Origin of the sequence: Psychroflexus maritimus, assembly GCF_011089875.1 — a bacterium.
In the GTDB taxonomy this organism is placed as follows: domain Bacteria; phylum Bacteroidota; class Bacteroidia; order Flavobacteriales; family Flavobacteriaceae; genus Psychroflexus; species Psychroflexus maritimus.
In genome coordinates, this window is record NZ_JAANAS010000040.1 from 1 (window position 1) to 51,614 (window position 51,614).

General features: G+C 34.2%; 36 protein-coding genes and 1 pseudogene. 23 read left to right on the forward strand and 14 right to left on the reverse strand.

Annotated features, from left to right (window positions below; translation table 11 throughout):
• Positions 1-587: 587 nt before the first annotated feature.
• Positions 588-2,180 carry an NADP-dependent glyceraldehyde-3-phosphate dehydrogenase gene (locus tag G7034_RS05425; RefSeq protein ID WP_166399954.1) on the reverse strand — a complete coding sequence of 531 codons (1,593 nt, stop codon included), beginning with the start codon at positions 2,178-2,180 and terminating at the stop codon, positions 588-590.
• 298 nt (positions 2,181-2,478) lie between these two features.
• Between G7034_RS05425 and G7034_RS05430 the strand changes: the two genes are divergently transcribed.
• From G7034_RS05430 to G7034_RS05495, 15 genes and pseudogenes are all read left to right on the forward strand, one after another.
• Complete coding sequence (locus G7034_RS05430; protein WP_166399955.1) at positions 2,479-5,889, forward strand: hypothetical protein; 3,411 nt, start codon at positions 2,479-2,481, stop codon at positions 5,887-5,889.
• Between the two features lie 169 nt (positions 5,890-6,058).
• Positions 6,059-6,280 carry an antitoxin VbhA family protein gene (locus tag G7034_RS05435; RefSeq protein WP_166399956.1) on the forward strand — a complete coding sequence of 74 codons (222 nt, stop codon included), beginning with the start codon at positions 6,059-6,061 and terminating at the stop codon, positions 6,278-6,280.
• A complete protein-coding gene (locus G7034_RS11820) occupies positions 6,273-6,545 on the forward strand; it encodes a hypothetical protein (RefSeq protein ID WP_223177604.1) in 273 nt (90 codons plus the stop codon). The genes G7034_RS05435 and G7034_RS11820 overlap by 8 nt, the downstream gene beginning before the upstream one ends.
• A gap of 27 nt (positions 6,546-6,572) precedes the next feature.
• Positions 6,573-6,935 (forward strand): annotated as a pseudogene (locus G7034_RS11825) (Fic family protein); the annotation flags it as partial.
• Positions 6,936-7,266: 331 nt separating this feature from the next.
• Positions 7,267-7,458 (forward strand): helix-turn-helix domain-containing protein, encoded by a 192-nt coding sequence (locus G7034_RS05445; protein WP_166399986.1) that lies wholly within the window; start codon positions 7,267-7,269, stop codon positions 7,456-7,458.
• Positions 7,451-9,649, forward strand: a complete 2,199-nt coding sequence (locus G7034_RS05450; RefSeq protein ID WP_166399957.1) for a DNA cytosine methyltransferase — start codon at positions 7,451-7,453, stop codon at positions 9,647-9,649. Before G7034_RS05445 ends, G7034_RS05450 begins: the two co-directional genes overlap by 8 nt.
• Positions 9,649-11,883: an McrB family protein gene (locus tag G7034_RS05455; protein ID WP_166399958.1), complete on the forward strand. Its 2,235-nt coding sequence runs from the start codon at positions 9,649-9,651 to the stop codon at positions 11,881-11,883. Before G7034_RS05450 ends, G7034_RS05455 begins: the two co-directional genes overlap by 1 nt.
• Positions 11,884-11,886: 3 nt before the next feature.
• Positions 11,887-14,190, forward strand: a complete 2,304-nt coding sequence (locus G7034_RS05460; RefSeq protein ID WP_166399959.1) for a DUF2357 domain-containing protein — start codon at positions 11,887-11,889, stop codon at positions 14,188-14,190.
• Positions 14,191-14,523: 333 nt separating this feature from the next.
• The gene (locus G7034_RS05465; protein ID WP_166399987.1) at positions 14,524-15,603 is read left to right on the forward strand and encodes a CaiB/BaiF CoA transferase family protein; all 1,080 of its coding nucleotides are present in this window, start codon (positions 14,524-14,526) and stop codon (positions 15,601-15,603) included.
• Between the two features lie 83 nt (positions 15,604-15,686).
• Positions 15,687-17,663 carry a putative porin gene (locus tag G7034_RS05470; RefSeq protein ID WP_166399960.1) on the forward strand — a complete coding sequence of 659 codons (1,977 nt, stop codon included), beginning with the start codon at positions 15,687-15,689 and terminating at the stop codon, positions 17,661-17,663.
• Positions 17,664-17,771: 108 nt separating this feature from the next.
• Positions 17,772-19,010, forward strand: coding sequence for a glycosyltransferase (locus G7034_RS05475; RefSeq protein WP_166399961.1), 1,239 nt, complete (start codon positions 17,772-17,774; stop codon positions 19,008-19,010).
• Between the two features lie 134 nt (positions 19,011-19,144).
• Positions 19,145-19,555, forward strand: a complete 411-nt coding sequence (locus G7034_RS05480) for a BrxA/BrxB family bacilliredoxin (protein ID WP_166399962.1) — start codon at positions 19,145-19,147, stop codon at positions 19,553-19,555.
• Positions 19,556-19,689: 134 nt separating this feature from the next.
• Positions 19,690-20,445 (forward strand): lysophospholipid acyltransferase family protein, encoded by a 756-nt coding sequence (locus G7034_RS05485; protein WP_166399963.1) that lies wholly within the window; start codon positions 19,690-19,692, stop codon positions 20,443-20,445.
• Positions 20,446-20,448: 3 nt separating this feature from the next.
• A complete protein-coding gene (locus G7034_RS05490) occupies positions 20,449-21,453 on the forward strand; it encodes an acyl-ACP desaturase (protein ID WP_166399964.1) in 1,005 nt (334 codons plus the stop codon).
• Between the two features lie 75 nt (positions 21,454-21,528).
• The gene (locus G7034_RS05495; protein WP_166399965.1) at positions 21,529-22,239 is read left to right on the forward strand and encodes an HD domain-containing protein; all 711 of its coding nucleotides are present in this window, start codon (positions 21,529-21,531) and stop codon (positions 22,237-22,239) included.
• Here the strand turns inward: G7034_RS05495 and G7034_RS05500 are convergent.
• The 4 genes from G7034_RS05500 to G7034_RS05515 all read right to left on the reverse strand — a co-directional run bounded on the left by G7034_RS05500 (position 22,236) and on the right by G7034_RS05515 (position 27,459).
• Positions 22,236-24,650, reverse strand: coding sequence for an efflux RND transporter permease subunit (locus G7034_RS05500; protein ID WP_166399966.1), 2,415 nt, complete (start codon positions 24,648-24,650; stop codon positions 22,236-22,238). The genes G7034_RS05495 and G7034_RS05500 overlap by 4 nt on opposite strands.
• Before the next feature lie 104 nt (positions 24,651-24,754).
• On the reverse strand, positions 24,755-25,309 hold the full coding sequence (gene frr / locus G7034_RS05505) for a ribosome recycling factor (protein WP_166399967.1): 555 nt from the start codon (positions 25,307-25,309) through the stop codon (positions 24,755-24,757).
• 19 nt (positions 25,310-25,328) lie between these two features.
• Entirely contained in the window at positions 25,329-26,036 is a 708-nt protein-coding gene (gene pyrH / locus G7034_RS05510; RefSeq protein WP_166399968.1) for a UMP kinase, read from the reverse strand.
• A 355-nt stretch (positions 26,037-26,391) separates the two neighbouring features.
• Positions 26,392-27,459, reverse strand: a complete 1,068-nt coding sequence (locus G7034_RS05515) for an isoaspartyl peptidase/L-asparaginase family protein (RefSeq protein WP_166399969.1) — start codon at positions 27,457-27,459, stop codon at positions 26,392-26,394.
• A 250-nt stretch (positions 27,460-27,709) separates the two neighbouring features.
• Between G7034_RS05515 and G7034_RS05520 the strand changes: the two genes are divergently transcribed.
• Entirely contained in the window at positions 27,710-29,029 is a 1,320-nt protein-coding gene (locus G7034_RS05520; RefSeq protein ID WP_166399970.1) for a M16 family metallopeptidase, read from the forward strand.
• Between the two features lie 39 nt (positions 29,030-29,068).
• Positions 29,069-31,120 (forward strand): M16 family metallopeptidase, encoded by a 2,052-nt coding sequence (locus G7034_RS05525; protein WP_166399971.1) that lies wholly within the window; start codon positions 29,069-29,071, stop codon positions 31,118-31,120.
• Positions 31,121-31,214: 94 nt separating this feature from the next.
• Here the strand turns inward: G7034_RS05525 and G7034_RS05530 are convergent, their stop codons facing one another.
• Positions 31,215-32,507, reverse strand: a complete 1,293-nt coding sequence (locus G7034_RS05530; protein WP_166399972.1) for an aminopeptidase P family protein — start codon at positions 32,505-32,507, stop codon at positions 31,215-31,217.
• Between the two features lie 199 nt (positions 32,508-32,706).
• Between G7034_RS05530 and G7034_RS05535 the strand changes: the two genes are divergently transcribed.
• The 5 genes from G7034_RS05535 (at position 32,707) to G7034_RS05555 (ending at position 39,485) form a co-directional block, all read left to right on the forward strand.
• Positions 32,707-33,381, forward strand: coding sequence for a succinate dehydrogenase cytochrome b subunit (locus G7034_RS05535; RefSeq protein WP_166399973.1), 675 nt, complete (start codon positions 32,707-32,709; stop codon positions 33,379-33,381).
• A gap of 12 nt (positions 33,382-33,393) precedes the next feature.
• Positions 33,394-35,397, forward strand: a complete 2,004-nt coding sequence (locus G7034_RS05540; protein WP_166399974.1) for a fumarate reductase/succinate dehydrogenase flavoprotein subunit — start codon at positions 33,394-33,396, stop codon at positions 35,395-35,397.
• A gap of 9 nt (positions 35,398-35,406) precedes the next feature.
• Positions 35,407-36,153: a succinate dehydrogenase/fumarate reductase iron-sulfur subunit gene (locus G7034_RS05545; protein WP_166399975.1), complete on the forward strand. Its 747-nt coding sequence runs from the start codon at positions 35,407-35,409 to the stop codon at positions 36,151-36,153.
• 381 nt (positions 36,154-36,534) lie between these two features.
• Positions 36,535-38,601, forward strand: a complete 2,067-nt coding sequence (metG, locus tag G7034_RS05550; protein ID WP_166399976.1) for a methionine--tRNA ligase — start codon at positions 36,535-36,537, stop codon at positions 38,599-38,601.
• Positions 38,602-38,651: 50 nt separating this feature from the next.
• Positions 38,652-39,485: a mechanosensitive ion channel family protein gene (locus G7034_RS05555; RefSeq protein WP_166399977.1), complete on the forward strand. Its 834-nt coding sequence runs from the start codon at positions 38,652-38,654 to the stop codon at positions 39,483-39,485.
• 53 nt (positions 39,486-39,538) lie between these two features.
• Here the strand turns inward: G7034_RS05555 and tsaB are convergent, their stop codons facing one another.
• The 8 genes from tsaB to uvrA all read right to left on the reverse strand — a co-directional run bounded on the left by tsaB (position 39,539) and on the right by uvrA (position 49,914).
• The gene (tsaB, locus tag G7034_RS05560; protein ID WP_166399978.1) at positions 39,539-40,234 is read right to left on the reverse strand and encodes a tRNA (adenosine(37)-N6)-threonylcarbamoyltransferase complex dimerization subunit type 1 TsaB; all 696 of its coding nucleotides are present in this window, start codon (positions 40,232-40,234) and stop codon (positions 39,539-39,541) included.
• Positions 40,235-40,237: 3 nt separating this feature from the next.
• Positions 40,238-41,713: a TolC family protein gene (locus tag G7034_RS05565; protein ID WP_166399979.1), complete on the reverse strand. Its 1,476-nt coding sequence runs from the start codon at positions 41,711-41,713 to the stop codon at positions 40,238-40,240.
• Between the two features lie 11 nt (positions 41,714-41,724).
• Positions 41,725-42,852 (reverse strand): efflux RND transporter periplasmic adaptor subunit, encoded by a 1,128-nt coding sequence (locus G7034_RS05570; protein ID WP_166399980.1) that lies wholly within the window; start codon positions 42,850-42,852, stop codon positions 41,725-41,727.
• A 12-nt stretch (positions 42,853-42,864) separates the two neighbouring features.
• A complete protein-coding gene (locus tag G7034_RS05575) occupies positions 42,865-44,124 on the reverse strand; it encodes an ABC transporter permease (RefSeq protein WP_166399981.1) in 1,260 nt (419 codons plus the stop codon).
• 1 nt (position 44,125) lies between these two features.
• The gene (locus G7034_RS05580) at positions 44,126-45,370 is read right to left on the reverse strand and encodes an ABC transporter permease (RefSeq protein ID WP_166399982.1); all 1,245 of its coding nucleotides are present in this window, start codon (positions 45,368-45,370) and stop codon (positions 44,126-44,128) included.
• The gene (locus G7034_RS05585; protein ID WP_166399983.1) at positions 45,363-46,064 is read right to left on the reverse strand and encodes an ABC transporter ATP-binding protein; all 702 of its coding nucleotides are present in this window, start codon (positions 46,062-46,064) and stop codon (positions 45,363-45,365) included. Before G7034_RS05585 ends, G7034_RS05580 begins: the two co-directional genes overlap by 8 nt.
• Positions 46,065-46,267: 203 nt before the next feature.
• Positions 46,268-46,951: an LOG family protein gene (locus G7034_RS05590; RefSeq protein WP_166399984.1), complete on the reverse strand. Its 684-nt coding sequence runs from the start codon at positions 46,949-46,951 to the stop codon at positions 46,268-46,270.
• A 140-nt stretch (positions 46,952-47,091) separates the two neighbouring features.
• Positions 47,092-49,914, reverse strand: coding sequence for an excinuclease ABC subunit UvrA (gene uvrA, locus G7034_RS05595; RefSeq protein WP_166399985.1), 2,823 nt, complete (start codon positions 49,912-49,914; stop codon positions 47,092-47,094).
• A gap of 486 nt (positions 49,915-50,400) precedes the next feature.
• Here uvrA and G7034_RS05600 point away from each other — a divergent pair, with 486 nt between their 5' ends.
• On the forward strand, positions 50,401-51,585 hold the full coding sequence (locus tag G7034_RS05600; RefSeq protein WP_166399234.1) for an IS110 family transposase: 1,185 nt from the start codon (positions 50,401-50,403) through the stop codon (positions 51,583-51,585).
• Positions 51,586-51,614: the final 29 nt, after the last annotated feature.

The following is a 51,614-nucleotide window of genomic DNA, read 5'->3' on the forward strand; positions in this document are numbered from 1 at the left end:
TTAAGTAGTTGGGTTTTTTGTTTTGAAGGTAATTGGGCGAGAAGTTTACCCTGAGCGCGCAGCAGTCGAAGGGAGCCCAGGTGGGACCACAAATTTAAACCCAATTACTTGATTTTTAAGTAGTTGGGTTTTTTGTTTTGAAGGTAATTGGGCGAAAAGTTTATCCCGTGATAGATTTTAAGGGAATAAAATGACCGTAGAAAATACCAACGGGAAGCACAAATAGTAAATAAGGGTTGTTTTTTTTATTTAATCATTGCCCTGTGAATTACTTCTATTGAAATGTTTTAAAACACGAACACCATTCGTGCTTTTCTAATCATATCCTTAAAAAAAATTGATAAATAAGCTAATAATATCAAGTAACTTTGATAATTAAATTGCCTTTAAACTGATTAACAAAAGAGTTTTTTGTTGATAAATTTATGCCTAAAGGATTTGACTTTATTTCTCATTTATCTTTATCAATGATTGTTTATTAAATCAGCTTTACTTTAAGTAGAGTTCATACTCATTACTATGTTTTAGTGCTTGTTTTTAAATGCAAACAAAAGAAACTTATGAATGATTTTCAGGATTAACTTAGCTTACAAGATGTAATCGGTACTTATAAAACTTGAGTTATTAGCTTTTAAAATTTCCTCCAAAATACTTAAATTTTCTTCATTATCTTTTAAAGCTACAAATGTTCTTATGGAAAACGAACGAAGGGCATCGTGAACGCTTAATGTTGCTTTAGCAGAATCTTTTCGTCCAGTAAATGGATATACATCCGGTCCACGTTGGCATGAACTATTCAGGTTTACGCGGCAAACCAAATTTGCAAGGGCATCAATTAAAGGAGATAATTCCTTTATATCCTTTCCAAATAAACTTACTTGTTGTCCATAATTAGAATCTGCCATATCGTTTAGCGGGGTGTTTATATCGGTAAAAGAACGTATAGGAATTGCTGGTCCAAATTGTTCTTCTTCATAAATCCGCATATCCTTTGTAACAGGGTAGAGTACCGGTGGCCAGATATAATTGTCCATAAGCCTTCCTCCTTTTTTATTAATAATTTTCCCTCCTTTTGCTAAGGCATCATCTATTAATTCTTGAATGTATTGCGGCTTGTTAGGTTCTGGAAGTGGAGTTAAAAAAGCTCCTTCGTCCCAAGGATTACCAAATTTCAGTGCATCTACAGCAGCTGTAAATTTTTCTAAAAAAGCTGTTCGTATAGCTTCGTGTACATAAATAATTTTAAGAGCAGTGCATCGCTGACCATTAAAGGATAAACTTCCAGCAATACACTCTTTAACGGCTAAGTCTAAATCGGCATGAGGAAGAATAATTGCAGGATTTTTAGCTTCTAAGCCTAAAATTAATCGCAGCCTATTACTTTTTGGATGTTGGTCAATAAGTGCATTGGCCGATTTGCTATTTCCAATTAGGGCAAGTACGTCAACTTTTCCGGTTTTCATCATAGGAGAAGCCAAAACTCGTCCTCTTCCAAAAACTATATTTACCACTCCCTTAGGAAAACTCTCTTGAAAAGCTTCTAATAGTGGAGTAATTAACAATACGCCAAATTTTGCGGGCTTAAACACCGCTGTATTTCCCATAATTAAAGCGGGAATTAGCAGTGCAAAAGTTTCATTAAGCGGATAATTATAAGGGCCTAAGCAAAGTACGACTCCTAAAGGACCTCTTCTAATATGCGCAACTACTCCTTCATTTTTTTCAAATTTAGCAGCATCTCTATCTAAATTTTTGTAATCTTCTATGGTGTCATAAATGTACTGTACTGTTCTGTCAAATTCTTTTTCTGCGTCGGGTAAGTTTTTGCCAATTTCCCACATAATTAGCTTGACGGTTAATTCGCGTTTGGCTTCCATTAATTTCACAAACTTTTGCATGCAGGCTATGCGTTCCTTTACTCGCATTGTTGGCCATTTTCCTTTCCCTTGGTCATAGGCCTCAAGTGCTGCTTCAAGCGAATCATTGGCTTGTTGTTCTTCAAGTTCAGGAACACTCCCTAAATAGGTAGGTTGATAGGAGTCTGTGCTTGATATGCTAGAATAAACCTTAGCCATTTTTCCTTTCCACGAAAGTAATTCACCATTAATTAAATACCGATTGGATTCAATAGGTTGATTTAATTTAAATTTTTGGGGTAATTGAATTTTAGTACTCATCATTTTTTTATCAAACAAAAGAAAATTATTATTGAAATGAAGTATATGTTGTTTAATTAATTATTATTTAACAAGAGTAATGCTATTATCTCGTAAGATTAAAAAAACAGCTCCTTACCAAATTATAAAAAAACAGAGTAATTCTATGAAAACCGAATTTGGTGAATCTATTTTTATTAAAATTTAAAATGCGAAAATAGAATCGATTCAAGTGTTTTCTGATTTCAAAAGTGAAAAACCTGATAAATACGCTAATTTAGCACCGTATAAAATATTTTAGCTTAGCTTTAGTTTTAACCTTATGAAGTCTATATTCTGCTGCTTGTTTTTATTGATTGCTTCTGGTTTTGCGCACGCGCAAGAAGACCTCATGCTCACTAAAACCATTGCTACACAAGACAGTATTTTTTTAGAAGACGTTAGTATTAGCTCGGCAGATTTTAAGCTTCAAACATTGCAAAATCAAACAGTTGATACTTCTTCATTCACAATTAATTATGGCAAAGCTTTGCTTGTGATGAATCAAAAAATTCAGCAAGAAAATGATTCTTTGCAAGTTACTTATCGAAATTTTCCTGGTTTTCTAACCAAGACCTACCAAGCTTTAGATGAAGCTATTATTGTTGATGAAACATCAGGCAACACGCCTCTTTATGAAGTTAAACGTCAAGACCAAAGTCAGGATTTTGTACCTTTTGACGGACTAAACACCAGCGGAAGTATTTCTAGGGGAGTGCGTGTTGGAAACAACCAAAATGCGGTTGTTGATTCTGAATTAGACCTCCAAATTTCTGGAAAACTCTCTGAAGATGTTACACTTAGAGCTTCTATTCAAGATGCTAATACACCGCTTCAACAAGGTGGTTATTCGCAACGTTTAAATGAATTTGATCAGGTTTTTATTGAATTACAAGGGAAAAATTGGGGCATAAGAGCTGGAGATATCGACTTAGTTGAGGATAAGTATTTTTTTGCTTCGTATAACAAAAAAATTCAGGGACTTTTAGTTTCTACTCAGCTTCAGCAAGACACCAATCCTATTGAAGCTTATGCCGCTGGTGCTTTAGTCCGTGGTGTGTGGACAAGAAGTGAACTCGTTGGGCAGGAGGGAAATCAAGGACCTTACAAATTAACAGGACCAAATGGCGAATTACTAGTTTTGATTATTTCTGGAAGTGAATCGGTTTTTGTGAATGGAAGGCGACTAAAACGTGGGGAAAATGAAGATTACTTGATCGATTACAATGCAGGCGAAATTATTTTCAATGCCAATTTCCCCATTACTTCTGAAATGCGAATTGTGATTGAATACCAATACGCCGATCAAAATTATTCGCGGGTTTTAGGTACTGCCGGTGGTAGCTACCAAACTGAAAAATTTCAGATTAGTAGTTTTGTTTACACAGAAACCGATTTAAGAAATCAACCTATACAACAAGCTTTAAGCGATGAACAAGTAGGTGTGCTTCGTGAAGCAGGGAACGACCAAAGCCAGATGATTGCCCCAAGTGCTGTTCCTACTGATTTTTCTGAAAACAGGATTCTCTATCGAAAAGAGATTCTTAATGGAGAGGAGATTTTTGTGTTTTCAAATGATCCTGAAGATGAACTTTTTAGTGTTCGTTTTACTAATGTTGGAGCCAATCAAGGAAATTATGTGGTAAGTACAGATAATGCTATTTCACGAATTTTTGAATATGTACCTCCACAAAACGGAGTTCCACAAGGCGAATTTGAACCTGTAATTCAGTTGTTTGCTCCCGAAAGACTGCAAGTTGGGGTAGTGCAATCAACCTATAAAAATGGAGAACATTCTTATGTAAGTTCAGAATTAGCGGTAAGTGATCAGGATAAAAATTTGTTTTCAAATTTAGATAACGATGATAATCAGGGATTGGCGTACAAAGTAGAAACTCGACAACGTGTGGTGAATAACCAAAACAATTGGAATGTAGATGTCTTTGGAAACCTAGATTATATTCACCGCAATTATACCTCCATAGAACGTCTGTATAATGTAGAGTTTCAGCGGGACTGGAATTTATTTAACCCTGATGGAAATCAACGATTGATAGATCTAGGAACAAACGTTAATCATCTTGAAAAAGGAAATCTTCAATACCAATTTCAGCATTTAGATTTTTCTGAAAGTTTTACTGGAAACCGACAAGTATTCAATGCTAATTTCAATTTTGAAAAGCTCACTCTTGTTGCTAATGCCAGTTATTTAAAAACGGATGGAAGTGTGTTGGATTCCGAATTTTCTAGAGCTAATTTTTTTAGCGTTTATGATTTAGGAAAACCTTGGGTAGGAGCAAAATTTAATTATGAAGACAACGAGGAATTAAATTTAGCTGAAAATCAGCTTACGATTAACACTCAACGTTTTAAAAGTTACGAGGTTTTTACCGGAGTAGGAGATAGTACCGATGTTTTTGTTGAAGTAGGCTACCGATTTAGAGAAAATGATAGTTTACGTAGTAATCAACTTGAACGGGTAAATCGTTCTAACAATATTTACCTGAAATCTACTACTATCAACACGCAAAGCACAAGGTTAGATGTTTTTGCAAGTTACAGGAATTTACAAAATAGCGACCCTAATTTAGAAGATGAGAATGTAATTAATTCAAGAATTACCTTTAGTCAAACTTTGCTTGATCGAATGCTTAGCTTAAATACCGCTTATGAAACCAATAGCGGAAGTATTGCACAGCAAGAATTTACCTATGTTGAAGTCAACCCTGGCGAAGGTCAATATGTTTGGATTGATTATAATGAAAATGGTGTACAGGAGCTGGATGAATTTGAATTGGCTCAGTTTCCAGCTGAAGCTGATTTTATTCGAATTTTATTACCCAATCAAATTTTTATACGAACGAATCAAACTAGGTTTAGTCAGCAGATGAACCTTAATTTTAAGGCATGGAGTAACGAAGAGGGATTTAAAAAGTTACTCTCAAAATTTAGTAATCAAGTTTCTTTTGTTGTTGACAGAAAGCTGAGGCGGGATGGTAATTTAATTAACCTCAATCCCTTTAGTGCTAACGGGCAAGAAGAGTTAGGACGCAATACCAACATTAGAAATGCCTTGTTTTTTAATCGAGGAAAACAGCGTTATACCACCTCTTATAATTTCATCCAAACCCAGTCCAGGAATTTGTCAACCATTGGTTTGCAAGACAATAATACCCAAGCGCATCAGCTAAATTTTGTGCATAAATTATACGACACATGGTTGCTTACTTTTCAAAATGAATTAACCAACTCCGAGAGTATTTCAGAAAATTTTGAAAACCGAAACTTTCAATTAGATGGCTTTAGTATAAATCCTAAAATTTCCTACTTATTAGGAAACAATGCTCGGTTTGATGCCTTTGCAGAATTTGGAAAAAAGGAAAATCAGATAGCTGAACAAGAACTCTTAGAACAGCAAATTTTAGGCGCTTCATTTACTTTAAATCAAGGACAGAAATACGCTATTACAGGCGAATTTAACTACATTAAAAACGACTTTTCAGGAAGTGCATTTACCCCAGTAGCTTACCAAATGATGGAAGGCTTGCAACCCGATAATAATTTTACTTGGTCGGTTTTTTTACAGAAAAAAATCACCGATTTCTTAGACCTAAACCTAACTTACTTCGGAAGAAAAAGCGAAAATACAAGTACCGTTCACACTGGTAATGTTCAGTTAAGAGCCTATTTTTAGAATTTGCTAAAACTGAATTGAAATAATAGATGTATTTGAGACTCATCAACAACCTGAAAAGATAAAGCGAACGAAATAAGTCAGTTATGCATCATTCAAATTGAAACTACAAACAAATTAGAACTGATAAAATATCCTTATATTTGTAAGGTTTCAAAAAGCAAAAAATATGTATAACTCAATAGAAATTGACCGAAAAAAACTTACGATAATGGGCGTCAAGTTTTCAGATTTAAAGACATTGGAAAACACTGCAAGTGCTATTGGAAGCAATATGTTTGAAGGCTTTAGACCAACGCAAAGAAGTATTGAAATCATAAGAGATTATATAATAGGTAAAATATCTCTAGATGATTTAATAATTTATACGAAGAAAAAGACCTATGTCTAATTCTTACAGATATGTTGATCCTGATTATACTTATATCGACCCAAAATCAGGAGTGCTAAAAAACTTAGCTGCTATTACTGACTCAGAAGATTTACTTTTTTTTGAGAGTGTTAAAGTAACAAAACGAATTAATGAATTACATAACAATCCAATCAAAATAAATGGAATTGAAAGCTTATTTTCGATTCATCAACATTTATTTCAAGATATTTACGGTTGGGCAGGCAAGAAAAGACTTGTTGAAATAAGTAAAGATGGAAAATAATTTTTCCTAACATCTCATTTCGAAAATGCTTTTAATTTTATAGATACTTTGATAGAAAGTTTCAAGAAAACTAAAAGAGATGATAGAAATGAAATTGCCGAAAAACTAGCTGAAATATTAGACAACGTTAATTATTTACATCCATTCAGAGATGGTAATGGAAGAGCTCAGAGAGAATTCTTAAGAATGTTGGCTCTTGAGAAAGGGATATCTTTGAACTTAAACAAGGTAGATGTCGTAGGTACGCCCGAAGGTTTTAAACTTGAGAAAGGGATATCTTTGAACTTAAACCCACCTGACGATAAAAATGTTTATGAAAGATATATGCAAGGAACGGTAAATAGTGATGTTAAAATATTGAAAGAATTGATTTTTGAATTAATCAGTTGAATTAAGAACGATGCATAAAAGCGCATAACAAAAATAGCGAGATTTGCGGTTGAAACTAGAGTTTAGTGTAGTTTATAAATAAACAATTTAATTGAGAAAACCATCCATTTTTGCTCGTCTAAAAGCACATGTGAGAGATGTTCTCTGCAAGCTGAATCCAGCCGCACAAAAGCACATTTGGTTTTTGTCAAGGCTAAGCCCCAACGGTGAAAAACCGAAAAAATAACCCTATCACATCATACGCAAAATCCTAATGATGATATTTACACTAATTTATTGAGGTAATCGAAAAACTTTATTATTTTAGTCCAATGAATTAAACAATTCAAAAATAAACCGAATAAAAGAAGTTTTAAAAGACAAAGGAATTTCGCAGACTTGGCTTGCCGAAAAAACAGGCAAAAGTTACAACAGCATAAACGAGTATGCACGAAACGTAAGACAACCAAGTATTGAATGCCTTTATAAAATTGCTGGTATATTAAATATCAGTGTAAAAGAATTATTAGTTGAAAATGAGTGAAAAATTAAAAGTATATGGTCTGTTTACAGGTGGGGGAGGTTTAGATATTGGTTTCAAAGAAGCGGGATTTGAAATCATAGGGGCTTCTGATATTTGGAAGGAAAGTGAAAACACAATGAATTTGAACTATCCAGATATTCCATTTATCTGCAAAGACATTACAACTCTCACTTCACATGATATATTAGAAAGCACAAACGGAGTTAAGCCAGATGTAATAATTGGCGGTCCTCCTTGTCAAGGTTTTTCTGTAATGGGCGATAAAAATTCCGCTGACCCAAGAAATGTATTGTTTGAAGCATACGCTAGAATTGTTGATGATTTGGAGCCTAAATGTTTTGTTTTTGAAAATGTGAAAGGAATTAAATCCATGTTCAAAGGGAGATATTTAAATATGGTAGCCAACAGTTTTTCAAAAATTGGATATGATATATATCTAAAAGTATTGAATTCTAAAGATTATGGTGTTCCGCAAAAAAGAGAGCGAGTGATAATAGTGGGCACTAAGGTAAATAGGCTTTTTAATTACCCACCACCTAGCAATGATTCTATTGGTATCTTAAAAGCGAAAAAGAATGTACAAGAAGCTATTGGTGATTTAGTTAAAAAAGATGAAAAGTTCCCCAATCACTTGGCACTTACACATGGTGAAATAGTTCTTAAGCGATATAAACTTATCCCTGAGGGAGGCAAGCTTCCACCACCAGAGGAATTACCGATTGAAATTAGACGGAAAAATTTCGGAAATACATATGTCAGACTTCATAGAAAGGAATTAGCTCCCACTATGGTTCCTGGTAATAATGCCTTTCCAGTACATCCTACTTTGGATAGAAGTTTAACACCTAGAGAAGCAGCTAGAATCCAAACTTTCCCTGATACACACATTTTTACTGGAGCGAGAAAAGAACAATGTATCCTAGTTGGTAATGCAGTTCCACCTCTAATGGGTGCTCATATTGCAAGAGAACTTAAAAAACATATCCTCGATAAAGATTATATAGGCTCAGAGGAGAATTTGCTGTTAAAAAGAAATAGTTTGATTGAAAAAGATGTAATTAATAAAGTCGAAAGTAAACTTAGCTTCATTGATTTATTCTCTGGAGCAGGGGGTATTGGGATAGGATACGAACAAGCTGGATATCAACACGTACTTAGTGCGGACTTTGATCCTGGTGTAGCAAAAACTTTCAGACATAATCACAAGAACGTCCCTTTTATCGAAGGTGATTTATCTGATGAATCAATTTTTGAAAGTGTAAAACATGTAGTAGGTAATAAAGAAATTGATGTTATAGTAGGTGGACCACCATGTCAAGGCTTTTCAATGTTTGGCAAAAGAAGATTTGTTAAATCGCAATCTCACAACCCGCATGATGACATAAGAAATGACTTAATATTTACCTACTTAAAATACGTTGAAGAGTTTAATCCAAAATGGTTTATGATGGAAAATGTTGCTGGTTTAGTCAACTTAGCAGATGGATATTTTCTGGAGAATTTCATAGAAAGAGTAAAGGAATTAGGTTACAACAACTATGATTACAAAATCATTAATACAGCTGATTATGGAGTGCCACAAAAAAGAAAACGTTTTATTTTTCTAGCGAACAGAACTGGAAATATTATTCCATGGCCTAAACCTAAGTTTTATTCTGATCCTGAAGATTGGGAAAAACCTTATAGGAATATAAATCAAGTGATAACTGGGCTAGAAACTGACAAGTCGCAAACCAAATATAAAAATCACATCCCAATGAATCATTCTCCAGAAGTTGTTGAGCGATTTTCTTATATAAAAGAAGGTCATAAAATAAACCCGGATGATTTGCCTGAACATTTAAAGTACAGTAGAACAGGTAAGCTTATAAAGAGTTTTAGCAAAGTTTTATTTAGATTAGACCGCAATCATCCTAGTCACACCCTTGTACCTGGACATAGTGCTTTTCCAATACATCCTTGGCTTGACAGACAACTTACTGTCAGAGAAGCTGCAAGAATTCAAACATTTCCTGATTCAATTGAATTTTTAGGCAATCATGGCCAGCAATGCAAACAAGTTGGTAATGCATTTCCTCCTATGGCAGCTGAAGTTTTTGCTAATGCTATCAAAAAAGCTATTGTCAATGACTGGAGGAAGGAGAATTTAAGTGGATTAGTTCATTACTCGTTAATAGAAAAAACTAAATAATGAAAGAACAATTTATTTCCTGGCTTGAAAGGGAGAAACCTAAAAGCATTAGACATTATACATCTGGTTATAATACTATTGAAAAAATTCTAAGCGATAACAAATTACCATCTATTAATACCTGGACTCTTTCAAATTTTGAAAGTGCTTTGGATAATATCAAATCGCTTGAAAATTTCAGTAATCTTAATAGTTCAGGTAATAATATTTTAACAGCTACCCTTTCAAATTATAAAAAATTTATGGAAGAAAAAGAAGAAACAGCCCAATTCAACATACCACCAATTAAACCATTTGAAAATTTCAAATGGAGATGGGCAGTAACTACTCCTAGTGAAGGAATAAATACGCCTGAAATATTAATCGGTGTATTACAAGTGCTCTTAAAGCATAATGGTCAAAAGCACGCTACACAAGAATTTCAAGATGACCTTTTAGCACTGCAAACCAAACTTAACACTAGAATTGATTTAGCAAAAGTTGATAGAGGGCTAAATAAAAATATAATTGAAAATTCTGGTCAATATTGGAAAGCACTTGGACTTCTTGAAAATTCAACAGGAGGAATAATCAATCTTACTCCTTTAGGAAATTCAATAGCTGAGGGCCGAACTAATTATGATGAATTTATTAAGCATTTATATTTAAACTTCAAATTACCGAATATTCATATTGAGTCGAACGATATTACTCAAGAATGGCGTGATAAAAATATTGAAATTTTACCCATAAAATTAATTTTTAATATTCTATTTCAGCTTAAAAGGCAATCCAAATCTCCGTCTGACTGGTATATAACGCCAGAAGAACTCAAAGATATAGTTGTACCTCTTTCGGCATATACAATGCTACCCATGGCTGAATATACCAAACAAATAATTGGCTATAGAAGAAACACGAAACCATACGAATCATGGCCAAACTGTACACCAGGTGACAACGATTTTCGAATGGTAAAAGAGTATTTACTATTCCTTTGGAATTTTGGCTTTCTTGATTTTTTAGAACTAAGAGATAAATCCAAGCGGTATTATTTGAATGAAAAAAGTATAAATATTCTTGAAGAATATTATAAGCCAGATGTTAGAGAAATAAATGTCATTACTGACTTAACAGAACAATCCGAGTTTGACATCAAAAAATTTCAAGATTCTTGTAAAAATGTAGGTCTAGTCTACACTGACAAACTCATTACTCGTTTTGTAAGTTCCCTTTTAACTAAACCCTTTGTTATATTAACTGGGCTTTCAGGCTCTGGCAAAACCAAACTTGCTCAAGCCTTTGTAGAATGGGTCTGTCAAGAAGTAAGCCAATACCGCATTATTCCAGTTGGCGCAGATTGGACCAATCGAGAACCATTACTCGGTTATCCAAATGCATTAAAACCTGAAGAGTATGTAAAGCCAGATAGTGGTGTGATAGACTTGATTTTACAAGCGCTCGCTAATCCTGACTTACCTCACTTTTTGATTTTAGACGAAATGAACCTAAGCCATGTGGAACGCTATTTCGCAGACTTTTTGAGCGTAATCGAATCAAATGAAGAAATACCCTTATATGCCGAAGGAACGGTTGAAAATGGTGTGCCTGCAAAATTAAAAGTGCCTTCAAATTTGTTTATCATAGGTACAGTTAACATTGATGAAACCACCAATATGTTTAGTCCAAAAGTATTAGATAGGGCTAACACCATTGAATTTAGAGTATCGAAAAATGAAATGAAATTCTTTCTAGAAAATATTAAAGACATCAACATGGATGCTTTAATGAGTAAAGGAGCAACTATGTCTAAAGCCTTTTTGGACATGGCTGCAAAAAAATCTTTTGCTACTGTAGATATTGAAGAAATTAACCAAACACTCATTAAGTTTTTTGGAGAATTAACCAAAACTGGGGCTGAATTTGGTTACAGAAGTGCAACTGAGATATTAAGACTCATTCATCAACTTTCAGAAATAGACACTGGATTAACAACCAATGAGAAAATAGATATTGGTATTATGCAAAAACTATTACCAAAACTACACGGCTCGAGAAGAAAGTTAACTCCAATTCTTGAAACATTGGGGTCTTTTTGTGTTTCAAAAGATTTGAAAATTGTAAAAGACGTTTTTGAAAAACAAGACTTTGATTTTAAAACGGCAGAAGTATTATATCCCCTTTCACTTGAAAAAATAACACGCATGTACAAAGGTGCAATAGATAATGGATTTGCAAGCTATGCAGAAGCTTAAAAAATGAAAGCAGTATCAAACATAGAAATCAGCCTTGATTCCATTCAAGAAGGTTTACGGCTTTGGATTGATGCCCGAAGACCTGATTCGCTATTTGATGCAGAAGAAAACGCGATAGAACATAATGAAGCAAGGTTTCAACTTGTAGAAGGGTGTTATTATGATTATCAATTGAGTGACTCTGATTATATACTAAGTGACATTGGGGAGAATATCATTCAACAACATAAAAGAACAACAAATCTTGGCACAATAGCACCTAATATTTTTGTTGGAACGCTTTCTATACCAATACTCAAAAAATCAAATTCAGAGGTTTGTAAAAACATTGATTTAGAGGTACAGTCTATTAAATCTGGATATCGTGATGATTACCGAGACATGCTGGAACTAATCACAGAAAAGTGTACAGACTTACTGCTACAGGCGAATTCACCAGTTTCTCAACATTTTGAAATTGATTATACCAAAGATAGCCAAACCTTATATCAGAAGTTTTCATTTATCAAATCGGTAATTGGAACCAATGAATTTACAGAGGCAATTCATAGAATTATAACCGCTCCCGTAACTAAATGGGCAGAAACTTCTGAGGAAAAAGATATTAGAAATGCTAAACGATTTTCTAATAGAAATATCAAAGAAATTCTTAAAGCTGGTAATAGAACAAAAATACCGAAGTCTCATTACTTAAGGAATTATGGCATTGAAACATTACCAGAACGTATTACCACAATTCGCAAAATAGATTCGGTAGACACACCGGAAAATCGTTTCATTAAACATGCTTTAGAAAACTTTTTAAAATTCTGCACCGATATCCATAGAAAGGCAAAAGATTTTAGTCATCAGAAAATGGAAACGGAATCCATTTTATTGTTTCAAGACTTGGAAAGTCAACTACAACATGGCATTTTTAAAGAAATTTCACGGCCTACAACCTTAAAATTAAACAGCCCTGTTTTACAGAGAAAAGAAGGCTATCGCGAAATACTTAGAGTTTGGCTTATGTTTGATCTTGCCGCTAAACTTATATGGGAAGGTGGCAATGATATATACAGTGGTGGGAAAAAAGATATTGCTACACTCTATGAATATTGGCTATTTTTCAAATTGTTAGACTTATTTAAGTCCATTTTTGAAATTGAGCCTAAAGACATTTCAGAATTAATTAAGGAAACGAAAGATGGATTAAACCTTCAAATTAAGCAAGGAAAGTTTACTGCATTAAAAGGTACATTCAATTCTGGAAGCCGAAAATTGAATATCCGATTTAATTACAATCGCTCTTTTAGTGGTAAAAAAGCTTATCCCGATTCAGGAAGTTGGACAACTACTTTGAGACCAGATTATACATTGTCCTTTTGGCCTTTTGGTGTTTCAGAACAAGAAGCAGAAAAACAAGAACTCATAGTGCATGTTCATTTTGATGCAAAGTATAAAATTGCCAATTTGAATGATTTTTTTAAACAAAATGCTGAGAGTAATTTAGATATAGAGAAGACAGAAAATAGAAACGGTATCTACAAAAATGCAGATCTCCTAAAGATGCACGCTTATAAAGATGCTATTAGAAGAACAGGTGGTGCTTATGTTTTATATCCTGGAGATAAATCCATTAATCAGAAAGGGTTTCATGAAATTATTCCAGGACTTGGAGCATTTCCTGTAAAACCCTCTAAAACTGACAGTGGAATTGGGGAGCTTAAAGCGTTTATTTTGGAAATAATCGAACACTTTGTAAACAGAGCCTCTCAACGTGAGAAAATCGCTTTCAGAACGTTTGATGTTTATAAAAATCCTCCTGATTCAAATAACTCTGTAAATGAATCACTTCCAGAGCCATATAACATGAATAGAGATTTAATTCCTGACGACACTTATGTATTGGTAGGTTATTATAACTCTATTGAACAATATGAATGGATTAAACGAACCAAACTTTATAACTTTAGAATGGGTTCAGGTAATGGTTCATTAATTCTTGATAAAGAAACGGTAAGTTCAAAATACCTTTTACTTCATACATTGGGTGAATCAAAGTCTGGTGATTTGTGGCGAATTATTAGTAAAGGACCGAAAGTTTTTTCTAGACAAAATTTAGAACAAAAAGGATATCCAGAGGCAAAAAAATCAAAGGATTATAAAAAAAACTATTTAGTTATTGAGTTAGAAAAGGTTACAGACCCTGAATTTGAGAATATATATTGGGATTTTAAAGAATTAGAAAATTATTCTTCTGGCAGAGCTTCTGCTTTTCCTTTCACAACCAACTTGACAGAATTAATGAAAAAAATAAGTAAATAATATGCGGATGCTAAAAGCCATACGCAACTAACTTTTCCATCAGGCTGTTAGCTAGATTTGGTGCTGGACCTGCCTTACTACCACAGGCAGGTAGGCATGCATGCAAAACGAAAAGTTTTATCTATTTTTAGAAACCTAAACTTTATCCTACCTTTGCCTTATCTTTTAAGCTTAGCCAAAGCTTTTACACTGAGTATAATCGAAGCGTTTACGCTGAGTATAATCGAAGTGTCGAAATTACAGACAGAACAAAAGGCAAACGCTTATTTACTTAGCTAATAAATTAGCACATAAATCTTAATGTATCAGGCCATGCAAAAAGCAAATAATAACATGTCAATTTTTAATTCAGATTTACCACTTAAAATAATCGATTTGTCAACTGTTTTGGCGGGGCCTTCAGTAGGTACATTTTTTGCTGAATTAGGTGCTGAGGTAATTAAAATAGAGCATCCTAATCATCAAGATGTAACTCGTTCCTGGAAACTTGCTTCAGAAAATCAAGACAATGCTATTAGTGCTTATTTTTCAAGTGTTAATTACCAAAAAAAATATACTTTTCTCGATTTAAAAGCCTCTTCCGATTATCAGAAGTTTACTGCTCAAGTAAAAGAAGCACAAGTGGTTTTGATGAATTTTAAAACTGAAAGTCAGAAGAAACTGAAAGTCACCGAAGATGATTTATGGCGCATAAATCCAAATTTAATTATAGGTAAAATAAGCGGTTTTGGCACAGACTCTAATCGCGTAGCTTATGATTTAATTTTGCAAGCAGAAACTGGATTTATGTCGATGAACGGAACACCAGAAAGTGGTCCTGTTAAAATGCCAGTAGCTTTAATAGATGTGTTGGCAGCTCATCAATTAAAAGAAGGGATTTTGTTGGCCTTGCTTCAACAAGCTCACCAGCCTCTAAAGAAAGGGAAATTGGTAGAAATTTCACTTTATCAATCAGCTATTTCAGCTTTAGCTAACCAAGCGTCTAATTTTTTAATGGCTTCTCATGTTCCAAAAAGAATAGGTTCTTTACATCCAAATATAGCACCTTATGGAGAAATTTTTAAAACCCAAGACCAAAAGTTAATCACTTTTGCCATAGGCACAAACCTGCACTTTAAAAAGCTAACAAATTATTTAGGTTTAATGCAATTAGCCTCAGACCATCGGTTTTCAACTAGTCAGTTACGTGTTGAAAACAGAGCCGATTTAGCCACATATATACAAGAAAAAATTGAACAGCTTCAGGCTAAAGAAGTTTTGTTAGCTATGGAGGAGCTTCAAGTTCCTTGCGCAAAAATTAAAAATTTGAGCGAAGTTTTTGAAAATAAACAGGCACAATTAATGATACAAACGGAAAGTATAGGAAAGCAGGAAACCAAACGTGTTAGTCAATTGGCATTTTCTATAAAATAGCATTGAGATAACTGGTATTAAACTTTAGTTCCAAGGGGTTTTCATTCAACAAAAAATCATACTTTTGCCCTGATTTTATGCGCATGAATAAATCGGTAGTTACATTAGTGTTTGTTTTAATAAGTTTCATAGGTTTTGCCCAAAGAGACCTAGATACTGGCTCTTTACGTAAAAGTGGGCAAGGTCAAGGTCAAGACCAGAGACCAGATACACAAACCACTAAAGCCAAGGATGATATGCCACCGGCAACCGATTATAAATTAATTGGTATAGAACGAGACACTACCTTTGTAGATACTTCGCTTTCCATCCACAAGCAGTATAAGATGAATTATTTACGGCAAGATAATTTTGAACTTCTTAAATTTCATAATGTGGCTATGCCCTTCAATAAATTAGGATATGACTTTAGTAATTCTACCTTAAATCCTAGTTTAGGAGCTTCAGCAAAACATTTTAATTATTTAGATGCTGAGCAAATTAACTATTATGAAACACCCACGCCACTCACAGAAATGTGGTTAAGGACAGTGTTAGAGCAAGGGCAAAATTTAAAAACTTTATTTGCTAATAATATCACTCCAAGATTAAATTTTTCAGTTGGTTATGAAGGACTTCGATCGTTAGGACATTACGTACAATCAAGAAGTGATGCTGCCAATTTTTTTGGTACGCTAAATTACAGAACAACCAATGATCGTTATTTTTTGCGCTTACACGTGACCAAACAAGATTTTGAAAATCAACAAAACGGTGGTTTTACTGATGATGCTATTGAAGGTTTTGTTAATCAAATTCCTGAGTTTGATAATCGGGTTACAATAGAACCTCAGTTTAGAGACGCTAATACTAGACTTTTAGGAAGGCGCCTTTATTTGGACCAAGATTATATTTTACTAACTGGCAAAGATTCAACAGCAAATAATCAGGTAAGATTATCTCATTCTTTGAAGTATGAGTATAAAAACTACTTTTACAATCAGTCTGAAAACTCGAGTATTTTTGGCCCTGCTTACGAAACTTCCAACATTAATGATCGGGTTAATTTAGAGGAATTAACCAATCAAGCTTCGGTTTCTTACTTTAGAAACGATATAGGTAAGCTTGCCTTTAAAGCAAGTCATACGGGTTTTAATTATGGATATAATTCAATAGTAATTACAGAAGATCAAGTAATTCCTAACTTGATTAATGGAGACCTTGTTGCTGTTGGAGCAAGTTATAAAAACAAAATAGGCTTAGTTGACCTTGAAGGGGAAACGATGCACAACATTATAGGTGATTTTAATGGCAGCTACATCAAAGGTCTAGCTGGTGCTCAATTTAACAAAGACCTAAGACTAGATGCTAAACTAAATATTAGCAGTGTGGCTCCCGATTTTAATTATCAACTTTTTCAAAGTAGTTACATCAATTACAATTGGAATAATGATTTTTCTAACATTCAAACCCAGTTTTTAGGTGGAAAATTGAATCATCAAAAATGGGGCTATGTAGAAGGTTCGTTTACACAAATTCAGAATTACACTTTTTTTGGTGCTGAAATTGAAGAGTTTACAAGCATTGATGATTTATATACCAATGTGAGTCCGCAGCAGGCTGATAGTGATGTGAGTTATTTTAAATTACGTGCGGGAGGCGATTATAACCTAGGTTGGTTTGGAATGGCTCACACCCTACAGTATCAAAATGTGTTAAGTGGAGCAGATGTTTTGCCTGTTCCAGAACTTATTACTAGAAATTCTTTCTTTTATCAAGATTATTGGTTTCAAAAAGCCACGTTTGTTCAAACAGGTTTTACTTTTAAGTACTTTACAGATTTTAATGCCCAATCCTTCAACCCAATTCTAAACGAATTTGTTGTTCAGAATGCAGTTGCACTTGATGGGTTTTATACTTTTGATGTATTTTTTAATGCCAAAATTAGAACAGCAAGGGTTTTTTTCAATCTTGAAAATGTTACTGAAATCTTTACAGGAAACAAAAACTTTTCAGCGCCTGGGTATCCCTTTAGAGATTTTACCTTTAGATTTGGTGTAGTTTGGAATTTATTCTTATAATGCACCAAGGTGCTTTTCTGGCCTCAATTTATTCAAAAGAAAACGTATTTATTCATTGAATAAATTGAAGAGAGAAACAGTTTTTTATTCAATTCAAATAAAAAATACATGCAAAAACAACTATTAGTCATTGGTTATGTTTGGCCAGAGCCACAATCTTCTGCTGCCGGCTGGCGAATGCTTCAATTATTAGCGCTTTTTTTAGACCATGGTTACCAAGTTTGTTTTGCTAGCCCTGCTCAAAAGACTGAGTATTCCTCAAATTTAGAAGCTTTAGGCATTCAAGAAAAAAAAATAGCAATCAATGATTCTTCAGTAGATGTTTTTTTGGAAATGCTTTCGCCTAGTGTTGTTTTGTTTGATCGATTTATGATGGAAGAACAACTGGGCTGGCGTATTAGAGAACAATGCCCCCATGCATTAACCATTTTAGATACAGAGGATTTGCATTTTTTAAGAAAAGCAAGAGAAAAAGCCTTTAAGCAATCTAATGCCTCTCGAGATTTGAATCTTTATACCGATGAAACCAAGCGAGAGTTAGCGGCTATTTTGAGGTGTGATTTATCGCTTATCATTTCTGAAGTTGAAATGCAACTCCTACAGCGTAAGTTTGGCATTAAAGAATCTGCGTTGTTTTATCTTCCTTTTTTGTTTTCCAATCCTTTAGAAGAAGCACAAGACCTTCCAGGTTTTAATGAACGAGAAGGGTTTATGAGTATAGGTAATTTTTTACATGCCCCAAATTGGGACCAAGCGCTTTATCTAAAAGAAGAAATTTGGCCATTAATTAGAGAGCAATTACCTGAAGCCACTATTGAAATTTATGGTGCCTATACCTCAGAAAAAGTCAATCAACTGCATCAGCCTAAAACAGGATTTATAGTACAAGGAAGAGCAAAAAACCTAAAGGAGGTAATGAGTAGAAAACGAGTACTTTTAGCTCCCCTGCGTTTTGGCGCAGGTTTAAAAGGAAAGCTAGTTGATGCTATGCGCTTTGGTTTACCTAGTGTAACTACTAGTGTTGGAGCTGAAGCTATTGGCGGAAAATATCCTTGGTCTGGTGAAATAGCAAACAATGCAACAACAATAGCTTTAAAAGCAGTGCATTATTACAATCGGCAAAAACCTTGGGAAAAAGCACAGAAAAATGGTTTTCAAATTTTGGCTAAGCGATTTAATAGAAGTGAGTTTGAAGGCAACCTAATTTTTACCATTAACCATTTGCTTGAAAATTTAGAGCTAGTTAGAAATCAAAACTTTTTAGGTCTGATTTTAAATCATCAGCACCTAAAATCTACCAAATATATGTCGCTTTGGATTGAAGAAAAAAATAAAAACAAGACTTAAGTAATAGATTAAAGCTTTGTTTTCTTGATAAATTGAAAAACCTTATACCTAAATTAAGATTTCGAATTTACAAGTGACTTATTAAATTGTATCTTTGTAATCTAAATTAAGTTTAAATAAAAATATATATAGATATGTATCCACCAGAATTAGTTCAACCCATGAAAGATGAGTTAACCAGCGTTGGTTTTGAAGAATTAACTTCTGCATCTGAAGTAGAAGGTGCTTTAAAAAGAGAAGGAACAACTTTAGTTCTTGTAAATTCGGTTTGTGGTTGTGCAGCAGCTAATGCAAGACCAGGTGCAAAGATGTCTTTGGCTAACGAAAAAAAACCAACTCACTTAGTAACAGTATTTGCAGGAGTTGATCGTGAGGCAACCGACAAAGCACGTGCAGAAATGCTTCCTTTTCCTCCAAGCTCACCATCAATGGCTTTGTTCAAGGACGGAGAACTTGTACACATGTTAGAGCGACATCACATTGAGGGGAGACCAGCAGAGATGATTTCAGAAAACTTGAAAGGTGCTTATAACGAACATTGCTAGGAAAGAGAGAAAACACACTTTTAGTGACTGAACCACTTCAATTGAAGTGGTTTTTTTATTATGCACGCATACTTAATCTTTAGGATTTATGATATATTATTCTATGGATATAGTATTTTTACATAATTTTAAATATGAAGTTAGTATTATCGTATATTTTAAGTGCCTTTTATTACTTGTTCTTTGGTTTAGTTTTAGTCGTTTTTCATGGTATTCAATGGATCTGTCATAGAGTTTTTGGTTATCAAGCGCATAAAAAAAGTGTTGATGTACTTAATTTGTTTCTTTTAAGATGTCTGCATTTTTTAGGAGGGCGCGTTAGTTTTGAAAATGAGTATAAAAGTGAACTAACAAAAAATCAGCCTCATATTATTGTTGCCAACCACCAAAGTATGTACGACATCCCGCCTCTAATTTGGAATTTTAGAGAGTTGCATCCCAAGTTTATAAGTAAGATAGAATTAGGAAAAGGTATTCCTTCCATCTCTTATAACTTAAGACACGGAGGTTCGGTTTTGATTGATCGTAAAAACCCAAGGCAATCACTTCCAGCCATCAAAAAGTTTACACATTATTTGAATGAAACGAATAATGCAGCAGTAATTTTTCCTGAAGGAACACGGAGTAGAACAGGACAACCAAAGCGTTTTTCAGCCAACGGCTTATTAATGCTTTTTAAAAACTGCCCTGAGGCTAAAATTATACCTGTAAGTATAAATAATTCATGGAAACTTCAAAAAAAAGGCAGCTTTCCCTTAGGAGTAGGAGTTCATATTAAAATGAAGGTGCAAAAACCTATCTTGGTTAAGGATTTTACCCCCCAAGAACTGGTTGAAAAAGTAGAAAATAGTATCATTAAAGATATCAAAGTAATAGCAAAAAATAAATAATTTATGTCAGCATTTAATATTCGATTAGAAGTAATGAATCAACTGGAAAGTAAAGTAGATTCGCTTATTGATCAGTTTTTAATTCCTGTTGAAAAAATATGGCAACCCACCGATTTTTTACCTAATTCACAAAATGAAACTTTTTTTGATGAAGTTCACGAATTGCGAGAATTAGCCAAGGAATTACCTTACGATTTTTGGGTTGTTTTGGTTGGAGACACCATAACAGAGGAGGCATTACCTACCTATGAATCTTGGTTAATGGATGTGGAAGGGGTTAATCAGCATAAAAAAGACGGCAAGGCTTCTTCTTGGAGTAAATGGGTTAGGCAGTGGACTGGCGAAGAAAATAGACACGGTGATGTGCTTAATAAATACCTCTATCTCTCCGGGCGTGTAGATATGAGAGAAATTGAAATCACCACTCAACATTTAATTAATGACGGTTTTGAAATAGGCACAGACAGAGATCCTTACAAAAACTTTGTTTATACAAGTTTTCAGGAATTAGCTACCTATATTTCGCACAATAGGGTAGCCAAATTAGCCAAAGATTACGGTAACAAATCCTTAGCTAAAATGTGTAAGATTATTTCGGGTGATGAAATGCGACACCACAAAGCATACAGCACTTTTGTAGATGAAATTTTTAAGTTAGACCCTTCAGAAATGATGATTGCTTTTAAAGAAATGATGGTGAATAAAATAGTTATGCCAGCTCATTTTTTAAGAGAGTCTGGTAAACAAATAGGAAGCGCTTTTGAAGATTTTTCAAATTCTGCTCAACGTATTGGGGTTTATACAGGTCAAGACTATATAGATATCATGAAAAAGTTAATTACTCAATGGGATATTGCCAATGTAAATGGCTTAAATGACCAAGGAGAGAAAGCAAGAGACTACTTAATGAAGTTGCCCGATAGAATGCAACGTATTAATCAACGTATAAGAATTCCGCAGGAGCAAACAACCTTTTCTTGGGTGAATCCCGCTGTGGTTAATTCTTAGATTTTGTTTGTTTTAGTTTGTTAGTTTGAAAAGCCTTCAGTTACTTTGCTGAAGGCTTTTTTATATCAATATACAATGAATACTTTAACAGCTTCCGAAACACAAATTATTCAATCAGTTAAAGAACAGCTACGTAAAGAATTTCTTTTAGCTGAATCCTCTCATAACTGGCAACATGTTTTGCGTGTAGAAAAAAACGCTCTAGATTTACTTCAGCAAACTCCGCAAGCAAATACGTTTATTGTTTTGTTAGGCGTTTATTTGCATGATATAGCCGATGCTAAATTCCATGACGGCAATGAGGAAATTGGTCCTCAAAAAACCTTCAATTTATTATCGAATTACCCCATTTCAAAATCAATAATTGACGAAGTAGTTTTTATTGTGAAATACATGTCATTTCGCTCTTCATTTCAACAAGTAGAGAAAAACTTAAACTTTCAATTGGTTCAAGATGCAGATCGATTAGATGCTATGGGAGCGATTGGAATTGCTAGGGCTTTTCAATATGGGGGCTATAAAAACAGAAAATTGTATTCAAATCTTCCACCTAAAAACCATCAATCAAAATCTGAGTATAAAAAATCTGAATCGGCTACCTTGCAGCATTTTTTTGAAAAGTTACTCAAGCTTAAAGATTTGATGAATACTCAGGCAGCCCAAGTTGAAGCTCAAAAAAGACATCAGTTTATGCTTCTTTTTTTAAATCAATTTAGTCAAGAAATACAAGCTACAGATTGGCTTAAAGAAGCACTTTTTGAAGTGGAAGAAAAAAACATTAATTAGTTTTCGTTTTTTTCTTGCTCTTCTTTTAAGTCCTGGTCTGAAGTAATTAACTTCATTTGAGGCTCTTTTAACGTATTTTTATTCGCAATACTTCGCTCTAAAGAAAGCAAGAGCGAGGGAAGAAGTAATAAATTAGCCAGCATTGCAAATAGAAGCGTAGCAGAAACTAAGCCTCCTAAAGCCACTGTTCCACCAAAACTTGAAATCATAAATACGGAAAAACCGAAAAACAGCACGATAGAAGTATAAAACATACTCACTGCAGTTTCGCGTAAAGAAAGATATACAGAGCGTTTTATTTTCCAATGATTTTCTTTGAGTTCTTGTCTATACTTAGCTAAAAAGTGAATGGTATCATCAACGCTTATTCCAAAGGCTATACTAAAGACTAAAATGGTAGAGGGTTTTATAGGAATGCCTAAAAAACCCATCATGCCTGCTGTCATGAGCAAGGGTAATAAATTAGGGACCAAGGAGATAACAATCATTCTAAACGAGCGAAACATCCAGGCCATAAAAAGTGCTATCAGCAAAATAGCTAAGCCTAAGGATAGAATCAAGTTTTTTACTAAATACCTAGTTCCTTTTTGAAAAATTAAGGCCTTACCGGTCATAATTACCTCAAATTGCTCAGGAGGAAATATTTTTTCAATTTCAGGTTTTAATTTGGCTTCAATACGTTCCATTTCTTCAGTTCCTACATCCTTCATAAAAGTAGTAAGTCTAGCATATTGCCCCGTAGAATCAACAAAAGTTCCCGTACCTTCTTGTAACTCATCTAAACTTTTGATGTAAGGCATGATAAAATTTGTTTCTTGCCTAGTTGGTAAATCAAAGTATTTAGGGTTGCTGTTGTAATAGGTTTGCTTTGCATATTTTGCTAAATCAACTACAGAAAGCGGACTAGAAAGTTCAGGTATTTCTTCAATTTGAAGTGCTAATTGTTCAATTTTTTTGAGGTTAGTTAACTTAGTTACTCCGTTTTTTCGTTGGGTATTAATCATGAACTCTAAAGGCATAATGCCTTCAAATTCTTCTTCAAAAAATTGTATATCTTTGAAGAAATCGGCTTTTTTAGGCATATCTTCTAAGAGACTTCCAGAGATTTTTATGTTGTAGATGCCAATTATACTTACAGCTAAAACAGTTACAGAAACTATATAAATACTAACTCTTCTTTGCTTAACGGTAGTTACCATCCAATTCACAAAACTTTCTATCCATCTATTTCCTAGATGTTTTAAGTGTTTTTCTTTTGGGGGAGGCATGTAGCTGTAAATAACAGGAATAATAAGTAAACTAAGTAAAAATATAGCCACAATATTTAGAGAAGCTACAATTCCAAACTCAGAAAGTAATTCGCTTTGCGTAAAAATAAAAGTAGCAAAACCAGACGCTGTGGTTAAATTGGTCATAAGAGTGGCATTACCAATTTTTGTAATAACTCGTTGAAGCGATTTAGCTTGGTTGCCATGTTTTTTTATTTCTTGTTGGTATTTATTGATTAAGAAAACACAATTAGGAATACCAATGACAATAATTAATGGTGGAATAATTGCTGTTAATACAGTAATTTCATAGCCCAATGCACCAAGTGTTCCAAAGGCCCACATTACGCCAATTACAACGGTAACCATTGCAATTAGCGTAGCTCGAAAGCTTCTAAAGAAGAAAAAGAAAATTAAAGAAGTTACTCCTAAAGCGGCTAAGACAAACCACTGAATTTCATCTACAATGTTTTGTGAATTGAGTGTCCTAATGTAAGGCATACCAGAAACTTTAACTTCAATGCCAGTTTCTTTTTGAAATTCATTCATTAATGGCCTAAGATTGTTTAGTACAAAGTTTTTTCTTTCTTTTTCATTAACAATTTCTTTCTTTATGTAAACAGCAGTTTGAATGGTATAATTTTTTTTGCTAAAGGCAATACCTTGGTAGAAGGGTAGTTCTTCAAAAAGAAGTTGTTGATATTCTTGAAGTGCTTTTGCATTATTTTTTTGCGATAAGTCAAAAGCGTTAACAATTTCGAAGCGTTTTTCTTCAGCATTTTTTTCAAGAATTTTAAGGTTGGGCAATCCAATGCTGTATTCAACTTCATCAAAAGTTTGTAAGGTGTCTGTAAGTTGTACCCAATGCTTAAATTTTTGTGGAGTAAAGATTTCTTGGTCTGTAGTAGCAATAACAATTAAGTTTCCTTCATCGCCAAATTTATCTAAGAAGTTTCTGTATTGCACATTGATGAAGTGGTCGTCTGGAAGCAGGTTAGCTTCAGTATAAGAAAAACGCATGTATTTCCATTGTGAAGCAAAAAAGATAGTAGCCAAAATAACCAAAGAAATAACACTAATTCTATTTCTTAAAATCCACCCTGCTAAGGCGTTCCAAAAACCTAAACTCAATAATTTGTTCATAAATTAAATTCCAACTTTGCTTATTATAAGCAAGCTCATTTATAAAACTAAAAACGCTTCTGATTGAAGCGTTTTTAGTTAAGCTATTGTATTAGTATATATAGTTAGACGCTCATAATTTCAACATCTTTAGCCTCGTATATTTTATCAATTTGGCTAATGTATTTGTTTGTTAATTCTTGTACTTCTTCTTCAGCAGACTTTAATAAATCTTCAGAAATATCTAAGTTTTTTAGTTCAGAATTAGCATTTCTACGATCGTTTCTTACGCCAATTTTTGCTTCTTCAGCTTCAGCTTTAGCTTGTTTACTAAGTTCTTTTCTTCGTTCTTCCGTTAACGGCGGTACATTAATAATAACGCTTTCTCCGTTGTTGGTTGGGTTAAAACCTAGGTTAGCGTTCATGATGGCCTTTTCTATTTCAACAATCATTTGCTTTTCGTAAGGCTGAATAGAGATTGTTCTGGCGTCTGGTATGTTAATATTACTTACTTGGCTAAGCGGAGTCATGCTACCGTAATATTCTACCTGAACATTAGTTAACATATTAGGGCTAGCTTTTCCTGCTCTAATGTTTAATAGCTGTTTTTTTAGGTGACTAATAGCCCCTTTCATATCATCTTCTGTAGCTTCAATAATTAAATCAACTTCTTCACTCATGATTTGTGATGTATTTTGTTTATAAATTTACTTTAGTTCCTATTTTTTCACCAGAAACTACTTTTTCAAGGTTTCCAGTTGTGTTCATGTCAAAAACTATGATTGGTAATTCGTTTTCTTGACTTAAGGTAAATGCGGTTGTATCCATTACTTTAAGTCCTTTTCTTAAGACGTCATCAAAGGAGATAAAATCAAACTTTGTAGCCTCTGAATTACTCTCAGGGTCGGCGGTATAAATACCGTCCACGCGCGTTCCTTTTAGGATTACATCAGCCTCAATTTCAATAGCTCTTAAAACCGCAGCCGAATCTGTTGTAAAGTAAGGATTACCTGTACCACCTCCAAAAATAACGACCCTGCCTTTTTCCAGATGACGCATCGCTTTTCTTCTTATAAAAGGTTCGGCTACTTCGTTGATTTTTATAGCCGATTGTAAACGAGTTTCAATACCTGCATCTTCAAGTGCGCTTTGAAGTGCCAGGCCATTAATTACGGTAGCTAACATTCCCATGTGGTCACCTTGTACCCGATCCATTCCTTTACTAGCTCCTGCAATACCTCTAAAAATATTTCCACCTCCAATTACAATGGCTACTTCAACACCTTTGTCTGTTACATTTTTGATTTCTGAGGCATATTCGGCTAAGCGTTCAGGGTCTATTCCGTAACTGCGTTCCCCCATCAATGCTTCTCCAGATAATTTTAGAAGAATTCGTTTATAGTGCATAGCTTAATTTTTTGGTTGTGCAAATATATAGATTAATGATGAATTATAAGGAAAAAAATAAAGCTCTCGTTTACATTAATTTTTACTTGATTTTATGCCTGTAAAAAATAAATAAAACTCCAGAGTTTTTCAATCTCAAGCACACCTTTAAAAATAAAACATCATCTATCTAATTAATAACAAAGACCTTCCAACACACAAACTTTATAATAGTTGAAAGCACTTGCTGTATGCCGCACAACTACTATTAGGCTTTCGATATACAGAAGCAAAATAGTGGTTAAAAATGGATTTTTTTAATCCAGACTGAATTAAAGAGACATCAATTAAATAATCAAACTTTTTAATACCCATTTTATTTTTTAAATAAATTAACTTGCTTATTTCCTTCAGCATCCATTTGAGCTCTAAACATTCCTTCAGTGTTAAATTCAATAGAGATATTCCCATCAGAATCAATAGCAATAACACCACCATCACCCCCTTGGTTTTTTAGCTTTTCATGAATTACAATGTGTGTTGCTTGTTCAAGACTAAAGTCGCCGTACTCCATCATTGCTGAAATATCATGAGCAACTACATTTCTTATAAAATATTCGCCATGACCAGTAGCTGAGATAGCACAAGTAGAATTATTGGCATAATTCCCCGCTCCAATAATAGGTGAATCACCAATTCTGCCGTATTTTTTATTAGTCATTCCGCCTGTAGAGGTGCCGGCTACCAAGTTTCCCTCTTGGTCTAAAGCTACGCAACCAACCGTTCCATATTTATGATTTTGAATGAGTTCTTCGTAATTTTGTTGGTGATAACTGCTCTTGTTTTGTGCATTTTGTAGAGATTTTTTAGCTTTATCAGTAGAGAAATAAGAATTTTCAACTTTTTTTAAATCATAAAGAACAGCAAAATCTTCTGCACCATTTCCAGAAAGTAATACATGATTAGACTCATTCATTACTTTTTGAGCCAACAAAATAGGGCTTTTAATTGTTCTGATTCCGGCTACAGCACCAGCTTCAAGATTCTTTCCATGCATGATTGAGGCGTCAAGTTCATGAACTCCATCAGCATTTAAAACTGCGCCTACTCCAGCGTTAAATAGAGGAGAGGCTTCAAGTAGTTGAATTACTTCTACCACAGCTTTTTCGGCACCTTCACCAGCAGCAAGGAGTTGATACCCAACTTCAATCGCTTCAGAAAGTTGATTTTCATATACCTTGGTAATGGAATCATTCAGCATTTCAGCTTTAATAAAACCGGCACCCCCATGTAAAGCTATACCAAAGGAAGGTGATTTATCTGGCTTAGTTTCTTTATGTGTTTCAATAGCTTGCTTTTGATTTTTAAGCCCTAGGTTTTCATTGTCAATACAGCCAAATAAAACCAGTAGAAAGGCTAAACAAAACAACTTTAAGTAATTCATAATGGAAAAATATTTTATAAGTTGATAAAAGTACATTTTTTAAAATTTTGTATCAAGTTTAATGTCATTTTTTTGCCCTACAACTTCTCACGGAAGAATATTCAATAATTCTGAGTTCAAAAAAATAATAAACGCAAAATTTTGTCTTAACAACATCAAAATAAAATTTCGTAGTAAAATAAATATGCTCATTTTTGTAACAAATTTATTTATTTAATACTAATCAAGTAATAATTTAAACACAATAAAAATGACAAAGAAATTAAACCTTACAATTTGTGCTTTGTTGATGGCTTTTGTTGGTTTTGCTCAACAAGTAGATTTTGAGCAATACACACTAGACAATGGCTTAGATGTAGTTTTGCATCAAGATAAAAGTGCACCACTTGTAAAAGTTGAGGTAATGTACAATGTAGGATCTAAGGATGATCCAGAAGGGAAAACAGGTATGGCTCACTTTTTTGAGCACCTTTTGTTTGAAGGTACAAAAAACATTGACCGTGGTGAGTGGTTTAAAATGGTAACCGATCATGGAGGAGCTAATAACGCCAACACTAGTTGGGATAGAACCACTTATTTTGAGATTTTACCTTCCAACAATCTTCAAATTGGCTTATGGATGGAATCTGAAAGAATGCGTCATCCTAAAATTGATACGGTAGGAGTAAACACCCAACGTGGTGTTATTAAAGAAGAACGAAAGCAAACGCAAGACAATCAACCTTACGGAAACTTGATTTCTCAAATCACTCAAAATATTTTTCCTACAACAGGGTATCGTCATGCAATCATAGGAACCCTTGAAGATTTAAATAATCCTGAGCTTGAAGATTTTAATGCGTTTTTTAATAAGTTCTACGCTCCTAATAATGCCGTTCTTGTAGTAGCAGGAGATATTGATGTTGAGCAGACTAAAGAATGGATTGATGCTTACTTTAGCTCTATTCCAATGGGTGAAAAAATTGAAAGAAAACCTTTTGAAGAAGCTCCTATTGAAGAAACAATCTATGCAACTTTTCATGATTCTAACATTCAGATTCCTGCACTAGCTATGGCCTACAGAACTGTTCCAGACGGAACAAAAGAAGCCAAGGCTTTAGATATGATTTCTCAAGTTTTGAGTTCTGGTAAAAGCTCACGATTAACTAGAAAACTTGTTGAAGATAAAAAAATGGCGCTAGCTGTTCAAGCCGGTAATTTTGCTTTGCGTAATGGAGGAATGTACTTTGTTTTTGCCTTACCAATGGATGATTATTCACTTGAAGACCTGAAAACAGAAATCGACGAAGAGATTGTTCGTATGCAAAATGAATTAATTTCTGAAAACGAGTACCAAAAATTAATTAATCAATTAGAAACTCGTTTTGTTAATGCAAATGCAAGTGTAGAAGGTATAGGAAGTAGTTTAGCCGAATTTCAAACTAAATTTGGGGATGCTAGTTTAATTAACAAGCAACTTGAAGAGTATAGAGCAGTTTCTCGTGAAGATATTAGAAATGCAGCTAAAAAATATTTAAATCCTAATCAACGTCTTGTCTTAGATTATCTGCCAGCTGAAGACGAACAATAAAAAAGTAAAAGCTGAAGACGAACAATAAAAAAGTAAAAAATGAAGAAAAAAATTAATTATATTGTAATTGCTTTACTGTTTATATCTGGGTTGACTTATGCGCAAATTGACATTGATCAAATGCCCAAGTCAGGTCCTGCACCAGCAGTAAACTTAGGTAAACCACAAACGTTTAAGTTGAAAAATGGACTTCAAGTTTTGGTGGTTGAAGATAAGAAATTACCTCGTGTATTATTCAATTTAACAATTGATAATGACCCTTATGCTGAAGGTGATAAACTAGGAACTTCTGCTTTGTTCTCAGACATGATGGGAACCGGAACAGAAAAAACTTCTAAAGAAGATTTTGAAAACGAAGTTGAATTTATGGGAGCTACATTAGAAGTTTATGGTTCTGGTGCCTATGCTTCTGGCTTATCAAAATATAGCGACCGTCTTATTGAATTGATGGCAGAAGCTGTTATAAAACCTAAATTTGACCAAGAACAGCTTGATAAGTTTAGAGATCAAAATATTGAAGGTTTAAAAGCGAATGAAAAAAGTGCTTCAAGTATTGCCAATAAAGTTAGAAATGCACTAGCTTATGGCAAAGACCATCCGTTTGGTGAGTTTGAAACCATTGAAGATTTTGAAAATGTAAATCTTGAAGATATTCAAAAACACTACGAAACATTTTTTGTCCCTGGCAACGCCTATTTAATTGTTTCGGGTGATGTAAAATTCAAGAAAGTGAGAAGGAAAATTAAAAAACTTTTCAAAAAATGGGAAGGAGGGCAAGCACCTTCTGAAACTTATCCTGTTGCTGATAATGTAGCTCAAACTGAAATTAATTTTGTTGATGTCCCCAATGCCGTTCAGGCTGAAGTTCAATTGGTGAATACAACCAATTTAAAAATGACCGACGAAGATTACTTCCCTGTTTTAATGGCTAATCAAATTGTAGGTGGTAGTTTTGAGAGCTACTTAAATAAAACCCTTAGAGAAGATAAAGCCTGGACTTATGGCGCTAGAACGAGTCTTCCTGCTAGAAAAGAAGTAACCTCTTTTAGAGCTAGTACCTCTGGAAAAATGGTAGTTACTGATAGTATTGCTTTAGAAATGATTAAGCAAATTAATAGAATTAGAAATGAAAAAGTTGATGAAGCATTACTAGCTAATGCCAAAGCTACTTATGCAGGAAATTTTATTAGAGAGGCCTCTAAGCCTAGAAATATATCTAACTTTGCTTTGCGAATTCAAACGCAAGACCTCCCTGAAAACTTTTACGAGAAATACCTTGAAAATATAGAAAAAGTTAGTATTGATGACGTCTATAGAGTAGCTAATAAATACTTTCTAACCGACCAAGCAAGAATAGTAATAGCTGCAAAAGGAAGCGAAGTTGCCAATGCCTTAGAAGCTACAGGTATTCCTGTAAAGTATTTTGATAAAGATGCTAACCAAGTAGAAAAGCCTGAGTTTAGTAAACCAATTCCAGAAGGAGTTACTTTAGAAACTGTGTATAATAATTATATTGAAGCTATTGGAGGAAAAGAAACTCTTGAAAATGTGAAAAATGTAGTTATGACCGGAAGTGCTTCAATTCAAGGAATGGCTTTAAGTATGAATATGAAAATGACCAAAGAAGGAAAATCTGTTCAAGAAGTTAAAATGGGCGGTAATGTTCTTCAGAAAATGGTTTTTGATGGCGAAAAAGGATACAATATGGCGCAGGGTCAAAAAATGGATTATTCTGAAGAGGAAATTGAAGCTGCAAAAAAATCGGCTGGTCTTTTCTCTGAATTAAATGTGCCTGAAGATGCCGTATTGAAAAATATTCAAGACTTTGAAGGAGAAGATGCTTATGTGGTTCAATTAACCGATGAGGTTCGTGAATTCTATTCGGTAGAAAGTGGCTTGAAACTGTTTAAAGAAACAAAGGTTGATCAAAATGGTCAAGAGTTTACAACTACTGAAAAGTATGAAGATTATACAGCCGTAGATGGAGTTAAGTTTCCTTTTGTGATTGTTAACAATATTGGGCAAGAATTTACAATTGAATTTGAAGAAATCAAGCTGAATCAAAAGCTTTCTGATGAAGACTTCAAGTAAAACTCAATCTTCAAACTAATTTAGTTTGAAATCATAAAAAAACCTCGGATTTAAATTTTAAATCCGAGGTTTTTTTATTTTAGAAATTAAGGAATTATTTATTCATTAATTCTTCAATTTCTTCAATTTCAATAGGAATGTCTCCCATTAAGTTCACTGGTTCGCCTTTTTCTTGAATCACTACATCATCTTCTAACCGAATTCCTAAATTTTCTTCAGGTATATAAATTCCTGGTTCAACTGTAAATACTTGGTTAGCCTGCATTGGCTCATGAAGTAAGCCGTAATCATGCGTGTCTAAGCCAATGTGATGAGAAGTTCCGTGCATGAAATACTTTTTATAAGCTGGCCATTTAGGATCTTCATTTTGAACATCAGCTTTATCTAGTAATTTTAAATCTAGTAATTCAGAAGTCATCATTTTCCCTACTTCTTTGTGATATTCAGTCCAATCTGTTCCAGGAACAAGAAGCTTGGTGGCTTCTTTTTTTACTTTATTTACTGAATTGTAAATCTGTTTTTGTCGCTCTGAAAACTTTCCGTTTACAGGAATAGTCCTGGACATATCGCTACAATAATTAGCGTATTCAGCTCCGAAATCAAACAAAATTAAATCACCTTCCTTACATTGATGTTTGTTTTCAATATAGTGAAGTACCGTAGCATTAATTCCCGAAGCAATAATTGGTGTATAAGCAAAACCACGAGAACGATTAATCAAAAATTCGTGCATCACTTCTGCTTCAATTTCATATTCCCAGACGCCAGGTTTCATGAATTCCAAAACTCTTCTAAAAGCTTTGTTTGTGATATTACATGCTTTTTGCATGACTTCTAATTCTAGTTCATGCTTAATTGAACGTAATTTTTGTAAAATAGGGTTGGATTTTGCTACTTGGTGGGCAGGATATTTTTCTCTTAGCCATTTATTAAAACGCATTTCACGGGTTTCTGTTTCAGCGTTAGCGCGGTAATGCTCGTTGGTGTTAATGTAAACGGTTTCGCATTGCGCCATTAATTCATGAAAGATTTTTTGAAAATCCTTTAGCCAGTAAACAGTCTTTATGCCAGTTAATGCCAAAGCTTTTTCTTCATCTATTTTTTCTCCTTCCCAAACCGCAATATGAGCGTTGGTTTCTTTAAGAAATAAAATCTCTCTGTGTTCTTTTTTTGGAGCATCAGGAAATATGACCAATATGCTTTCTTCTTGATCAACACCACTTAAATAATAGATATTTCTATCTTGCTGAAAAGGAATTGTGCTATCGGCTCCAATGGGGTAAATGTCATTAGAATTAAAAACAGCTAATGAATTAGGTTTCATTTGAGCTACAAAATTTTTTCTATGATGAATAAATAAATCTCTCGAAATGGGTTCGTATCGCATAAAATCAAATTTTTGAATTCAAAAGTAAGGAATCTTTAATTCTTCAGCTACTATATTTCTTCTAAATTAAGAATCTTCTAATTTGACTATTGCACAACATCACTTAAATCTATTCTAAATAATATTTTATAGTGAATGATTGTTTGTATTTAAGTTTATTCTGTGGTATTTTTGACAAAATTTTTAAAAAAATAAATCAATGGGAGGAATAAAGACTTCTATAGCGAGAAAAGTAGCCATGGCTCTTTCAGGACTTTTTTTAGTTCTTTTTTTACTACAACATTTTACCATCAACTTTACTTCAGTGGTTAGCCCAGATACATTTAACGAGATTTCTCATTTTATGGGGACTAACTTTTTAGTGCAAGCTATATTGCAGCCCATATTGATTTTCGGTGTAATTTTTCACTTTGTTATGGGTTTTATTCTTGAAGCCAAAAACAGAAGCGCTAGAAGTGTAAAGTATGGTGTTTTTAAAGGTAATGCAAATTCTAGCTGGTTGTCTAGAAATATGCTGATTTCTGGTGCAGTTGTTTTGGCTTTTTTAGGATTGCATTTTTACGATTTTTGGGTACACGAAATGCAAGTAAAGTACCTTGAAGGTGATTTGTCTGGATTGAACCAAGCTGGCGAGTTTCGTTACTACGAAGAAACTGTAGCTAAGTTTGCTGGACAACCTATTCGCGTAGGTTTATATGTGTTAGCCTTTGTTTTTTTAATGATGCACTTACTTCACGGATTTGCTTCTTCCTTCCAAACTATGGGAGTTAACAATAAATATAGCCCAGCAATCAAAAAGTTTACAAAAGCTTTTGCAATTGTAATACCCTTAGGTTTCGTGTTTATTGCTATATTTCACTTCATTAATAATTAATACGAATAGAATATGTCTGTATTAGAATCAAAAATACCAAATGGACCACTTGCCGATAAGTGGACTAAACATAAAAACGAAATTAATTTAGTTAATCCTGCCAATAAGCGTAATATTGATATTATTGTTGTTGGTACAGGACTTGCAGGGGCTAGTGCTTCTGCAACTTTAGCTGAATTAGGGTACAACGTAAAAACTTTTTGTTTTCAGGATTCGCCTAGACGTGCACATTCTATTGCAGCGCAGGGAGGAATCAACGCAGCTAAAAATTACCAAGGTGATGGTGATTCTGATTACCGCTTGTTTTACGATACCGTAAAAGGAGGTGATTACCGCTCTCGTGAAGCTAATGTATATCGCTTAGCTGAAGTGTCAAGCAATATTATAGACCAATGCGTTGCTCAAGGAGTTCCTTTTGCGCGTGAATATGGTGGGTTACTAGATAACCGATCGTTTGGAGGTGTATTGGTTTCAAGAACTTTCTACGCTAAAGGACAAACAGGGCAACAACTTTTATTAGGTGCCTATTCAGCAATGAATAGACAAATTAATCGTGGTAAAATCCAATCGCATACAAGGCACGAAATGATGGATTTAGTTCTTGTTGATGGAAAAGCAAGAGGTATTATTGCTAGAAACTTAGTTACAGGTGAAATTGAAAGACACGCAGCTCATGCTGTTGTACTTGCCTCTGGTGGCTACGGAAATGTCTTTTTCCTTTCTACAAATGCGATGGGAAGTAATGTGACCGCAGCTTGGCGTGCTCACCGCAAAGGAGCCTATTTTGCTAACCCTTGCTTTACGCAAATTCACCCTACTTGTATTCCTGTTTCTGGAGACTTACAAGCTAAATTAACCTTGATGTCTGAATCTTTAAGAAACGACGGTAGGATTTGGGTGCCAGCTAAAAAAGAAGATGCAGAAGCTATTCGTACAGGTAAATTGAAGCCAACTGATTTAAAAGAAGAAGATAGAGATTATTACTTAGAAAGAAGATATCCAGCATTCGGTAACCTAGTTCCGCGTGATGTAGCTTCTAGAGCTGCTAAAGAACGTTGTGATGCAGGTTATGGTGTAAATAAAACCGGACAAGCTGTTTACCTTGATTTTGCTAGCGCAATTGAACGTTATGGAAAGGAAAAGGCATTTAGCTCAGGCAAAAAAGATGCTACACACGAAGAAATAATTAAACTTGGTAAAGAAGTAGTAGAGGCAAAGTATGGGAACTTATTTGATATGTATGAAAAAATTACCGATCAAAACCCTTACGAAACTCCAATGATGATTTTCCCTGCTGTACACTACACCATGGGCGGACTTTGGGTAGATTACAATTTAATGACTACTATTCCTGGTTGTTACGCTGCTGGTGAAGCTAATTTTTCAGACCACGGCGCTAACCGATTAGGTGCTTCCGCCTTAATGCAAGGCTTAGCAGATGGTTATTTTGTATTACCTTACACTATTGGAGATTATTTAGCTGATGATATTAGAACAGGGCCAATTTCAACCGATTCAAAAGAGTTTGAAGAAGCAGAAAACGCTGTAAATCGTCAAATTGAAAAATTGATGAACGCTAAAGGAGATCAGCCCGTTGATCACTTCCATAGAAAATTAGGCTTAATTATGTGGAACAAATGCGGAATGTCAAGAAACGAAAAAGAACTTAAAGAAGCCATTGAAGAAATTAGAACGCTTAGAGAAGACTTCTATAAAAATGTACGCGTTACAGGAAAACCTGATAGCAAAAATCAAGAACTTGAAAAAGCCATGCGTGTTGCAGATTTTTTAGAACTCGGAGAATTGTTTGCCAAAGATGCTTTACAAAGAAATGAATCTTGTGGTGGTCACTTTAGAGAGGAATATCAAACAGAAGAAGGGGAAGCTTTAAGAGATGATGAGAACTTTAGGTATGTAGCTGCTTGGGAATACAAGGGCGAACCTAAAGATGCTGTTCTGCACAAAGAACAATTAGAGTATGAAAATATTGAACTGAAGACTAGAAGCTATAAATAAGACTGAATTATGAAGCTTAATTTAAAAGTTTGGCGTCAAGAAAATAAAGACGCAAAAGGAAAATTTGAGAATTATACCATAGATGAAATTCATGGAGACATGTCTTTTCTGGAAATGATGGATGTGCTCAATAATGAATTAGTTGAAAAAGGTATTGAACCTGTTGAATTTGACCACGATTGTAGAGAAGGAATATGTGGAATGTGTTCAATGCAAATCAATGGTGAACCTCATGGTCCAGACCGAAGAATTACCACTTGCCAACTTCACATGCGTAAATTTAAAAATGGTGATACTATTACAATAGAACCCTTCAGAGCCAACGCATTTCCTGTAGTTAAAGACTTAACAGTTGACCGCTCAGCATTTGATAGAATTCAACAAGCTGGTGGGTATATTTCAGTAAACACTTCAGGAAATACGCAAGATGCCAATAGTTTACCTATTGAAAAGGAAAGTGCAGACATGGCCTTTAATGCCGCCACTTGTATAGGTTGTGGAGCTTGTGTTGCTGCTTGTAAGAACGCTTCAGCTATGTTGTTTACTTCGGCTAAAGTATCTCAATATGCATTACTTCCACAAGGTAAAGTAGAAGCTACAGAACGTGTATTAAACATGGTTGACCAAATGGACAAGGAAGGTTTTGGAAATTGTACAAATACGGGCGCTTGTGAAATAGAATGTCCAAAAGGTATTTCCTTAGAAAATATTGCTCGTTTAAATAGAGAGTATTTAGCGGCAAGTTTAAAAGGATAAATTTCTTATAATCATACACATATAAAGGCTGTTTTTGAAATCAAAACAGCCTTTTTTGTATTTATTATTAGCTTGATGTCTAGAAAATTATACTTTTAGTTGAATTACTTTTGGAGTAATACCAATTTTACGATTAAATGTCGTTAAGAGAGCGAAATTGCTTTTTTCATATATAAGGCTGTGAATAATTTGCATCCCGTACGTATGGGATGGAAATTGTGAACAAGGAAATATATGGGAAAATGAATGAGCTAACTAGCGTCATTTTATGGTTAAATTGGTATAAACTCTCTGTTAAAGACTTTGTTCAATTCCAAACAAATAATAAGTTTATAGTTTCAATAACTTTAATTACTTTTGTTCACTTAAATATTAGTTTTAATGAATCAACCCAAAAGATATACAATTACAGCTGCCTTGCCTTATACTAATGGTCCCATTCATATAGGTCATTTAGCTGGGGTTTATATTCCTGCCGATATTTATACGCGCTACCTTAAACTGAAAGGAGAAGATGTGCTTTTTGTATGTGGAAGTGATGAGCATGGCGTACCAATTACCATCAAAGCAAAAAAAGAAGGGGTTAGTCCTCAAGATGTGGTTGACAAATATCACAAAATTATCAAAGATTCATTTGAAGAATTTGGTGTTCAATTTGATAATTACTCAAGGACATCTGCTCAGGTTCATCATGAAACAGCTTCTAGTTTTTTTAAATCCATGCATAAAAAAGCTAAGTTTATTGAAGAAGTGAGTGAGCAACTCTATGATGTACAAGCCAATCAGTTTTTAGCCGATCGTTTTGTTACAGGAACTTGTCCTAAATGTGGCCACGAAGAAGCCTATGGAGACCAATGTGAAAAATGTGGAACTTCTTTAAGTGCTAATGATTTAATTAACCCAGTTTCTGCAATTACAGGCAATAAACCTGAAAAAAAGGAAACTAAACACTGGTATTTGCCCCTAAATGAATATGATTCTTGGTTGAAAGAATGGATTGTTAAAGGACATAAAAAGGACTGGAAACCCAACGTATATGGACAATGTAAATCCTGGATAGATGAAGGATTAAGGGCTAGAGCTGTAACCCGTGATTTAGATTGGGGGATTCCGGTTCCTGTTGAAGGAGCAGAAGGCAAAGTGCTCTATGTTTGGTTTGATGCGCCTATTGGTTACATTTCTGCAACTAAAGAATGGGCTGCACAAAATAATAAGGATTGGGAACCCTACTGGAAAGGCGAAAACACAAAATTGGTTCACTTTATAGGCAAAGATAATATCGTTTTTCATTGCATCATTTTTCCTGCTATGCTGAAGGCTGAAGGGAGCTACATTTTGCCCGATAATATTCCAGCTAACGAGTTTTTAAACTTGGAAGGAAAAAAACTATCCACTTCAAAAAACTGGGCCGTTTGGCTACCCGACTATTTGAAAGATTTTCCAAATCAGCAAGATGTTTTGCGCTATGTATTAACCGCCAATGCACCTGAAACTAAGGATAACGATTTTACATGGAAAGATTTTCAGACCCGTAATAATTCCGAATTGGTAGGAATCTTTGGAAATTTTGTGAATCGTGTAGTTGTGCTTACCAATAAGTATTATAAAGGAATCGTTCCTAATAAAAATAATATCGAAGCTGTTGATGTAAATATTCTTCAGGAAGTTAAAAAAATAACAGTCACCATCTCAAATTCACTAGAGAAATACAGATTTAGAGAAGCTCAAGCTGAAATGATGAATTTAGCAAGATGGGGCAATAAGTACTTAGCTGATGAAGAGCCTTGGAAAAAAGTAAAAATAGATGAAAAACGCACTGAAACAATTATGTATGTAGCTATTCAAGTAGTTGCTGCACTTGCTATTGTTGCTGAACCTTTTTTACCTTTCACCGCTGCTAAATTGAGAAAAATAATCAATGAGGATCAACTCGTTTCTAAAATTTTATGGAATGACCTGGCCAATGTTGAAGAACTTATGCCAAGTGGGCATCAAATTAATCAGGCCCAATTACTTTTTTCTAAAATTGAAGATGAGGCAATTGAGCATCAATTAAAGCAACTAGAAGCAACTAAAACGGCTAACGAAAAAGAAAATCAGGCCTTAGACCCTCAAAAGGAGTTGATTGCTTTTGAAGATTTTACAAAATTAGACCTAAGAACAGGAACTATTTTAGAAGCCGAAAAAATGCCGAAAGCCAAAAAGCTACTTGTTTTAAAAGTTGATACAGGTATTGACGTAAGAACTGTAGTTTCTGGTATAGCTGAAGATTATAAACCTGAAGAGGTAGTTGGTAGAAAAGTAATTATAGTTGTTAACTTAAAGCCTTCTAAACTTCGAGGTGTGTTAAGTGAAGGTATGGTTTTAATGACTAAAGATGTGTCTGGAAAATTAATTTTCGCAACACCTGATTCATCCGATACATATAATGGAACGCCAGTAGTATAGATAGTAAATAAAGATTAGAAGCAATAAATAATTTAAATTAAAAATTCATTATGGAAGAAATTAATATCAATTACATTACCGAGACCATAGAACATTTTGGTCGTCAAATTATCACCTTTTTACCAGGTGTAGTGGCAGCTATAGTTACCTTAATTGTTGGTTTGTGGTTAGCTAATGTTTTAACTAAACGAGTAAGAGTTATATTAGAAAGGAGAAAAGTTGATCCAACCATTAGAGGTTTTGTAATTAACTTAATTAGTGTTGTATTAAAAGTTCTTGTTTTTGTGATTGTGATTACCGAATTAGGGGTTGAAACTACTTCTTTAGCCGCTTTAATTGGAGCTGCAGGTTTGGCAATCGGGCTGTCTCTACAAGGTTCTTTATCTAACTTTGCGGGAGGTGTTTTAATTTTGTTAATGAAACCATTTAGGGTTGATGATTTTATTGAAGCCCAAGGTGTCTCAGGAACAATTAAGGAAATAAGTATTTTTTACACCCATTTAATCACAATAAACAACCAAAGAATTGTAATTCCAAATGGACAACTATCCAATAACAAAGTAATCAATTTTTCTTCTGAAGATACTAGAAGAAACAACATGATTATTGGTATTTCTTACGATAGCAACATTGGTGTTGCTAGAGAAACTTTGTTGAAAATTGTTAACGAACATGATAAAATTTTATCCGAACCAGCTCCTGAAGTATTCGTTAATGAATTAGCAGATAGCTCGGTTAATTTATCCTTGCGTTTTTGGACAAAAACAGATGATTTTTGGCCAACTCATTTCTTCGTTCTAGAACAGGCTAAGTTACAACTTGAACAAGCTGGTTGTTCAATTCCTTTTCCACAGCGAGATGTACATTTGTATAAAACGGAATAGTTTAATTGTTAAGATGCCTCATAAAAAAAGCCCAGACAAAAATCTGGGTTTTTTTATTGAAATCTTTTTTTTGGTTTTCCAGCTATAAAATCTTTTAAGTAAAAAGGCTCAAAGTAAGCTACATCTTCAAATTCATTATTTTGAAATTTTTTAAAAGCAATCTTTCCCATTTCATTAGCCGAAGGAATTTCTTGTGTATAAAAATGTACATTCTTTAAGTTCGATATCTTCTTAAATTTTTCAACTCCATTACCTATGAAGTGTAAATGAGTAGCTTCTAAATCTTCAAAACTATCTTCTTCTAACACTTTGGCTTCAGTTTTACTAATAGCCGTTAAATTAGACTTATAAGTTTGTGTATAAACTTCCATTCTTCTTGCATCTAACATGGGTAAAATTAAATCTCCTTGACTAAGCCTCTCTGTGGGAATTTGATGTGCTAAGCTTTCTAATGTTGGTATGCTAATCAAAGGGAGATTACAAGCAAAACACAATCCCTTTGCACTTGATACACCAATTCTTAAACCCGTGTAAGAGCCAGGTCCTTTGCTTACCGCAACAGCATCTAAATCATTTACCTTAAGCTTAGATTGTTTTAATACCTCATCAATAAATACGTTAAGTTTTTCTGCGTGACTGTAATTTTTTGAATTTTCTTCTTTTATAACTTCAGTCCTTCCATTAATTGAAAGCGCTACAGAACAGTTAGTGGTTGAGGTTTCTAGGCCTAGAATTTTAATTGCTCTCATCGTTTAGTATTCTACAGGTCGTATTCCAAAGAATAATTCTAATACTTTTATTCTGAATATATAATTATACTTAGCTTGAATTAAATTGTTTTCTGCATTTACCAATCTAAATTTTGATTGAGTTAAATCAACTGAATTGCTCATTCCTACGTCAAATCTACTTTCTGCATAGTTGTAAGCTAATTGTTGAGCTTCAACCGACTTAAGTGCGGCTTCATAAGTTCGTGCAGCTCCTCTTGCATCTAAATAAGCTTGATATACACTAGATTCTAATTCCAATTCGGTTTGTTCCAATTGATATTCAGCCCGCATTATATTTACTTTAGAACGTTGTACTTGATTTCTAACAGAAAAACCGTTAAAAACAGGAATGTTCATTTGAATACCTATAGTATAACCATCATTGTTTCTCAATTGATCAAAAAATGGATCGGCACTAATGGTTTCTAACAAGAAGTTAGGTGAAAGTACTGACTCGCCAGAATTGGCTACGATTAGACCTGATTCAACAAAAGGATTGTCAGGGTCTAAGGTGTTGGTTTGTGTTATTCTTTCTCTATCAGATTCTCTTGTATTATAATTGAAAAATCCGCTTATGCTCGGATAATATTGGCTTTTAGAAAGTTGTAAATCTTTTTTTGCAAGTTCTACATCTTGTTCGGCCACCAATACTTCATACCGTTCTTCTTTTGCTCGCTGAAGAATTTCTTTGGGGTCACGTTCAATAATGTCTGTAATAGGAATATCGTAGTCTTCATCAGCAATGTCAAATTCCTCATAGTCTTTAATTAAGAGTAGTTGTGCCAACGCAATTAAAGCAACTTGAACATCATTTTCAGCAACAGTAATTTGTTGCTGTTCATCTGCACTCTGTGCTTTTATTTCAAGCAGGTCTCCTTCAGGAACAACTCCCGAATCAACTAGCTCTTGAGTTAAATCTATCTGTTCTTCAGTTACTTCGTTTTGTTCTTTCAATAACTCTAGTGTCTGCTTAGAAACCAAAATTTGAAGGTAAGAATTAGCTACATTTAAGGAGATGTTGTCTTTAATCTGATTTACATTATATTGTGCGGCTAGTTTTTCAATTTTAGCCCTTTGAAATTCTCTCAAATTAGCTAAACCTTGAAAAATTGTTACACCTGAAGTTCCATTGAACGAAAAGTTTCGGGTTATTTGTTGTTCAAGAATCCCTGAAGTTACGTTCTGCGTTAAACCGCGTACCCATTGGTTGTTCGTATTAAAGTTAAGGCTTGGCAAATAATTTCCATAAGCGTCTTTCTTGCTAATATCAGCTAAATCTAGATCGAGTTCTGAAAGCTTCACCGTAATGTTATTTTCTAAAGCATAAGAAATACATTCCTCTAAAGTCCATTTTTTTTGTTCAGTGTTAGTAATAGGTTTCTCTAATTCTTGAGCTATCAAATTAAAAGAAAAAAATAGTTGAACTAAAGCAATTATGTAATATTTGTTATTTTTCATAAGATGATATTTTAACCTCTTCTACCTCTTTTAGGTTTCTCATTCTGTTCTACTTTGTTCCAGACTTTAATTTTATCGTCTTTAGCGATTCCTTTTTTAATTTCTACATGAACGCCATTGCTTAGGCCTAATTCTACCTCCCTACGCTCAAATTTCTGGTCTTCAACTTCAACTTCAACATAAGGTTTTTTGGTTTCTTTATCAAACTGAAGTAAACCTTCTTTAATAGCCAGAACATTTTCTGCTTTTTCTAAAATAATGGAGGCATTTGCGCTTAATCCAGCGCGTATAAAAACACTTTCGTGATTGATTAAAGTTCCTTCAATTTCAAATTGAACGGCACTATTTTCTTCAACTCCTTGTGGAGAAATATAGTCTAGGATAGCTTCAAATTTCTGACCTTGTAAGGCACCAATAGTAATTTCTAACGGAAGACCTTCAGAAATTTTACCTACTTCAGATTCGTCTATTTTTCCATCAAATATTAAATCATCTACTTTAGCAATGGTGGCTAAGGTAGTACCTTCATTAAAATTGTTAGCCTCAATTACTTGCGTGCCTATTTTTACAGGAACGCTTAATACCATTCCAGAAATAGTCGCTTTAATTTGAGTCGTAGCTGCATTGCCTACATCATCTGTTGTTCCCGTTTGAATAATCTCGTAGTTCTCTTCGGCAGCAACTAAATTCTGCTTGGCATTATCAAACTGATTTTTCGCTAAGTCGTAGTCATTAGCAGAAATAACTTTTTTATCAAAAAGCTCCTTTTGACGTTCAAAAACCCTTCGTTCGTTATCCAAATTAATTTTAGCTTGTCTTACTTGGTTTTTAGCTGAATTTAAATTAGTAATATTGGGTACAACCTTTAATTCTGCCACCATATCACCAGCTTTAATACTGTCTCCTGGTTTAACAAACATTTTGTCAATAATTCCAGAAATATTAGGTTTAACTTCTACCTCTTCTCTAGGTATAATAGTTCCCGTAGCCACTGTTTTTCTAATAATAGTTTCTTCGGTAGGTTCTTCGGTTGTAAATACTTCTGGACTTTCATTATTTTTTTGATATAAATAATACAGTGAGCCGCCAAATAAGGCAACAATTAGCAGAAGAATAAAAATGGTAACTCCTTTTTTCATTTTGATTTTTGTTTATTCTGTTCTTAAAGCATCTACAGGTCTAATTTTAATAGCATTTTGCGCAGGAATTAAACCTGCTAGTAAGCCTGAGATTATTAATATGATTAATGCAATTACAATTGAATTTAAATCTACACTTGGGTTAACAAACATAAGGTCTGCATTTTGGGGTAAAAATTTATTGACTAAAATTAAAACTCCAGTAGCAAACACAATTCCTGTCATGCCGGCAATTATGGTCAAGGTAATAGATTCCATTAAAATTTGCCCTTTTATTTGCCATGGAGTTGCTCCCAGAGCTCTTCTTACTCCAATTTCGTTTGTTCGTTCTTTTACTACAATTAGCATGATATTTGAAATTCCAATTACACCAGAAATTAAAACCATAATACCAACAAAATAGGCTACAGCATTTAAGGCCAAGAATAAACCTGTTATTTTATTGTATTGTTCAAATAAATCAAAGTGACCGATGGCTCGGTCATCTTTTGGTGCAATTGTATGCCTTTGTTTAACCACTTCAAATACCTCTTTCTTCAATTCAGAGATAGATTCACCATCTTTTGCAGTAACGGCCATCCAACCTACGTTTTCTCCTTGATTGAAAGCTTGAGAGTAGGCGGTAAAAGGCGTATAAATTTGTTTGGAAGCCTCTTCATTATCGCCCGGGCCAAAACCTTTTTTCTTAAAGATTCCAATCACCATAAAGTTAACGCCTTGTATTTTTATGTAAGTACCAAGTGGATCTTCATCAAAATCATATAATTCCTGAAGTACTCCTTCACCAATCACAGCTACTTTTCTCCGTTCATTAATGTCATTTTGATTGATAAACCTACCTTGTAAAATAGTAGTGGGTTCTTGATTAATGATGTCTGGGTAATCACCATATACATTAAATGCGCCAGATTTTAATCCTCGAGTTACGTTATTTGCTCCTCCAAAACCTCCTAGTTGATTTCTTGGCGAAACATACTTTAAGCCATTTACTTCATCTTTAATAGCTTCTATGTCGTCTAATTTAAAATTATATCTTCTTCCCTTTGGTAAGCCTTTGTAGGCTTGTGAAGCAGTTTGCGCCCACATAAACATAGAGTTAGTAGCAACACCAGAAAAGCCTTTTTTTACTCCGTTTTCAAGCCCTGTTCCAGAGGCTAACAGAATGACAAGTATAAAGATACCCCAAAACACGCCAAAAGCCGTGAGTATAGTCCTGAACATATTGGATGTTAAGGATTCTAATATTTCACTCCATTTATCTCTACTAAACATACTATTCGTCTCTTAATGCGTCAATGGGTTTGATTCTTGCTCCACGCCAAGCGGGAAAAAATCCAGCTATTGCTCCTGCAATGATAAGTATTATAACTGTAGAAACAGCTACGTTAAAATTTACTTCAGGGTTTACAATAAATTCTGTATCAATAAAAGGTCCAACCGATTCTAATAAAAGTAAACCTAAAATTAAACCAAACATTCCAGATAAAGCCGTTACAAAAATAGATTCGTGTAATACCATACCTACAATAGACATGGGCACGGCTCCTAAGGCTTTCCTAATTCCTATTTCTTTGGTTCGTTCCTTAACAATAATAAGCATAATATTACTCACTCCTATTATTCCTGCAAACAATGTAGCTATCCCAACTCCCCAAAAAAACAACTTCATGGTACTTAAAATGGTATAAATTTCTTTGGTGCTTTCTATGTTGTTGCTCAAATATAAGGCACTTGTATCAACGGGAGAAATATTGTATTTAGAGCGTAACTGACGTTCAATTTTTTTAAGAAAGGCTTGTGATTGGTACAAAGCCAAATCATAATCGCTTACTTTGGGTAGGGTAAAGCTAATTGTTCTAATATCTTCACCATTACCAAAAATGCGTTGAGCTGTTTTTAAAGGCATAAAAATTCGTGCTTCAGAACGTTCTCCACCGGGGTCTGTATATACGCCAACAACTTTAAATTTAACTCCAGAAACTGTAATAAACTCACCAATGGGGTCTTTTTCTTTAAATAAGTCTTTCTTAACACGGTTTCCTATCACCACGTTCTTGGTACCTAAATCTTGGTCTAAAGGATTAATAAACCTACCATTAATAATACTTGCTTTTTCTAAAAACTGATAATCGGCATGTACGCCCTCTAAACGGTAGGAGCCACTTTCACTTCCGTTAGAAGCTAAGCCTGACCATACGCGGTACAGAGGTGATTGAAATTCGATATCAAAATCTGAAGTTTGTACTGCCGTGTAAAAATCATCAAGTACCAATTGAATATCTCTTCCAGGGTTGAGACCACCATACCCCAAAGAAGTAACTCCGCCAGTAACACTTACTTTATTTTCTGCATCACGTTGAAATTGAATTTCAACTCCGTTTTGCATTCCTTCACCAATTCCTAGAAGAACAACTAAAATAAAAATCCCTGAGGCCACAGATACTCCAGTTAAGAAAGTTCTTAACTTGTTTTTACTTATGGTTTCAAATATTTCCTGCCAGCGTTCTAGACTAAACATGGGCTGAAGCTCTTATTGGTTCAACTTTTTTATCGTCTATGATTACACCGTCTTTTAAATTCACAATACGTTTGGTCATTTGGGCAATATCTTCTTCGTGAGTAACAACCAAGATGGTTTTTCCTTCGTCGTTAATTTGCTGCACTAAATCCATAATTTCATACGAAGTCTTAGTGTCTAATGCACCTGTTAATTCATCGGCTAATAATACTTTAGGATGACTAGCTAAAGCTCTAGCAATAGCAACACGTTGTTTTTGACCACCAGATAGTTCATTGGGTAAGTGGGTTGCCCAATCTGCTAAACCAACTTTTTCTAGATAACTCATAGCTCTATCCATGCGTTCACCTCTTGGTAAGCCTTGGTAATAAAGGGGCAAGGCAACATTGTCTAAAGCAGTTTTGTAATTAATTAAGTTAAATGATTGAAATATAAATCCTAAAAACTTATTTCTATATTGTGCGGCTAGTTTTTCATTTAAATTTTTGATGGGTACTCCGTCTAGGTTATAACTTCCTTGGTCGGCTTCATCCAGCATTCCTAAAATGTTTAACAAGGTAGATTTTCCAGAACCAGACGAACCCATGATTGAAACTAATTCTCCTTCTTTTACTGAAAAGTTGATTCCTTTTAAGACATGAAGTGAGTTTTTACCAACTTTGTAGGATTTGTGTAAATCTTTAATTTCAATCATTCTGATGATGTTTATTTGTTAGACTTCAGTTTTTATCTAAAGTTACATGATTGATTGTTATTACTGTGTTAAATTTAACTGATTGTTAGCGTAAACAAAAGTAAGTTTAAAGTAATAAAGCTTGCTTTTTCATAACAAATTTTGATTAATGATGAAACCCTAAATCTGATTAAATAGATGTTGTTAGCTTACTTAAATGCTGCTTAAAAGTTGGGACTTAAGTCGTATTGGTTGTAGAATTGATCAAGTAATTCAATCACTTCATCTTCGGTATCTACTACAGCAATTAAATCTAAATCTCCTGGACTTACAGTTTTAAATTGCTCTGATAAGGTAGATTTAATCCAATTTATTAATCCAGACCAAAACTCTTTACCCACTAATATAATAGGGAATTTATCAATTTTATGCGTTTGAATTAAAGTGATGGCTTCAAATAATTCATCTAAAGTGCCAAAACCTCCTGGCATGACAACAAAACCTTGCGAGTATTTTACAAACATTACTTTACGCACAAAAAAGTAATCGAAATTCAAATTTTTGTCTGAATCTATGTAGGGGTTGAAATGCTGCTCAAAAGGTAAATCTATGTTTAAACCTACCGAAGTTCCACCTCCTAAATGAGCTCCTTTGTTGCCCGCTTCCATGATACCAGGACCACCGCCTGTAATTACACCATAACCTTGTTCAACAATTTTGTTAGCTACTTTCACTGCTAATTCATAGTATTTATCGCCCGGTTTTAATCTTGCCGAACCAAAAACAGAAACACACGGCCCAATCTGACTCATGCGTTCGTAACCTTGAACAAATTCACTCATTATTTTAAATAAAGCCCATGAGTCATTGGTCTTTATTTCATTCCAATTTTTATTGTGTTTATTCATTTGATTTCGTTTTTAAAGTTAGTAGTCGTTCAATTTTATAAAATAAATAAAATCTTATTCCTTCTTATCCAGTGAAAACAAAATAAATTTCTACGGGATAGAGAGAGGTAAAACCGATTTTCTATAAACAAAATTGCGACTTACAAATTTAATTCTTTTTTTAAGAATTTGGCAGTATGACTTTTTTTATCTTTAGCAACTTTTTCAGGAGTCCCCTTAGCTACCAATTCACCCCCATTTTTACCCCCTTCATAACCAATGTCAAAAATATAATCAGTCATTTTAATCACATCTAAGTTGTGTTCAATAATCAAAATTGTATTTCCTTTATCTACTAATTTATTTAAGACTTCCATTAAAATTCTTATGTCTTCAAAATGTAGGCCTGTAGTAGGTTCATCTAAAATATAAAAGGTATTTCCTGTATCTCTTTTAGCTAATTCGGTAGCCAATTTAATTCGCTGAGCTTCACCTCCAGAGAGGGTGGTACTTTGTTGACCTAGCGAAATATAACCTAAACCAACTTCCTTTATTGTTTTTAGTTTTCTGTAAATCTTCGGAATAGGCTCAAAGAAATCGGCAGCTTCATTAATGGTCATTTCTAAAATATCGCTTATCGATTTTCCTTTGTATCTTATTTCAAGCGTTTCTCTGTTGAAGCGTTTCCCTTGGCATGTTTCGCACTCTACATACACATCGGGCAGGAAGTTCATTTCAATCACTCGAAGTCCCGAGCCTCTACAGGTTTCACATCTTCCGCCTTTTACATTAAAACTAAACCTTCCTGGTTTGTAACCACGAATTAAAGCTTCTGGGGTTTTGGTAAACAACTTTCTAATTTCGTCAAAAACGCCCGTATATGTCGCTGGATTAGACCGTGGGGTTCTTCCAATAGGACTTTGATTGATGTCAATCACCTTATCTAAGTGTTTCAGTCCCCGAATACTTTTATAAGGTTGAGGTTCTTTAACTCCATTGAAGTAATAATTATTCAGAATAGGGTAGAGGGTTTCGTTGATTAAAGTCGATTTTCCGCTTCCTGAAACTCCGGTAACTCCAATCATTTTTCCCAGTGGAATTTTAATGGATACATTTTTCAAATTATTACCACTCGCTCCCGTTAAATGAAGGTGTTTTCCGTTGCCTTTTCTTCGCTTCTTCGGAACTTCAATTCTTCGTTTTCCACTCAAATAATCTGCAGTAAGCGTAGAGGTTTTCTTAATTTCTGAAGGGGTTCCCTGACTAATAATTTCACCTCCGTTTTTTCCTGCAAAAGGCCCTATATCAATCACGTGATCGGCGCTTTCAATCATATCTTGGTCATGTTCAACCACAATAATAGAATTCCCTACATCTCGTAATGATATTAGTGAATCAATTAACTTCTGATTATCTCTTTGATGAAGTCCAATACTGGGTTCATCCAAAATGTACAACACACCAACCAACTGAGAACCAATTTGTGTAGCCAAACGTATCCGCTGTGCTTCACCACCCGATAAAGTATTAGCACCGCGATTTAGATTTAAATAAGTTAAACCAACATCAATCAAAAATTGAATTCGCGTACTAATTTCCTTAATAATTTCGCTGGCAATTTTGTTCTCATTATCACTTAATTGATCGGGAAGCGACTTGAAGAATTCAGCCAACTCTTCAATGTCCATTTCAATTAAATCGGCTATGTTCTTTTCGTTGATTTTGTAGTAAAGCGATTCTTTCTTTAAGCGTGTGCCCTCGCAGGTTCCGCACGGAAGTTTATCCATGTATTTCTTTGCCCAACGCTTCAACGAAGCCGAACTTTCTCTTTGATGAAAGGTGTTTTCAATGAAGTTTGAAACGCCTTCGTAATTATAAGATTTACTTTCTGAAACTTTGGCATTTTTCTTAAAGACTTTAAAGTTTTCTTTTCCTCCTCTTAAAATCACTTCCAAGGCTTCATTCGGAATATCTTTGATGGGTGTTTTTAAGTCGAAATCAAATTTTAAAGCAATATTTTCAATTTGTCTAAACGCCCAATTGCTTTTCTTTTTTCCCAGAGGTTCAATCCCTCCCGCATGTATCGAAATTTCATTATCAGGAATAATTTTATCTATATTCACTTTCCAAACTTCGCCAATTCCGTTGCAAGTAGGACATGCTCCTTTTGGACTATTAAACGAAAAATTATTGGGTTCAGGTACAGGATAAGAAATCCCTGTGGTTGGACACATCAAATTCCGACTAAAAAAGCGAGGTTTTTTTGCGCCATGTTCCAAAATAAGTAGAGTATCTTTCCCTTGTTTCATGGCTGTCTTAATACTTTCATCCAAGCGTTTTTTAGATTTTTCATCCACTTTAATTCGGTCAACCACCACCTCAATATCGTGAATTTTATAGCGGTCCAGCTTCATCCCTTTTTCAATGTCTCTCACTTCGCCATCCACTCTAACTTTTACAAATCCCTTTTTAGCAATCTGCTCAAACAATTCGCGGTAATGTCCTTTTCTAGAGCGAATTAAAGGCGCTAGAATATTTATTTTCTTTCCTTCAAACTCCTCAATAATTTGTAGCTTGATTTGTTGATCGGTATAGCTTACCATTTTTTCGCCCGTTTCAAACGAATAAGCCGTCCCTGCTCTGGCAAACAAAAGACGCATAAAATCGTAGATTTCGGTAATGGTTCCCACTGTACTTCTTGGACTTCTACTCGTAGTTTTTTGCTCAATGGCAATCACCGGCGAAAGGCCTTCAATTTTATCTACATCAGGGCGCTCCATTCCCCCTAAAAATTGGCGTGCATAGGCCGAAAAAGTTTCAATATAGCGGCGTTGACCTTCCGCGTAAATCGTATCAAACGCCAACGAAGACTTTCCTGAACCAGACAAACCAGTAATTACAACTAGTTTTTCTCTAGGAATGTTGATATCAATATTCTTAAGATTATGCGCCCTAGCACCTAAAATTTCAATTTGGTCTTCCATAGCTGAATTAAAAGAGGCGAATTTAAATAAATTAAAGAGGCAAATGCACTTTGTTAACCCGATTTTATCAAAGCATCAACAAGATTGAAATAGATGTCCATTTTTTATTTCAGAAAGCCTATTTTAATAGGAAGCCAAGAACCTGCTTTTCGTTTCAAGTCCGCAATTGTAAGCTAAGTTTTTTAGGCATTTTCAAGAGCTTCCTGTCGGTCGCTTTTCAAAAGCAAAAAACCAAAAGCTTTCTATTTTACGGGCTCATATCTTTGTATTTTTAAACAGTTAAATCATTAAAGCTAGGGTAGCAAATTGTTTGCGGGCTAGTTACAATCATTGATTGATAATGCTGATAAAGGCAAATCTATCCTAGTCTTTTTCTTAAAGATTCAATAGTACCTAAATACTATAATTTAGTTATAGATATTGTATTACATGAGCAAAGTCTTAGAGAAAAATTTTAATGATTATTACGCAAAAAATACTTTTATTATGAATTTAAAATTTTCAGTAGGTCTTGATGTGTCAAGTAAAAAAGTAGATGCTTGTATAAGCACGATAGACTGTAATCAAAGCGTGAAGGTTAAGTCTTCTTGTAGTGTTTCTAATTCAAAAGCAGGCTTTTTAAAGCTAGTAAAATGGATTGATAAATGGACAAAAAAAGAGTCTATTCCAATAGTTGTTAGCTTAGAAGCTACTGGTGTTTATCACGAAGAACTTGCTTATTATCTAGATGATGCAGGGTATAGAGTTTCTATTATTTTACCAAACAAAGCAAAAAAGTATTTACAATCTATTGGCTTAAAAAGTAAGAATGATAAAATAGACGCTAAAGGTTTGGCACAAATGGGGGCAGAACAAAATTTATCTCAATGGATTAGACCTAAAGATGTTTTTGTAAGCCTAAGGTCTTTAACACGACAGTATCAATCCATTCAGGAATCGATTACGGTAGAAAAGAATAAGCTACATGCAGAAGAACAATCAGCTTTATCAAACAAGCATGTGATTAAGCAAATGAAAAGCCATATACGTTTCTTAGAAAAGCAAAAAACAAAGACAGAAATTGCTATCGAAGAAGTCATAAAAAGTGATGAGGAGCTAAAATTAAAAGTAGAGAATATTTGCACAGTTAGAGGATTATCAATACTTTCTGTAGCTACTGTTATAGCAGAAACAAATGGATTTAATCTGTTTAAAAATTACAAGCAACTAGTGAGTTATTCTGGGTATGATGTTGTAGAAAATCAATCAGGTTCTCATAAAGGCAAGACAAAAATATCGAAAAAGGGAAACTCAAGGATTAGACGAATTTTACACATGCCATCGTTAATAGCAATAGGTTCAGAAGGGACAGTTTTTAAGAACCTTTACCTTAGAGTTTATGAAAGAACAGGCATCAAAATGAAAGGTATTGTCGCTGTTCAAAAAAAATTATTGTTAACAATTTATTACTTGTGGAAAAAAAACGAACCCTTTGATATTAATTATCAAAATAAAGGAAATAAAAATATCCAAGAGGAGGAGAAGGAGCTTTCCTCTCGGTACGCCTCTGAAAGAGGCGAAAAAAATAGCCAAACAAAAAGTTTGGCTATACAAGGTAAACATCCAGTGAGTGATCAAAGTATGCTTCCTCTCGGTAAAATCAAAGATAAAAAAATTATGGTTGAAAATTAAAAAAATGTTTGGATTTAAAGATAGTACCT

What these genes read in the sequence shown, in the direction of transcription:
- G7034_RS05425 (WP_166399954.1), bottom strand. Translation starts at nt 2,180, where the DNA reads ATGATGAGTACTAAAATTCAATTACCCCAAAAATTTAAATTAAATCAA.
- G7034_RS05430 (WP_166399955.1), top strand. Translation starts at nt 2,479, where the DNA reads ATGAAGTCTATATTCTGCTGCTTGTTTTTATTGATTGCTTCTGGTTTT.
- G7034_RS05435 (WP_166399956.1), top strand. Translation starts at nt 6,059, where the DNA reads ATGTATAACTCAATAGAAATTGACCGAAAAAAACTTACGATAATGGGC.
- G7034_RS11820 (WP_223177604.1), top strand. Translation starts at nt 6,273, where the DNA reads ATGTCTAATTCTTACAGATATGTTGATCCTGATTATACTTATATCGAC.
- G7034_RS05450 (WP_166399957.1), top strand. Translation starts at nt 7,451, where the DNA reads ATGAGTGAAAAATTAAAAGTATATGGTCTGTTTACAGGTGGGGGAGGT.
- G7034_RS05455 (WP_166399958.1), top strand. Translation starts at nt 9,649, where the DNA reads ATGAAAGAACAATTTATTTCCTGGCTTGAAAGGGAGAAACCTAAAAGC.
- G7034_RS05460 (WP_166399959.1), top strand. Translation starts at nt 11,887, where the DNA reads ATGAAAGCAGTATCAAACATAGAAATCAGCCTTGATTCCATTCAAGAA.
- G7034_RS05465 (WP_166399987.1), top strand. Translation starts at nt 14,524, where the DNA reads ATGTCAATTTTTAATTCAGATTTACCACTTAAAATAATCGATTTGTCA.
- G7034_RS05470 (WP_166399960.1), top strand. Translation starts at nt 15,687, where the DNA reads ATGAATAAATCGGTAGTTACATTAGTGTTTGTTTTAATAAGTTTCATA.
- G7034_RS05475 (WP_166399961.1), top strand. Translation starts at nt 17,772, where the DNA reads ATGCAAAAACAACTATTAGTCATTGGTTATGTTTGGCCAGAGCCACAA.
- G7034_RS05480 (WP_166399962.1), top strand. Translation starts at nt 19,145, where the DNA reads ATGTATCCACCAGAATTAGTTCAACCCATGAAAGATGAGTTAACCAGC.
- G7034_RS05485 (WP_166399963.1), top strand. Translation starts at nt 19,690, where the DNA reads ATGAAGTTAGTATTATCGTATATTTTAAGTGCCTTTTATTACTTGTTC.
- G7034_RS05490 (WP_166399964.1), top strand. Translation starts at nt 20,449, where the DNA reads ATGTCAGCATTTAATATTCGATTAGAAGTAATGAATCAACTGGAAAGT.
- G7034_RS05495 (WP_166399965.1), top strand. Translation starts at nt 21,529, where the DNA reads ATGAATACTTTAACAGCTTCCGAAACACAAATTATTCAATCAGTTAAA.
- G7034_RS05500 (WP_166399966.1), bottom strand. Translation starts at nt 24,650, where the DNA reads ATGAACAAATTATTGAGTTTAGGTTTTTGGAACGCCTTAGCAGGGTGG.
- frr (WP_166399967.1), bottom strand. Translation starts at nt 25,309, where the DNA reads ATGAGTGAAGAAGTTGATTTAATTATTGAAGCTACAGAAGATGATATG.
- pyrH (WP_166399968.1), bottom strand. Translation starts at nt 26,036, where the DNA reads ATGCACTATAAACGAATTCTTCTAAAATTATCTGGAGAAGCATTGATG.
- G7034_RS05515 (WP_166399969.1), bottom strand. Translation starts at nt 27,459, where the DNA reads ATGAATTACTTAAAGTTGTTTTGTTTAGCCTTTCTACTGGTTTTATTT.
- G7034_RS05520 (WP_166399970.1), top strand. Translation starts at nt 27,710, where the DNA reads ATGACAAAGAAATTAAACCTTACAATTTGTGCTTTGTTGATGGCTTTT.
- G7034_RS05525 (WP_166399971.1), top strand. Translation starts at nt 29,069, where the DNA reads ATGAAGAAAAAAATTAATTATATTGTAATTGCTTTACTGTTTATATCT.
- G7034_RS05530 (WP_166399972.1), bottom strand. Translation starts at nt 32,507, where the DNA reads ATGCGATACGAACCCATTTCGAGAGATTTATTTATTCATCATAGAAAA.
- G7034_RS05535 (WP_166399973.1), top strand. Translation starts at nt 32,707, where the DNA reads ATGGGAGGAATAAAGACTTCTATAGCGAGAAAAGTAGCCATGGCTCTT.
- G7034_RS05540 (WP_166399974.1), top strand. Translation starts at nt 33,394, where the DNA reads ATGTCTGTATTAGAATCAAAAATACCAAATGGACCACTTGCCGATAAG.
- G7034_RS05545 (WP_166399975.1), top strand. Translation starts at nt 35,407, where the DNA reads ATGAAGCTTAATTTAAAAGTTTGGCGTCAAGAAAATAAAGACGCAAAA.
- metG (WP_166399976.1), top strand. Translation starts at nt 36,535, where the DNA reads ATGAATCAACCCAAAAGATATACAATTACAGCTGCCTTGCCTTATACT.
- G7034_RS05555 (WP_166399977.1), top strand. Translation starts at nt 38,652, where the DNA reads ATGGAAGAAATTAATATCAATTACATTACCGAGACCATAGAACATTTT.
- tsaB (WP_166399978.1), bottom strand. Translation starts at nt 40,234, where the DNA reads ATGAGAGCAATTAAAATTCTAGGCCTAGAAACCTCAACCACTAACTGT.
- G7034_RS05565 (WP_166399979.1), bottom strand. Translation starts at nt 41,713, where the DNA reads ATGAAAAATAACAAATATTACATAATTGCTTTAGTTCAACTATTTTTT.
- G7034_RS05570 (WP_166399980.1), bottom strand. Translation starts at nt 42,852, where the DNA reads ATGAAAAAAGGAGTTACCATTTTTATTCTTCTGCTAATTGTTGCCTTA.
- G7034_RS05575 (WP_166399981.1), bottom strand. Translation starts at nt 44,124, where the DNA reads ATGTTTAGTAGAGATAAATGGAGTGAAATATTAGAATCCTTAACATCC.
- G7034_RS05580 (WP_166399982.1), bottom strand. Translation starts at nt 45,370, where the DNA reads ATGTTTAGTCTAGAACGCTGGCAGGAAATATTTGAAACCATAAGTAAA.
- G7034_RS05585 (WP_166399983.1), bottom strand. Translation starts at nt 46,064, where the DNA reads ATGATTGAAATTAAAGATTTACACAAATCCTACAAAGTTGGTAAAAAC.
- G7034_RS05590 (WP_166399984.1), bottom strand. Translation starts at nt 46,951, where the DNA reads ATGAATAAACACAATAAAAATTGGAATGAAATAAAGACCAATGACTCA.
- uvrA (WP_166399985.1), bottom strand. Translation starts at nt 49,914, where the DNA reads ATGGAAGACCAAATTGAAATTTTAGGTGCTAGGGCGCATAATCTTAAG.
- G7034_RS05600 (WP_166399234.1), top strand. Translation starts at nt 50,401, where the DNA reads ATGAATTTAAAATTTTCAGTAGGTCTTGATGTGTCAAGTAAAAAAGTA.